Annotated in this window: 55 protein-coding genes and 1 riboswitch (2 of these 56 running past the window's edge); of the genes, 19 read left to right on the top strand and 36 right to left on the bottom strand. The window is 64.9% G+C overall.

Annotated elements, in window-relative coordinates; translation table 11 throughout:
* The 3 genes in view from AC1VVM_RS20930 to AC1VVM_RS20920 are tightly spaced (each overlapping or abutting the next) and all read right to left on the bottom strand, a layout consistent with a single transcriptional unit that may run on beyond the window.
* Window positions 1-524 carry the 5' portion of a beta-ketoacyl-[acyl-carrier-protein] synthase family protein gene (locus AC1VVM_RS20930; RefSeq protein WP_482905670.1) on the bottom strand. It extends 694 nt beyond the left edge of the window, so only the first 524 of its 1218 coding nucleotides appear in the window; its start codon is at window positions 522-524; the stop codon falls past the left edge of the window.
* Window positions 521-751, bottom strand: coding sequence for an acyl carrier protein (locus tag AC1VVM_RS20925; protein WP_482957320.1), 231 nt, complete (start codon window positions 749-751; stop codon window positions 521-523). Before AC1VVM_RS20925 ends, AC1VVM_RS20930 begins: the two co-directional genes overlap by 4 nt.
* Window positions 748-1164 carry a DUF2147 domain-containing protein gene (locus AC1VVM_RS20920; protein ID WP_482905668.1) on the bottom strand — a complete coding sequence of 139 codons (417 nt, stop codon included), beginning with the start codon at window positions 1162-1164 and terminating at the stop codon, window positions 748-750. Before AC1VVM_RS20920 ends, AC1VVM_RS20925 begins: the two co-directional genes overlap by 4 nt.
* Window positions 1165-1359: 195 nt before the next feature.
* On the opposite strand from AC1VVM_RS20920, the gene AC1VVM_RS20915 reads away from it, so the two are divergent.
* From AC1VVM_RS20915 to AC1VVM_RS20895, 5 genes are all read left to right on the top strand, one after another.
* The gene (locus AC1VVM_RS20915; protein ID WP_482905667.1) at window positions 1360-1773 is read left to right on the top strand and encodes a cupredoxin domain-containing protein; all 414 of its coding nucleotides are present in this window, start codon (window positions 1360-1362) and stop codon (window positions 1771-1773) included.
* A 35-nt stretch (window positions 1774-1808) separates the two neighbouring features.
* On the top strand, window positions 1809-2480 hold the full coding sequence (locus AC1VVM_RS20910; RefSeq protein WP_482957319.1) for a methyltransferase domain-containing protein: 672 nt from the start codon (window positions 1809-1811) through the stop codon (window positions 2478-2480).
* A gap of 411 nt (window positions 2481-2891) precedes the next feature.
* A complete protein-coding gene (locus AC1VVM_RS20905) occupies window positions 2892-3635 on the top strand; it encodes a two-partner secretion domain-containing protein (protein WP_482957318.1) in 744 nt (247 codons plus the stop codon).
* A gap of 26 nt (window positions 3636-3661) precedes the next feature.
* Window positions 3662-4213 carry an MBG domain-containing protein gene (locus tag AC1VVM_RS20900; protein ID WP_482957317.1) on the top strand — a complete coding sequence of 184 codons (552 nt, stop codon included), beginning with the start codon at window positions 3662-3664 and terminating at the stop codon, window positions 4211-4213.
* Window positions 4210-5934 carry a ShlB/FhaC/HecB family hemolysin secretion/activation protein gene (locus AC1VVM_RS20895; protein WP_482957316.1) on the top strand — a complete coding sequence of 575 codons (1725 nt, stop codon included), beginning with the start codon at window positions 4210-4212 and terminating at the stop codon, window positions 5932-5934. The genes AC1VVM_RS20900 and AC1VVM_RS20895 overlap by 4 nt, the downstream gene beginning before the upstream one ends.
* A gap of 49 nt (window positions 5935-5983) precedes the next feature.
* On the opposite strand, the gene AC1VVM_RS20890 is transcribed toward AC1VVM_RS20895, so the two are convergent.
* Both AC1VVM_RS20890 and AC1VVM_RS20885 read right to left on the bottom strand, forming a co-directional pair.
* On the bottom strand, window positions 5984-7516 hold the full coding sequence (locus tag AC1VVM_RS20890; protein ID WP_482905663.1) for a DHA2 family efflux MFS transporter permease subunit: 1533 nt from the start codon (window positions 7514-7516) through the stop codon (window positions 5984-5986).
* Window positions 7513-8709: an HlyD family secretion protein gene (locus AC1VVM_RS20885; protein ID WP_482957315.1), complete on the bottom strand. Its 1197-nt coding sequence runs from the start codon at window positions 8707-8709 to the stop codon at window positions 7513-7515. Before AC1VVM_RS20885 ends, AC1VVM_RS20890 begins: the two co-directional genes overlap by 4 nt.
* A 122-nt stretch (window positions 8710-8831) precedes the next feature.
* Here AC1VVM_RS20885 and AC1VVM_RS20880 point away from each other — a divergent pair, with 122 nt between their 5' ends.
* The 5 genes from AC1VVM_RS20880 to AC1VVM_RS20860 all read left to right on the top strand — a co-directional run bounded on the left by AC1VVM_RS20880 (window position 8832) and on the right by AC1VVM_RS20860 (window position 15972).
* Window positions 8832-9605: a LysR family transcriptional regulator gene (locus tag AC1VVM_RS20880; RefSeq protein ID WP_482957314.1), complete on the top strand. Its 774-nt coding sequence runs from the start codon at window positions 8832-8834 to the stop codon at window positions 9603-9605.
* 384 nt (window positions 9606-9989) lie between these two features.
* Entirely contained in the window at window positions 9990-13409 is a 3420-nt protein-coding gene (locus tag AC1VVM_RS20875; RefSeq protein WP_482957313.1) for a response regulator, read from the top strand.
* Window positions 13410-14234, top strand: a complete 825-nt coding sequence (locus tag AC1VVM_RS20870) for a CheR family methyltransferase (RefSeq protein WP_132391248.1) — start codon at window positions 13410-13412, stop codon at window positions 14232-14234. It begins immediately after the preceding gene.
* The gene (locus tag AC1VVM_RS20865) at window positions 14231-14836 is read left to right on the top strand and encodes a chemotaxis protein CheB (RefSeq protein WP_482957312.1); all 606 of its coding nucleotides are present in this window, start codon (window positions 14231-14233) and stop codon (window positions 14834-14836) included. Before AC1VVM_RS20870 ends, AC1VVM_RS20865 begins: the two co-directional genes overlap by 4 nt.
* On the top strand, window positions 14833-15972 hold the full coding sequence (locus AC1VVM_RS20860) for a hybrid sensor histidine kinase/response regulator (protein ID WP_482957311.1): 1140 nt from the start codon (window positions 14833-14835) through the stop codon (window positions 15970-15972). Before AC1VVM_RS20865 ends, AC1VVM_RS20860 begins: the two co-directional genes overlap by 4 nt.
* Here AC1VVM_RS20860 and AC1VVM_RS20855 read toward each other — a convergent pair.
* Window positions 15969-16223 (bottom strand): hypothetical protein, encoded by a 255-nt coding sequence (locus tag AC1VVM_RS20855; RefSeq protein ID WP_132391242.1) that lies wholly within the window; start codon window positions 16221-16223, stop codon window positions 15969-15971. The genes AC1VVM_RS20860 and AC1VVM_RS20855 overlap by 4 nt on opposite strands.
* A gap of 229 nt (window positions 16224-16452) precedes the next feature.
* Between AC1VVM_RS20855 and AC1VVM_RS20850 the strand changes: the two genes are divergently transcribed.
* Window positions 16453-16812: a hypothetical protein gene (locus AC1VVM_RS20850; RefSeq protein WP_482905657.1), complete on the top strand. Its 360-nt coding sequence runs from the start codon at window positions 16453-16455 to the stop codon at window positions 16810-16812.
* Between the two features lie 143 nt (window positions 16813-16955).
* On the top strand, window positions 16956-17966 hold the full coding sequence (locus AC1VVM_RS20845) for an IS30 family transposase (protein WP_482957310.1): 1011 nt from the start codon (window positions 16956-16958) through the stop codon (window positions 17964-17966).
* Window positions 17967-18033: 67 nt separating this feature from the next.
* On the opposite strand, the gene AC1VVM_RS20840 is transcribed toward AC1VVM_RS20845, so the two are convergent.
* Entirely contained in the window at window positions 18034-19554 is a 1521-nt protein-coding gene (locus AC1VVM_RS20840) for a CehA/McbA family metallohydrolase (RefSeq protein ID WP_482957309.1), read from the bottom strand.
* A complete protein-coding gene (locus tag AC1VVM_RS20835; protein WP_482957308.1) occupies window positions 19554-22028 on the bottom strand; it encodes a TonB-dependent receptor in 2475 nt (824 codons plus the stop codon). The genes AC1VVM_RS20840 and AC1VVM_RS20835 overlap by 1 nt, the downstream gene beginning before the upstream one ends.
* A 257-nt stretch (window positions 22029-22285) precedes the next feature.
* Here AC1VVM_RS20835 and AC1VVM_RS20830 point away from each other — a divergent pair, with 257 nt between their 5' ends.
* From AC1VVM_RS20830 to AC1VVM_RS20820, 3 genes are all read left to right on the top strand, one after another.
* Window positions 22286-22885, top strand: coding sequence for an RNA polymerase sigma factor (locus AC1VVM_RS20830; RefSeq protein ID WP_482957307.1), 600 nt, complete (start codon window positions 22286-22288; stop codon window positions 22883-22885).
* Window positions 22831-23841: a FecR family protein gene (locus AC1VVM_RS20825; RefSeq protein ID WP_482957306.1), complete on the top strand. Its 1011-nt coding sequence runs from the start codon at window positions 22831-22833 to the stop codon at window positions 23839-23841. The genes AC1VVM_RS20830 and AC1VVM_RS20825 overlap by 55 nt, the downstream gene beginning before the upstream one ends.
* Before the next feature lie 82 nt (window positions 23842-23923).
* Window positions 23924-26737 (top strand): TonB-dependent receptor, encoded by a 2814-nt coding sequence (locus AC1VVM_RS20820; protein ID WP_482957305.1) that lies wholly within the window; start codon window positions 23924-23926, stop codon window positions 26735-26737.
* Between the two features lie 34 nt (window positions 26738-26771).
* Here AC1VVM_RS20820 and AC1VVM_RS20815 read toward each other — a convergent pair whose 3' ends face one another.
* The 4 genes from AC1VVM_RS20815 to AC1VVM_RS20800 all read right to left on the bottom strand — a co-directional run bounded on the left by AC1VVM_RS20815 (window position 26772) and on the right by AC1VVM_RS20800 (window position 29719).
* Window positions 26772-27419 (bottom strand): glutathione S-transferase family protein, encoded by a 648-nt coding sequence (locus AC1VVM_RS20815; protein WP_482905651.1) that lies wholly within the window; start codon window positions 27417-27419, stop codon window positions 26772-26774.
* Window positions 27420-27533: 114 nt separating this feature from the next.
* Entirely contained in the window at window positions 27534-28541 is a 1008-nt protein-coding gene (locus tag AC1VVM_RS20810; RefSeq protein WP_482957304.1) for an aldo/keto reductase, read from the bottom strand.
* Between the two features lie 18 nt (window positions 28542-28559).
* Entirely contained in the window at window positions 28560-28856 is a 297-nt protein-coding gene (locus tag AC1VVM_RS20805; RefSeq protein ID WP_482905649.1) for a putative quinol monooxygenase, read from the bottom strand.
* A 71-nt stretch (window positions 28857-28927) separates the two neighbouring features.
* Entirely contained in the window at window positions 28928-29719 is a 792-nt protein-coding gene (locus tag AC1VVM_RS20800; RefSeq protein ID WP_482957303.1) for a type 1 glutamine amidotransferase domain-containing protein, read from the bottom strand.
* Window positions 29720-29839: 120 nt separating this feature from the next.
* On the opposite strand from AC1VVM_RS20800, the gene AC1VVM_RS20795 reads away from it, so the two are divergent.
* Window positions 29840-30742: a LysR family transcriptional regulator gene (locus AC1VVM_RS20795; RefSeq protein WP_482905647.1), complete on the top strand. Its 903-nt coding sequence runs from the start codon at window positions 29840-29842 to the stop codon at window positions 30740-30742.
* 19 nt (window positions 30743-30761) lie between these two features.
* Here the strand turns inward: AC1VVM_RS20795 and AC1VVM_RS20790 are convergent, their stop codons facing one another.
* On the bottom strand, window positions 30762-31247 hold the full coding sequence (locus AC1VVM_RS20790) for a GbsR/MarR family transcriptional regulator (RefSeq protein WP_482905646.1): 486 nt from the start codon (window positions 31245-31247) through the stop codon (window positions 30762-30764).
* 78 nt (window positions 31248-31325) lie between these two features.
* On the opposite strand from AC1VVM_RS20790, the gene AC1VVM_RS20785 reads away from it, so the two are divergent.
* Both AC1VVM_RS20785 and AC1VVM_RS20780 read left to right on the top strand, forming a co-directional pair.
* Window positions 31326-32504, top strand: coding sequence for a sulfotransferase family protein (locus AC1VVM_RS20785; RefSeq protein ID WP_482957302.1), 1179 nt, complete (start codon window positions 31326-31328; stop codon window positions 32502-32504).
* On the top strand, window positions 32501-33535 hold the full coding sequence (locus tag AC1VVM_RS20780; RefSeq protein WP_482905644.1) for a hypothetical protein: 1035 nt from the start codon (window positions 32501-32503) through the stop codon (window positions 33533-33535). The genes AC1VVM_RS20785 and AC1VVM_RS20780 overlap by 4 nt, the downstream gene beginning before the upstream one ends.
* A gap of 72 nt (window positions 33536-33607) precedes the next feature.
* On the opposite strand, the gene AC1VVM_RS20775 is transcribed toward AC1VVM_RS20780, so the two are convergent.
* From AC1VVM_RS20775 to cbiE, 6 genes are all read right to left on the bottom strand, one after another.
* Window positions 33608-34849: a threonine synthase gene (locus tag AC1VVM_RS20775; RefSeq protein ID WP_482905643.1), complete on the bottom strand. Its 1242-nt coding sequence runs from the start codon at window positions 34847-34849 to the stop codon at window positions 33608-33610.
* Between the two features lie 227 nt (window positions 34850-35076).
* Entirely contained in the window at window positions 35077-36360 is a 1284-nt protein-coding gene (locus AC1VVM_RS20770) for a hypothetical protein (protein WP_482905642.1), read from the bottom strand.
* 53 nt (window positions 36361-36413) lie between these two features.
* Window positions 36414-37169 carry a precorrin-6A synthase (deacetylating) gene (gene cobF / locus AC1VVM_RS20765; protein ID WP_482905641.1) on the bottom strand — a complete coding sequence of 252 codons (756 nt, stop codon included), beginning with the start codon at window positions 37167-37169 and terminating at the stop codon, window positions 36414-36416.
* 13 nt (window positions 37170-37182) lie between these two features.
* Window positions 37183-37968: a precorrin-4 C(11)-methyltransferase gene (gene cobM, locus AC1VVM_RS20760; protein ID WP_482957301.1), complete on the bottom strand. Its 786-nt coding sequence runs from the start codon at window positions 37966-37968 to the stop codon at window positions 37183-37185.
* Window positions 37965-38333, bottom strand: a complete 369-nt coding sequence (locus AC1VVM_RS20755) for a cobalamin biosynthesis protein (protein ID WP_482905639.1) — start codon at window positions 38331-38333, stop codon at window positions 37965-37967. Before AC1VVM_RS20755 ends, cobM begins: the two co-directional genes overlap by 4 nt.
* Window positions 38330-39529, bottom strand: a complete 1200-nt coding sequence (cbiE, locus tag AC1VVM_RS20750; RefSeq protein ID WP_482957300.1) for a precorrin-6y C5,15-methyltransferase (decarboxylating) subunit CbiE — start codon at window positions 39527-39529, stop codon at window positions 38330-38332. Before cbiE ends, AC1VVM_RS20755 begins: the two co-directional genes overlap by 4 nt.
* Between cbiE and AC1VVM_RS20745 the strand changes: the two genes are divergently transcribed.
* Window positions 39528-40298 carry a cobalt-precorrin-6A reductase gene (locus tag AC1VVM_RS20745; protein ID WP_482957299.1) on the top strand — a complete coding sequence of 257 codons (771 nt, stop codon included), beginning with the start codon at window positions 39528-39530 and terminating at the stop codon, window positions 40296-40298. The genes cbiE and AC1VVM_RS20745 overlap by 2 nt on opposite strands.
* Here AC1VVM_RS20745 and cobJ read toward each other — a convergent pair.
* The 17 genes from cobJ to AC1VVM_RS20660 all read right to left on the bottom strand — a co-directional run.
* The gene (gene cobJ, locus AC1VVM_RS20740) at window positions 40262-41023 is read right to left on the bottom strand and encodes a precorrin-3B C(17)-methyltransferase (RefSeq protein ID WP_482957298.1); all 762 of its coding nucleotides are present in this window, start codon (window positions 41021-41023) and stop codon (window positions 40262-40264) included. The genes AC1VVM_RS20745 and cobJ overlap by 37 nt on opposite strands.
* On the bottom strand, window positions 41020-41748 hold the full coding sequence (gene cobI, locus AC1VVM_RS20735; protein WP_482957297.1) for a precorrin-2 C(20)-methyltransferase: 729 nt from the start codon (window positions 41746-41748) through the stop codon (window positions 41020-41022). The genes cobJ and cobI overlap by 4 nt, the downstream gene beginning before the upstream one ends.
* Window positions 41745-42374 (bottom strand): precorrin-8X methylmutase, encoded by a 630-nt coding sequence (locus AC1VVM_RS20730; RefSeq protein ID WP_482905635.1) that lies wholly within the window; start codon window positions 42372-42374, stop codon window positions 41745-41747. Before AC1VVM_RS20730 ends, cobI begins: the two co-directional genes overlap by 4 nt.
* Window positions 42374-43525: a cobalamin biosynthesis protein CobG gene (locus AC1VVM_RS20725; protein ID WP_482957296.1), complete on the bottom strand. Its 1152-nt coding sequence runs from the start codon at window positions 43523-43525 to the stop codon at window positions 42374-42376. The genes AC1VVM_RS20730 and AC1VVM_RS20725 overlap by 1 nt, the downstream gene beginning before the upstream one ends.
* A 178-nt stretch (window positions 43526-43703) precedes the next feature.
* A riboswitch (cobalamin riboswitch) is annotated at window positions 43704-43925 on the bottom strand.
* A 92-nt stretch (window positions 43926-44017) separates the two neighbouring features.
* Window positions 44018-45415: an efflux transporter outer membrane subunit gene (locus AC1VVM_RS20720; RefSeq protein ID WP_482957295.1), complete on the bottom strand. Its 1398-nt coding sequence runs from the start codon at window positions 45413-45415 to the stop codon at window positions 44018-44020.
* A complete protein-coding gene (locus tag AC1VVM_RS20715; RefSeq protein WP_482905632.1) occupies window positions 45415-46548 on the bottom strand; it encodes an HlyD family secretion protein in 1134 nt (377 codons plus the stop codon). Before AC1VVM_RS20715 ends, AC1VVM_RS20720 begins: the two co-directional genes overlap by 1 nt.
* A gap of 17 nt (window positions 46549-46565) precedes the next feature.
* Window positions 46566-48257 carry an efflux MFS transporter permease gene (locus tag AC1VVM_RS20710; protein WP_482957294.1) on the bottom strand — a complete coding sequence of 564 codons (1692 nt, stop codon included), beginning with the start codon at window positions 48255-48257 and terminating at the stop codon, window positions 46566-46568.
* A gap of 110 nt (window positions 48258-48367) precedes the next feature.
* Window positions 48368-48580, bottom strand: a complete 213-nt coding sequence (locus AC1VVM_RS20705; protein WP_482905630.1) for a hypothetical protein — start codon at window positions 48578-48580, stop codon at window positions 48368-48370.
* 2 nt (window positions 48581-48582) lie between these two features.
* Window positions 48583-49323 (bottom strand): DUF899 domain-containing protein, encoded by a 741-nt coding sequence (locus AC1VVM_RS20700; RefSeq protein ID WP_482957293.1) that lies wholly within the window; start codon window positions 49321-49323, stop codon window positions 48583-48585.
* Window positions 49313-49798, bottom strand: a complete 486-nt coding sequence (locus AC1VVM_RS20695) for an SRPBCC family protein (RefSeq protein WP_482957292.1) — start codon at window positions 49796-49798, stop codon at window positions 49313-49315. The genes AC1VVM_RS20700 and AC1VVM_RS20695 overlap by 11 nt, the downstream gene beginning before the upstream one ends.
* Window positions 49795-50175: an ArsR/SmtB family transcription factor gene (locus AC1VVM_RS20690; RefSeq protein WP_482957291.1), complete on the bottom strand. Its 381-nt coding sequence runs from the start codon at window positions 50173-50175 to the stop codon at window positions 49795-49797. Before AC1VVM_RS20690 ends, AC1VVM_RS20695 begins: the two co-directional genes overlap by 4 nt.
* Window positions 50176-50265: 90 nt before the next feature.
* Entirely contained in the window at window positions 50266-51648 is a 1383-nt protein-coding gene (locus AC1VVM_RS20685; protein ID WP_482905626.1) for a transporter, read from the bottom strand.
* Window positions 51649-51673: 25 nt separating this feature from the next.
* Window positions 51674-52426 (bottom strand): hypothetical protein, encoded by a 753-nt coding sequence (locus AC1VVM_RS20680; RefSeq protein WP_482957290.1) that lies wholly within the window; start codon window positions 52424-52426, stop codon window positions 51674-51676.
* Window positions 52427-52435: 9 nt separating this feature from the next.
* Window positions 52436-53116: a C39 family peptidase gene (locus AC1VVM_RS20675; RefSeq protein ID WP_482906765.1), complete on the bottom strand. Its 681-nt coding sequence runs from the start codon at window positions 53114-53116 to the stop codon at window positions 52436-52438.
* Window positions 53117-53171: 55 nt separating this feature from the next.
* Window positions 53172-53618 (bottom strand): hypothetical protein, encoded by a 447-nt coding sequence (locus AC1VVM_RS20670; protein WP_482957289.1) that lies wholly within the window; start codon window positions 53616-53618, stop codon window positions 53172-53174.
* 76 nt (window positions 53619-53694) lie between these two features.
* Entirely contained in the window at window positions 53695-54687 is a 993-nt protein-coding gene (locus AC1VVM_RS20665) for a hypothetical protein (protein WP_482905623.1), read from the bottom strand.
* 102 nt (window positions 54688-54789) lie between these two features.
* A protein-coding gene (locus AC1VVM_RS20660; protein WP_482905622.1) for a helix-turn-helix transcriptional regulator crosses the window boundary here: on the bottom strand, window positions 54790-55589 show its 3' portion. It continues 334 nt past the right edge of the window; 800 of the gene's 1134 nt are visible here — the last part of the coding sequence; its start codon lies beyond the right edge, outside the window — the gene reads right to left on this strand; its stop codon occupies window positions 54790-54792.

Below are 55589 nucleotides of genomic sequence, written 5' to 3'. Positions count from 1 at the left end.
TCGCCCAGTGCCTGGGCGGACGAGGCACAGGCGCCGGACAAAGTCAGGGTAGGGCCGTGGACGCCCAGCAGCATGGACAGATGGGCGGCGGGCGCCGCGATCATCGAACTGGGAATGGTCTGGGGATGGGCCTTGGGCTGGCCTTGGCCGAAGAGCCGTTCGTAGGCGATTTCGACCGTGGTGTTGCCGCCGCTGCCGCACCCCAGCACGATTGCGGTCCGCTGCGCCAGTGACGGATGCTGCGCCAGCCCGGCATTGGCAACGGCTTCCAGCCCGGCTTCGAGGGCGAATTCGGAAAGCCTGTCGAGCCGCCCCAGTCGGCGCAGGCGTTCCGGCTCCATGGCCTTGAGCAACGGCGCTTCCCCCGCCGCTTCGTCAACCCACGCCGCTATGCCCGGCGGCGCCGATGGCGCGAGCGGACGGATTGCGGTGCGTCCCTCGCGCACGGATTGCCAGTTCGCGGCAATGCCGTAGCCGAGCCCGCTGACGCAGCCCATGCCGGTGATGAGGACGCGTTCGCTCATTGCGGCACGGCAACCCCGATGCGTTCGAACAGTTGGCGCAAGGTCATCTCGCGCGTGAGCTCCTCGGGCTGAAGTTCGATCCCGTATTGGTCCTCAAGCTCGAACAGCATGCTGACCAGATCGATGGACGAAATGTCGAGCGTGGCGAGCGTGGTATCCGGCTGGAGCTTTTCGACCGGAAGTCCCGTTTCCTTGGCCATCAGGGCCAGGATATCTTCATAGGTCATCCGTGTTTCTCCTTGAACCGGGTCCAGTGTTTGGTGCGGCAGGCGAAGAGGAGGCAGCCGGTCACGTCGAGCCTGCCGTCCTGCGCCAGATGGATGGAAGCACGATACGTGCGGCCTGCCTTCGGGTCATAAGCCTGACCGCCGCTCCACCCGTCCCCGCTTCGCACGAGGCCGGTCAGAATGGAAACGCCGACGAGCGGAAGGGCGCGGCGCGCGGGATCCGGATTGTTGATGTCGTGCGCGGGGGCCTTGGGATCGAGCACGGCTACCAGTTTGCCGCAAAGCGCGCTGCCGCATGGAGCGATTTCAACCACGCCAGCCCCGTCATCGGTGAGCCACCGGCCATAGACGCCCGTTTGTGCCGCAACCGTTTGCGGGGAGCCCAAAATTGCGAGTGCACACGCCATCGCCATGCATATGCCCTTCATCGCTACGCTCCCACGCGATACATTTCGGAGACTGCGCGCTTTCTCCGGTTCCGGCAAGCCCTGCGAAGGGGTAGATAGCGGTTCAACGCATGACCGAATGGTGAGATACCTTTGCTGGCCCCAGCCGGAAAGAGGGCCGGGAAAAGTTTGTGCGGTCAAAAGGATGCAGGAGTTTGGCACATGATTGTTCGTGATGGGATCGCCATCGGCGTATTGATGCTTGCTGCCGCACCGGCTGCCGCGCAAAGTCCGCCGGGCCCGCCGGACTGGTCCCACGCCGAGGTCGTCTCCGTGGAGCTTTCCAACTTCAAGTTCACGCCCGACAAGATTACGCTGAAGGCCGGGCAGGCCTATGATCTGCGCCTGCAAAACCGGGCGTCGGGCGGGCATGATTTCGCGGCGCAGGAATTCTTCGCGGCGGCGAAGGTGATGGACGCGGACCGTGCGAAAGTCTCGGGCGGCAAGATTGGGCTGGATGCCGGGCAGAGCGTCGATGTCCATTTCGTCATGCCGCACGCGGGAACCTACAAGCTGCGCTGCACGCATTTCATGCACAGCTCCTTCGGCATGACCGGCGAGATCGTGGTGCAGTGAACAGCCTGTCCGTCCGGTCCCGCCAGGAAGAGCAGATGGATGCTCTGGACCTTGACCCGCGTGTCTATGGCAAGGTCTTGCGCGATCTGGGGCGGGTCAATCGCTGGACTTTCACGGCGCATTCGACAACCGCCTTCCTGGCGCGCGCGCTTGGCGAGGGCAGGTCGTTCAGCCTGCTGGACGTCGGCTTCGGCTATGGCGACCAGTTACGCACGGTTGCGAAGTGGGCGGCGAAGCGGAATATCGCCGCAAGGCTGGTGGGGGTCGATCTCAACCCCGCGAGCGAGGGACTGGCCCGGGCGGCGACACCGGCGAGCCTCAACATCGATTACCGCACCGGAGACTATGCCGAGCAACCCGAACGCTTCGATTTCATCGTCAGCAGCCAGGTTGCCCATCACATGAGCGACGATCAACTGGAGCGCTTTGTGCGCTACATGGAAGCTGAGGCTTGCAAGGGATGGTTGATCTGCGACCTGCATCGCCATTTTTTCGCCTACCACGGATTTCCATGGCTGGCCCGCGCCATGGGCGTGCACCGCATCGTGCGCGAGGATGGGCGGCTCTCGATCGCGCGCTCCATGCGTCCGGGCGAATGGCCTCCCGTTCTGGCCAATGCCGGGATCGATCCCGAGGCTGCACGCATAGTCCGCCGCGCTCCTTTTCGCATTGCCGTCGAACGCGTGTTCCAACGCGCAGACCTATAGCGGGACGTTCCACGCAGAGCTGCTGAAGGCCATGCCTCGGGCGGATTGTGTCTCCGTTTCCGGCCATGCTTCGCATCTTTGAGCGCTTGAGCTGGATGGAAACGGCATCCCGTTCCAAGAATAGACGAAAACAGTAGTGTTCGAGAGAGGGTGCGCAGTTTGTCTGTTGCGCTCAATAATGACGGGTGGCGGGCGCTCATAACAAGTTTGCATCGAATATTATTACACTTCTGCGGCGAGTTAATCTGTTAGCTATATGACTATAGGGTAGACTCTCTCCAGATTTCATGTGCATACATGGAACTGATTTTGCTTACCGTACAATGTATCCTGGTTTAGGGTTTTCACTGATTTCGGGCGCGATCATTCTTTATCGTTTGCGCGGCCGGAAGCGATGGAGGCGGGTGCCCGATGACGCAGATGCTTCGCGCAAGGCAAGTGCTCCTTCTGGGGTGTTCGGTTTTCGCAGGATGCTCCAGCCTCGCTGCCCACGCCGCATCAGCAGGACCCGCAGGGGCCGTCTACGATTCGTCCACCATGGCCGTCAGCCGCAGCGGCACGGTGACGACCGTTACCCAATCGGCCCCGCGCGGCGTGGTGGACTGGGCGAGTTTCGATGTCGCCAGGCAGGAATCGGTCGTCTTCGCGCAGCCTGACGCGCAGTCGGCCACGCTCAACCGCGTCCATTCCGCCACCGCGAGTTCGATCGACGGAGCCATCAGCGCCAATGGCCGCGTCATCATCCAGAACGGCAACGGCGTGGTGTTCGGCGGCAATGCCCGCATCGATGTCGGTTCGCTGGTCGCGACTACGCTCAATGTCGACGAACGGAGCTTTCTCGATAGCGGCAGGCTGGTGCTGACCGGTTCGGGCGATTCCTCCGCGCAAGTGCGCAACTCGGGCCGGATAAAAGTCGCGGACGGGGGTTTCGTTGCGCTGCTGGGCGGGAGCGTCGCCAATGACGGGCTGATTCAGGCCCGCCTCGGCTCGGTCACGCTGGGTGCGGGATCGGCGGCGACCATCGACTTTACCGGTGACGGGTTGGTGCAGGTGGCGATCACCGATCCGGTGACCCGACGCCCCAACGAAGCTGGTGCGCTCGTGGCCAACAGCGGGATCATTTCGGCGGACGGCGGCAGCGTGGTGCCAGACTGATCGTTACGGCCGATCCCAACGGCAAAGTGGTCGGCGAACCCGATCCGCTGCTGACCTATCGCGTGGACGGCCTCAAGAACGGCGATTCCATCGACGTGGTGACGGGCCAGCTCCTTCGCGATCCCGGCGAGGACATCGGCACGTTCCCGATCCGGCAAGGCAATCTGTCCCTCCTCAGCGGCAATTACGAATTGCAGTTCGTGGAAGGCCTGTTCACGATCGTTCAACGCCCTGGCGGTCTGGATACGCTCACGGCGCAATCCTACGATCCGTGGCGGATCGACTATATCCAGCGCGGCCGTGATCCGGATACGCCGGGAGACGCGGTCTATCGCACCACGCGCTATGAAAATCCCTATATCCCCGATCCGCTGATGCGCAGCTATGCGCTGGGCTATGTGATGATCGAGAACGGCGCCGCCGCGACCGACTGGCGCGCGGTGGACAACGATCGGACCGGCCAGCATGCCGACCGGCGGCCCGAGGGCGCGCCGCCCTGCGCGGCTGCATCGCTGACCGACGCCGTGGCCTGCCAGGCCCAAGGTTTCCTCACGGACTATTGGACGACCCGCAGATGATGCCATTTGTCCGCACGTGCGGCAGCGCCGCGTTCGCGCTGTGCTGTCTGGCGCCCACCGGCGGTGCCTTCGCGCAAGCTCTTCCGGGCGCTGCGCAAGTGCCGCAGGCGCAGCGGCGTTTCGAGCCGCAAACCCCGCCGCAGCGTGACAATGCGCAGGAACTGCCGCCCCCGGTCTCGCCTACGGCCCCGCCGCCCGGTGCCGAGCAGGTGCGCTTCGTGTTGAAGGACGTCTCGTTCCCCGGGATGACTGTTTACACGCAAGAGGACCTGAAACCGCTCTACACGGACCTGATCGGCCGTGAAGTGGCCCTGAGCGACCTCTACGCGCTGGCGGAAAAGATCACGGCCCGTTACCGGCGCGACGGCTATCTGCTCGCGCTGGCGGTGGTGGAGCCGCAGGACATTTCTGACGGCCGCATCTCGCTGCGCGTGGTCGAAGGCTTTATCGACAAAGTGGAGTTCAGCGGCACGCCGCCCCGTCCCGAGCGGCTGTCACGCAACCTTGCCGCCAATATTTCCGGCTCGCGCCCGCTGAGTGCGCGGGATCTGGAGCGCAATGTGCTGCTGATCGGCGACATCCCCGGCATCAACGTCCAGAGTGTCCTGCGTCCGTCGTCCACCACGTTCGGCGCCGCCGACCTTGAAATCGTGACGCAGCGGCTGCCGTTCGAGGGTTTCGTCAGCTTCGACAACCAGGGGTCGCGCTTCCTTGGCCCTTATGCGCTGTCGGCGGGTGTCAGCGCATACGATCGGCTTGGCATGGGTGAGCAGCTCGACCTTACCGGCGCGGGCGATATCGTCGACAAGACCATGTTCTACTTTCAGGGCGCGCTTACCCTGCCGGTCAATCGCGGCGGGCCCTTTGCCGGCAACACCATCCAGTTCGCCGCGCAGTACAGCCAGTCCGAGCCCGACCTGCCTGAGGAAGTCTTCCCCTTCCACACCCGCAGCGACAATTTCGAAGGCCGGATCACGTTCTTCCAGCCCATCATCCGCTCCCGCACGGACAACCTCTCGGCCCGCATCTCGCTGATCTGGCGCGACCTTGAAAACCGCGTGACCGACCTGCCGGACGACATCCGCAATCCCACGCGCGAACATGTCCGCATGATCCAGCCACGCTTCACCTATGACGTGGTGGACGGCACGGGCGCGGTCACCATGCTGGACGTTCTGTTCAACATGGGGCTGAGCGTTCTGGGATCGAGCGAGCGCGACGATCCGCGACTGGTCCGCGTGAACGCCGATGGCAACTTCTTCTACATCAGCGGCAGCCTTGCGCGCCTGCAACCGGTTTTTGGGCATTTCGCCGTCTTCGGCCAGATGGACTTCCAGTGGAGCAACGATCCGCTGCCCACCACCGAACGCTTCGGCGTCGGCGGCCCGCGCAACGGCACCGGCTATCCGCCGGGCGCGATCACCGGGGACAGCGGCCTCAGCGTCCGGGGCGAACTTCGTTATGGCCACGAACTCTCCAACAAGTGGCTCACCGGCTTCCAGATCTACGGCCGCTACGACTACGGCTTCGCGTCCGATGTGACGAAGAGCCCCTATGACTGGAACGATCTCTCCACCATCGGCCTCGGCCTGCGCCTCAACCTGCTTAAGGCGCTGAGCTTCAATCCCGAAGTCAGCCACCAGCTAACCGGCGATCCGGCCGACTGCCTCAACTGCCGCCACGATACCCGTTTCCTGTTCAACGTGACCCAGCGATTTTAGGGACCGATCGTAAGATGCCGGGCGGACCGGCATGGGTCATGTCCTATCGTCAATCCATGTGAACGGCGGGCGAACTGCCTGACGGTTTGGTTGGGCGCATCAGTAGGATCAGCGGCAGCAGCACGAGCCCGGTGATGAAGAGCAGGTGGAACGTATCGATGTTGGAAACCATCGATGCCTGCCGGGTGATTTCGGCATTGAGGCGCAAGAGGCTGGTCGCCGAAGAGAAATCCACATCGGGCATCGCCTGCGCCAGCTGGGCATTGTCCGGCCGCACGTTTTCGACAAGCCGCGCGTGAACCACTGCAGCGTTGCGGATCGTGATGAACTGAAGCACCGAGATGCCTACGGCCGAGCCGATGCTGCGGATCAGCGTGAACATGGCCGCGCCTTCGTTCCGCATCGCCGGGCTCAGGGTGGCGAAGGCAATCGTCGAGAGCGGCACGAAGATGATGCCGGTTGCCATGCCTTGCAGGAACCCGGAAACGACGATCATCTGCTCGTCCATGGCGAGCGAAAAACCGCTCATCATATGGGTTGACCAGGCTGCCAGCGAGATGCCCACCGCCAGCAGGATACGCGGGTCGACGAAGCGGACGACGGAGCCTATCAGCAGCATCGAGATCATCGAGCCCAATCCGCGCGGCGCCGTCACCAGCCCGGTGTGGATCACCGGATAGTGCAGGAGTTGCTCCAGCATCGGCGGCAGCAGCGCCAGCACGCCGTAGACGAGCACGCCGATGAAGAAACTGAAGACCAGAGCGGATGCGAAGTTGCGATCGGCGAACAGGCTCAATTTGATGAACGGTTCATCGGCGGTGAGGGTGTGGACCAGGAACATGCTGAAGAACACCGCCGCGCCTGTCGCCTCGATGCAGATCTCCGTAGACGAGAACCAGTCGAGCTGCTGGCCGCGATCCAACATCAGCTGGAAGCAGGTGAGCGTCAGGGCCAGCAGGGTGAAGCCCAGAATGTCCAGCCGCACGCGGCTCGACCGCGTTTCGCCCAGAAAGACGAACAGGCCCGCAAAGGCGATCATGCCGATCGGCAGGTTGATGAAGAATACCCAGCGCCAATCGAAATTGTCGGTCAGCCAGCCGCCCAGAGCAGGGCCGATGATCGGCCCCAGCACGGCGCCCATGGCCCATATCGACATCGCCTGACCATGCCGTTCGGGCGGGTTGATGTCGAGCAGGATGGCCTGGCTCATCGGTACCAGCGCGGCACCGGACAGCCCCTGCAAGAGCCGGAAGGCAACCAGCTCGCCCAGGTTCGAGGCTATGCCGCACAGGCCCGAGGCGATCACGAAACCGGCAAGCGACCACAGCATCAACCGCTTGCGACCGTAGCGGCCAGCGAGCCATCCGGTCAGCGGCGTGCCGATGGCGGCGGCGATGATGTAGGAGGTCAGGACCCAGGTGATCTGATCGCTGGCCGCGCTGAGACTGCCCTGCATATGCGGCAACGCCACATTGGCGATCGTGGAATCCAGCGAATTCATCATCGAGGCGACCATCGTGGAGGCGGTGATGAGAATGCGCGTGGTGCTGTCCGGGTAGGCCTGACCGGCGTCCGTGCTCATCGCTGGGCGTGGGGCCGCGAGGTGGTATCGGGGCCGAACAGGTGGCGCTCATGGCCGGTGTCGACGGTTACCGTGGCGCTGAGTCCTGCCTGCATCGGCACGTCTTGCGGGACCCGGTCGAGCGCGATCTCCACCGGCAGGCGCTGGACGACTTTCACCCAGTTGCCCGTGGCATTCTCTGCGGGCAGGACCGCGAAGCGGCTTCCCGTTCCCGGGCTGAAGCTGGCGACATGGCCCTTGAGCCGGACGTCGGGAAACGCATCCACGGCAATGGTCACGGGCTGCCTCTGACGCATGTAGCGCAGTTGGTCTTCCTTGAAGTTCGCCTCTACCCACAGGCGCGTGGCCGCCAGCGAAAAGACCGGCTTCCCGGCGGTGACGGCGCTACCGGTCTGCAACTGGTCGACCTTTGTCACGACGCCGTCCTGCGCGGCATGAACGGTCGTATAGCGAAGGTTGAGCCGGGCGCGCTCCAGTGCGGCTTCGGCACGCCGGACGGCGGGCTGCGTCTGGTCCGCCGCATCGACCGAACCCGAGAGCGAGGCTGCAACGGCGGCATTCTGCTGCGTCGCGGTCTGGATCGCCTGTTGGGCAGTCCGCAGCGCGAGCAGCGCCTGATCGTACTGGGCCTGACTGGAAATGCCTTCCCCCACGAGGTCGTGCTGGCGCTTTGCTTCCCGGTCGGCAAAGAACGCGCGTTGCCGGGCCGTCGCCAGTTCCGACTGGCCCTGCGCATAGTTCGCGCGCAGCCGGCGGACCTCGGCCACTTCGCCGGCAAGCTGCGCCTCGGCCTCGGCCACGGCGGTCTGGTAAGGCGCCGGATCGATGCGGAACAGCACGTCGCCCTTGTGAACGAACTGGTTGTTGCGAACCGGCACTTCCACCACTTCGCCCGAGACTCTGGGGCTCACCGCCACGAGGCCGGACTGGAGATAGGCGTTCTCCGTTTCCTCATACCGGCCGCCGCCCAGATAGATCATCGCGCCGGCGATCACGGCGGCCAGAGGTATCAGGACCAGCAACGGCTTGCGCACGCGCCGCAGCCATCCCCCCTTGGCCTGCTCCTGCTGCCCCACCCGTTCTTGCCGAGGTTGCTCCACTTGCGCCTGTCCGGGCGTTGAAACGGTATCGCCGGACCATTCGTCGCCCAGTACATCGTGCCCGTCAGCCGCGATTGATGGCTCGTTTCTCAATCCGTGCTCTTCCATGAAGCATACCTGTCAATCGCCCCCGGCAACTCTCCGGAGCGGTCAGGTAGCGCAGGCCAATTTATTAGCCTAGTGAACATTATTTCTGAACAGTATGAATAGCACTCATGACGAAGCCCGATCTGAATCTGTTTGCGGTATTCGATGTCCTCTTCGAACTGCGCAGCGTGACGCGCACCGCCGACAGGCTGGGCCTGACCCAATCCGCCGTCAGCCATGCGCTGCGGCGCCTGCGGGAATTGCTTCGCGATCCGCTGTTCGTGCGGACCGGCGGAACCTTGCAACCCACGCCGCGCGCCCGCGCCATGGCTCCCGCCATCCGCGAAGGGCTGGCACGGCTGGGCGAGGCTGTCCTGCCCAGCGGTTTCGATCCCCGGACATCGAACCGCACGTTCACCATCGCGGCGTCGACATACTTCTGCGCCTCGCTGATCCCGGGCCTGATCGCGGCAGCCCGCAAGCATGCGCCGGGGGTCACGTTCCGCGCCATGCCCATTCGCACGGACTTGCTTGGCCTGCTGGAGGACAGCACGGTCGACCTTGCGCTGGGGGCCTTCACGCGCCTGCCCGCGCGCATCGCGTCCCGGACCCTGCTTCGGGAGGAACTGGTCTGGATCGCCGCGCAGTCAAATCCGCTGGTTGCCGCCGGGCTCACCCATGCGGAACTCCTCGCCTTGCCGCACATCGGCTTTGACCCGGTCCGCACTTTCGCACCTGCCCGTTCGGCCGGGGACGACAGTCTGGAGACGCCCTACCTTCCCGAGCAGACAATTCCTGCCGAAATCCACGGCTCGGACCTGACGCCTGCGATTGTCTACGATGTTTTCACGGCGGTTGCCGTGGTGGCGCGATCCGAGCTCATCGCGCTCGTCCCGCGCTAGCTTGCTCTATCCGAACAGAAGCGCGCGGGGATCGCCATTCTGGAATCGGCCGAACCGGGCATCGCCATCGAGATGAGCATGATCGCACGTTCGCAATCCACATCGGATGCGGGTCTGGAGTGGCTGAAAACCCTTGTCGAGCAACTGGCCTGCGAACTGCGAGGCGGCTGACGAAACCGTAGCCCGCCGCCCGATGCCGCCGGGGAGGGTTGCAGTTTCGCGGCGCCCGGGAAACAATGTCGGACTTCATGCGTTTGGTGTCGCATGGTCCGCGCTCAGGCGGACGATTTTGATTTGTCGGACGAATGGCCGCTGCTCGCGGCCAATTTTCTGTGATTTCAGGGGTTGGGGAAAATGTCGCCTTCACAGGCGCCCGAGAGGGTGATGCCAAAATCCGGGCCAAAATCCGGTCTTGATGGCCGGGTGTGGCTGGGCCTTGTGGCCGTGGTGCTGTTTTTTCTCATCAGTGGCACGGTGGCCTTCCGTAATATCGAAATGCTGCGCGACGATACCGGCAAGATCGCGCATTCGCACGATGTCATCGCCTCGCTCGACGAACTCCTTTCCGTCATTCAGGATGCCGAAACCGGCCAGCGCGGCTATCTGCTGACGGGTAACGAGGAGTATCTCGCGCCCTATACGGCGGCGGTTACCCGGCTCGGTTCCAAGTTCGATGCGATCGGTGCGCTCACCCGGGACAACCCTTCGCAGCAGGCAAGACTGGCGACGCTTCGCCGTCACATGGACGCGAAGCTGGCGGAGCTGGGGCAGACCATCGACTTGCGCCGCAAGCAGGGCCGCGACGCGGCGCTTGCCGTGGTCTCCACCGATCGCGGCAAGATCGAGATGGATGCGATCCGTGCCCAGCTGGGTGAGATGCAGCAGGAAGAACTGCGGCTGCGCCAGCTCAGGCTCGACGAAATGGACGGCGCCTACAAGAGCGCCTGGACCAGCGGCGTTCTCTCGACCGTGCTGGGCATTGCCCTGACACTGGTGATCGCGTTCCTGCTTCGCCGCGCGACGATTGCGCGGGACCGGCAGCAATGGCTTCAGGCGGGGCAGGCCCAGCTTGCCGCGGCCATGCTGGGGGACCCTTCGACCGGGCAACTGGGCGAGAACATTCTCTCGTTCCTCAGCAAGTTCCTCGATGCACAGGGCGGCGCCATTTATGCGGGAGACGGCGCGCGCTACCAGCGGGTGGCGACGCTGGGCGTGCCTGCCGAGGCGGGCGTGCTGGAGAGTTTCACGATCAAGGACGGACTACTCGGCCGTGCCGTAGCCGAGCGCGAACATACGGTGCTGAGCGATATCCCCGACGGCTATTTGACCATCGGATCGGGGCTGGGCCACGACAAGCCGCGCCATCTTGTGATCTCGCCGGTCTGTGCGGACGAGGCGGTGCATGGGGTGATCGAACTTGGCTTCCTGGGCCCTGTCGATGACCTGGCCGGGGCGTTTCTGTCGGAGGCTTCGGCGCCGATAGGCGTCGCCTTGCGCTCCGCAAGGTTCCGCACCGAACTGCGCAACCTGCTGGAGGAAACGCAGCGCCAGTCGGAAACGCTTCAAGTCCAGAGCGAGGAACTGCGCGTCTCGAACGAAGAACTGGAAGAGCAGGGCCGCGCGCTCAAGGAATCGCAGGTCCGGCTCGAACAGCAGCAAGTGGAGCTGGAACAGACCAACGCCCAGCTGGAAGAGCAGGCGCAGCAGTTAGAGAGCCAGCGCGACGACCTTGCGCGGTCGAACACGGCGGTCGAACAGAAGGCCAGCGAACTGGAGCGGGCCAGCCGCTACAAGTCCGATTTCCTTGCGAACATGTCGCACGAGCTGCGGACGCCGCTGAATTCGCTGCTGATCCTGTCCAAGCTGCTGGGCGACAATCCGGCGGGCAATCTCACCGAAGAACAGGTGAAATACGCCGTTACCATCCAGTCCTCTGGCAATGACCTGTTGGCGCTGATCAACGATATCCTCGACCTTTCGAAGATCGAGGCCGGTCACGTCCAGGTCCGGCCGGAGACTGTCGCGCTCGACCGGCTGGTGACCGACATGCGGCAGCTGTTCGAGCCGGTGGCGAGTGAGCGCGGGCTGGAATTCGGCATTGCCGTATCCCCCGATTGTCCCGACACGATCGATACCGATCGTCAGCGGCTGGACCAGATCCTCAAGAACCTGCTCTCCAACGCGTTCAAGTTCACCGAAGCGGGACGGGTCGATCTTTCGATTGCACGCGTCGGCGCGGATCGGCTCGCCATTTCGGTGCGTGACACCGGCATCGGCATCGCCGAGGACCAACAGCGCGAAGTCTTCGAAGCCTTCCGTCAGGCGGATGGCACGATCAGCCGCCAATATGGCGGGACGGGGCTGGGCCTGTCGATTTCACGGGAATTGGCGCGGCTGCTCGGCGGGGCAATCGAACTGGAGAGCAAGCCCGGCGAAGGCAGCCGTTTCACGCTGTCCATCCCGCTGTCGCTCGACCCGACGGCCGCGCCGCGCAGCGAGGGGCTGGCAATCGCCGCGGGCACGCCTGCGGTTCGCCGCGTGGAACCGCAAGTCCCCAAGGCCCCGGCGCGACTGCCGCGCCGGGTGGAGGACGACCGCGAGCGGCTTGGCGCCGCCGATCGGATCCTGCTGGTGGTCGAGGACGACGGAAGCTTCGCCGGTATCGTGCGCGACCTGTCGCGCGAACTGGGTTTCCAGTGTCTGGTCGCGGGGACCGCAGGCGAAGCGCTCGAACTGGCGCGCCAGTTCAAGCCCAATGCCGTGGTGCTCGATCTGGGCTTGCCCGATCAATCGGGGCTGGTCCTGCTGGATCACCTCAAGAGCGACGGGGCCACGCGGCACATCCCGGTCCACGTCGTATCCGCGAGCGACCATGCCCAGACCGCGCTGTCGCTTGGGGCGATCGGCTATCTGGTCAAGCCGGTGAAGCGCGACGAGCTGGTCGAAGTGCTCAAGGCGCTGGCGGCCAAGATGGCGCAGAGCGTGCGCCGGGTCCTCATCGTTGAGGACGATCAGGTGCAGCGCGACGCCGTCGCCAGCCTGCTCGCCACGGCGGGCGTGGAGACGGTGGGCGTGGGCACGGCGGCGGAATGTCTGGAGCGGCTTGAACGCGAGACTTTCGATTGCATGGTGCTCGACCTGAACTTGCCCGATGCCTCGGGCTTCGCGCTGCTGGAGACGCTGAAAAAGGAAGGCCGCCACGGCGTCCTGCCGGTGATCGTCTATACCGGGCACGACCTGTCGCCCGACGACGAACAGCGGCTGCGGCGCTATTCGGATTCGATCATCATCAAGGGCGCGCGTTCGCCGGAACGGCTGCTCGACGAGGTGACGCTGTTCCTCCACCAGGTGGTGACCGAACTGCCGCCCGAACAGCAGCGCATGATCCAGCAGGCGCGCAGCCGCGACGCCATTCTCGAAGGACGGCGGATCCTGCTGGTCGAGGACGATGTGCGCAACGTCTACTCGCTGACCAACATCCTCGAACCGCGCGGCGCGATCATTGAGGTTGCCAGGAACGGACGGGACGCGATCGACAAGCTGGAGAAATCGGCCGCTGACGGCGGCACGGCCATCGACCTCGTGCTCATGGACGTGATGATGCCGGTGATGGACGGGCTGACGGCGACGCGGGAGATCCGGACCGATCCGCGCTGGAAGAAGCTGCCGATCATCACGCTGACGGCCAAGGCCATGCCGGACGACCAGCAGCGCTGCATCGAGGCGGGCGCGAACGACTACATGGCCAAGCCGCTCGATGTCGACAAACTGCTGTCACTCGTCCGCGTCTGGATGCCGCGCTAAATGTCGGACGCGGTCGAGGATATCGAGATCCGGTTGCTGCTGGAAGCGCTGTTCCAGCGCTACCACTACGACTTCCGCAAATACTCGCAGGCATCGCTGCGCCGCCGCCTGCGTCAGGCGCGCGGGCAGCTTGGGTTCGAGACGTTTTCGGGTCTTCAGGAAGCCCTGCTGCACGATCCGGCCATGCTGCCCCGGCTGCTGAGCTTTCTGACGGTCCAGGTCAGCGAGATGTTTCGCGACCCGTCGTACTTCAAGGCGATCCGCGAGAAAGTGGTGCCGCATTTGCGCACCTACCCCTCGCTCAAAGTCTGGATCGCCGGGTGCAGCGCGGGGGAGGAACTGCACTCGTTCGCGATCCTGTTCCGTGAGGAAGGGCTGGAGGAACGGACGCTATTCTACGCGACCGATATCAGCCAGGACGCGCTCGACATGGCTTCGCGCGGGATCTACTCGCTCGACCGGATCAGGACCTTCACCGAAAACCATCGTGCCTCGGGCGGTCGGTCGTCGCTCTCGGACTATTACAGCACGGCCTATGGCAACGCCGTTTTCGACAAGAGCCTGCGGGATCGTGTGGTATTCTCGGACCACAGTCTGGTCACCGATGCCGTATTCTCGGAGATGCACCTGATTTCCTGTCGCAATGTCCTGATCTATTTCGACCGCGAGTTGCAGGACCGGGCCATTGGCCTTTTCCGGGATTCGTTGATCCGCGGCGGCTTCATGGGTCTGGGCGCCAAGGAAAGCATGCGCTTTTCGGCCCATGCCGACGCCTTCAGCGACTTCGTGCGCGAGGAAAAAATCTACAGAAAGCGCGAGGTATGACGGCCGATATTCCCATCCCTCGTCCCCCCATTCCCCGCGCAGTTGTGATCGGCGCCTCGGCCGGCGCCATTCAGGCGCTTTCGGAGGTCCTGCCTGCGCTGCCGTCGACGTTCCCGCTGCCGATCCTGATCGTGGTCCATATCCCGGCGGACGGCGGCAACATGCTGGCGCCGCTGTTCGCCGGCAAATGCCGGATCGCCGTGCGCGAGGCTGAGGACAAGGAGCCAGTGCTGGGCGGCACCGCCTATTTCGCGCCGCCGGATTACCACTTGCTGGTGGAGGCCGGGGGCACGCTGTCGCTGTCTAGCGACGAGGCGGTCCTCCATTCGCGTCCGGCGATTGACGTGCTGTTCGAAAGCGCGGCGGACGCTTATGGCGGTGCGCTTGTCGGGATCGTCCTTACCGGCGCGAACCAGGACGGAGCCGCCGGACTTCGCGCCATTGCCCAAGCGGGAGGCATCGTGCTCGTGGAAGACCCCTCGATTGCCTATGCGGATGCGATGCCGCTGGCGGCGCTGTCCGAATGTCCCGAGGCGCGCGTGCTGTCGCTGGCCGGGATCGCGGACTTTCTCCTGGAAGTCGGGAAGGGTGAGGGCGCATGACTCCCCCGGTTAAATTTCTGCTGGTCGACGATCTCGATGAGAACCTCATCGCGCTTGCGGCCTTGCTGAAGCGCGACGGACTGGTCCTGCTGACCGCCCGTTCGGCGGACGAGGCGCTTGAATTGCTGCTCGAACACGAAGTGGCGCTGGCGTTTCTCGATGTGCAGATGCCCGAAGTCGACGGTTTCGAACTTGCCGAATTCATGCGCGGCAGCGAGCGTACGCGGCATATTCCGATCATCTTCGTCACGGCCGGAAGCGCCGACAAGCAACGCCGTTTCCGTGGCTATGAGGCAGGCGCGGTCGATTTCATCCAGAAGCCGATCGAGGCGGACATCCTGCGCAGCAAGGCCAATGTCTTCTTCGAACTCCACCGCCAGCGCCAGCTGGTGGCGGCGCAGCGCGACGAATTGAAAGCCGCCTCGCAGGCGCTTCAGGAAGTGGATCGGCGCAAGGACGAGTTCCTGGCGGTGCTGGGGCACGAATTGCGCAACCCGCTGGCGGCGCTCAGTTCCGGCTTGCAACTCCTGCAGCGCCGCTCGGCGGACGAGAGCGTGACGATCCGCGAGAGCATGGAGCTTCAGATATTCCACCTCTCGCGCCTTATCGAGGATCTCCTCGACACCGCGCGTATCAGCGAGGGCAAGATCTCGCTGCAAAAGGAGCGCATCGAACTCCAGACCATCCTGCGTTCTGCCATCCAGGGGTGCCGGAACAATCTGGAAAGTGCCGGGCACAAGTTCACGACCGACATTCCGGCCGAGCCGGTCTGGCTTGAGGCCGACCACACCCGTTTGGCGCAAGTCGTTGCGAACCTGCTCAACAATGCCGCGAAATATACGCCGAACGGCGGCGAGATTTCGCTACGCGCCCGCGCGGCGGCAGATCACGTGGAGATCGAGGTCGCCGATAACGGCGTGGGCATTCCGGCCGACATGCAGTCGCGGATTTTCCAGATCTTCGTGCAGGTTCCCGATCACCGGCAACACGCGGCGGGCGGGCTTGGGGTCGGCCTCGCCCTGGTGCATCAGCTGCTTGCCCTGCACGGAGGAACGATCACCGTGGCCAGCGGCGGCGTGGGCAAGGGCAGCGTGTTCACCGTCCGGATACCGAGGCGGGCGGACCTTCTCCCCTAGCAATAGCGGGGATCGTCCAGCCCCATCATCCACGCGGGGCACTTGTTTTCGATGTCGCCGCGGAAGGCCTCGCTGTTGAAGGACATGAAGTCGAAAGCGGCATCCCGCGCGGTCATGGATGCCGGAATGCGATAGCTGGCCGCGACGGCATCGCCGCAGGTTGCCGTCCAGCCGGTGATGTCTCTTTCGCGCTGGATCCAGAGTTGCACGAGCCAGAGAAAGTCCTGTCGCTTGTCCTGCATCGTGGGCATCGCTCGATTCCTTCAAGGTAGTCGCTACCCTTCGCCGCGCGACAATTTCTTCGCGCCGCTTCCGGTATTTACACCTCATAGAATCGAAAAATCGTCACTTGTCGGAGAGCGCTGAAATATTGGCTCCTTTTCGGTTCAATCTGGTTCCGGGCCGGCTGCGCATTGCGGACTTCGTTTCTGTCCTTTTCCTGTGGGTTTGGGCTATGGCCGCCAAAGTTTGGAGAATGTGATGAGCGATCCGGCAAAGGCATGGGATGGGGAACAGGTGCGCAAATGGCTGGCGCGCCGGTTCGAGGCTGCGAAACTGGATCAAGCCGCAGCGGACAGGCGCGGGTATGAGGCACAGGACGATTACGACAAGGCAGCGGCAGAGGAATGGGTCTGTCGGAGCCTGAAGGATGCGGACTGCACAAACGATCAGGCCGCATTCGCCAAGCGTCTGAAGGAACTGATCGGTCAGGACGAGTACCGGGTGACGGGCATCTATGACGACGCCCGGTTCGAGCGGCATGTGCGCGGTCAGCTCAGGAAGCTGGCGAAGATGACCAAGGCCAACGAGGGGTTCGAGAAGACGCTGCGCTATCAGTGAGCCCGGCGGTGTGAACGGCGTCCCGACTTCGTCGCCCCCGCGAAGGCGGGGGCCCCGCTTCTTTGGAACCTCTCGTTTCGCGACAAAAAAGCGGGATCCGCCAAGTTCACAAACGAAGTGCAACACCAGGTTATGGTGTTGTCATGGGAAGAGCTTACGAACAGCTTGATCTGGAAGAGCGGTGTACGATTGCCCGTCTTCATGAAGACGGGCAATCGCTGCGCCAGATCGCGGCAACTGTGGATCGCTCGGCATCGACGATCTTTCGGGAGCTGAAGCGCAACAGCGGCAGCACGGTGGGCTATCGGCCCGGCTATGCGCAAGAGCAGGCGCGCGCCCGGCGCTGGTCGGGCATGCGCCTCGAACGCGATCAGGCCTTGCGCGAGGGCGTGCTGGGCCGCCTCGCGGCCGGCTGGTCACCCGAGCAGATCGCCGGCCGCATGGCCCGCGAGGCCGGCGTGCGTATCATCAGTCACGAGAGCATCTATCGCTTCATCCATGCCCAGATCAGGCGGACGAACGATCGATCATGGCGCCATTATCTGCCCCGCGCCAAGGCCCGCCGCGGATGGCGCCGCAAGCCCGGCGGATCCTCGGTCCGCTTCATCGCCAAGCGCCAACCCATCGCCATGCGCCCGGACGAGGCCGCGGATCGGTCCCGGCCCGGCCACTGGGAGGCCGACTTCATGCTCTTCGCCCGATACGGCCAGGCCATCCTCGTCGCCCATGAACGCTCCTCGCGCTACACCCTGATCTGCCATCCGCCCGACCGAAAGGCCCGGCGCACCGCCGACCTGCTCGCCGCCATGCTGCGGCCCTGGCCCGCCGCCTTGCGCCAAACCCTGACCCTCGACAACGGCACCGAGTTTGCACAGCACCACAGGTTGCACCGTCTCGGCATCGATACGTTCTTCTGCGACCCCCACGCCCCATGGCAAAAGGGCGGCGTCGAAAACGCCATCGGCCGCCTCAGACGCGACCTGCCGCGCAAGACCAACATCGAGGATCTCTCGCCTGCCCACTTTGAGGACATCATCCAACGCTACAACAATACACCGCGAAAATGCCTCGACTTCAAAACACCCGCCGAGGCATGCTCTCTTCAACCGTTGCACTTCGAATGTGAATCCACATCCCCGCCTTCGCGGGGATGACGGGATTTGGGTTGGATGGCGAGCGGGGGACATTTTGCCGTGACGGCTGATTTGTCCCCCATCCCTCCTAGCGGACAGGAGTGATATAGACCGGATTGCCGAGCAGGATCAGTCTGCCCGAGCCATCGCGGACTTCCGTGCGGATCCAGTGTCGTTTGCCGTCGCTGCGCCACGTCATTGCGCCGTCCGTGCCATCGATCCTGCGCGTGAGATCGGGGGCCGCCACGCCGTCGACCAGCAGCGCCAGTGTCCCTTGCGTGACGCCTGCCACTTGCGGCGTGAGGCTGACGTCGGCGCCTGCCGCCACTTCAAGCGTTCCGCCCATGTGGATTGTCTTGCCTTGCGCACTGGCGGCAAGATCGAGCATGCGCCTGCCCGTGCCCTCGATGTCGATGAAGACGCGGCCGGAACGGATGCCCGCCAGGAAAGCGGGGACGGAAAGCTCGCTCATGTAAACGACTGTCGTCGGCGTGCCGACCGGGTTGGGCAGCTTGTCCGCTGGCGGTGCGTCATGGTTGTCGCTGCCGCCGATGCCGGTGATATGCGCGCCGGTGGCAAGGAGGCGGTCCCACAGGCCGATGCCCTGATTGGGACTGTCCGGCCGACCCGTTTCCGCCATCGTCCCCCCGTTGACCACTTCCACCGCGCCGATTGCGCTGGGCGGGACGTCGGGAACCCGCCAGCCGCAGCCCATGCAGTTCTCTCCGCTTGGCGATCCGGCGTGATTGAGCGAGACGATGCCGCCCGCCCGGTTCGCCGCCTCTATCCACTTGCGCGCCTCGGCCCAGCTCGGTGCGGTCATCCGCCAGTCCAGCAGGCCGGTGATGCCGAAGACATTGGCATGGCCGTAGAACGTCGTGATCTCGCGGCCGGGGACGAGCAGTAACTGGTCGAAGGCGGGCTGGAGTTCGCGCAGGGCGTCATATTGCGCGGTGGTGTTGTGGTCGGTCACCGCAATGAAATCGAGGCCTCGCGCGGAAGCGGCTTCCAGCGTGCGGTAGACCGGGCAAGGCACCCGCTTGCCGCTCTGGGCGCTGCATTTGCCGTCGCTGTTGCCGGTGTGCATGTGCAAGTCGCCGCGATACCAGCCGGGCCTGTTGCTCAGCGGCGCGTCGGCGAACGAGGTCACGGCAGGGCCGCGTTCGACGAAGATCTCGGCTTTCCACGGCGCCTGCGCGCCGACGCGCAAGTTCGGCACGCCCAGCAGGAGGTGCCACTTGCCTGCAGGAAGCGGGCCGGGGAGGTAACCCGGCGTCGCGTCAGCCTCGGCCAGCGTCATGCCGCTGCGCGCACCGCCGCTCCAGCCGCGCAGGCGCTGGGGGTCGATCAGCCCCATGTCGATGGCGGCCTTCTGATCCCTGCCTTCGTAGCTGAAGCGGATTGTCAGCCGCGTCACTCCGGCGGGCAGGGTGAAAGGTATCTCGCGGTAATGCTCGTGGTCGGCGCGCGTCATCGTGCCGGTCAGCGTTGCGAAAGGACGAACGGCCGCGTTTGCGCTGGCCTCATCGGGAGCCGCCATGGCCGGAACCGCTGCTCCCATGACGAGGAGCAGCGGCAGGACGGAGCGAGCAAGGGCTCTCAAGGCCATCAGAACTTGTAGAGGACCGAGGCGCGGAAGTTGCGGCCCAGCAGCGGCCGGGCAATGAAGACGCTGGCCCCGGCCTCGCCGTTCTGGACTTCGCCTGCGCGGGGATTGCCCTCGGTCAGGCCCAGCGAATTGTTCACGTTGTCGACATAGCCATAGACGGTCAGGCGGTCGTTCACCGCGAAGCTCGCGCTCAGGTTGATGGTGGTATAGGCGGGCAGCTTCACCGAATTGGCGGTATCGACGTAGCGCGCGCCTTCGTATTCCACCGACCCCTGAAGACGCAGGCGGTTATCCAGCAAATTGAAGCCCGGCACGACCCGAAGGCTGGTGATGGGCACGCGGATCAGGCGCTTGCCGTCGAAGTCCTTCAGCGCGCCGGTGTTGTCGGTATAGGTCAGGCCCTTGTAGCGCGGATCCTGAAGCGTCGCCGTGCCGGAGATGTCGAACCACGAGGTGGGACGCAGCGTGCCTTCGAGTTCGAGGCCGAACGTCTGGGTATCGGCATAGAGCGTCTGGCTCGTCGTCGAGCCGTTGAGGTCGAAGATGTAGTTGGTGAAGCTGACGTTGTTGTACCGCGTCCAGAAGCCGGTCGCGTAGAATTCGACCAGCGGGCTGGCATACTTGAAGCCGGCTTCGCCAAGGCTCATCGTCTGGATATAGGGGGTGGCGGTGGCGTTGGTGACGTAGTTGCCAAGGCTAGGCAGGCGGTTGGCGTAAGTATAGCGCGCGAAGACGCCGGAACGGTCGTTGAACTGGTAGTTCACGCCCGCCGTCCACGTGGCATGGCTGAAGGTGTCGTCGTAATTGGCATAGACGCCGCTGCCGGTCAGGATGTTCGATGTGGCGAACGTGCCGAGGTTCACGGTGCTCTTCAGCCCGACGGTCCCCCGGGTATTCATCGTTTCCCACCGCACGCCGGCGTCGATGCGCAGGGCAGGCGTGATCTGCCACTCGTCGGTGAGGTAAAGCGCGTTGGTGGTCTGCTGGCCATGCGCGTCTTCCCACTCGTATCCGTAGCGATAGATGCCGTTGTCGGTGATCGGCGAGATCACCTTGCCGCTGCTGTCGAGCCCGACGAGGTCGAGCAGGCGGGCGTTGTCCTGCACGTCGAGCAGCGCGGTCGAGGAATAGCGGCTGAAGCTCTCGTCAAGGTGCGCGTAATAGTAGCCGAAGGTCACGTTGTGGGTCGTCCCGCCCATGTCGAACTTGTGGGCGATGCGCGTGTCGCTCATGAATTCCTTCACCGGCATGGTGATCCCGCGCAGGCCGCCGACGATGACGAGGCCGTTGCCGTTCTGGTTCGCGGTGTCGAACATCTCGCCGCTGGTGGTGTAGCGCAGCCCCAGCGCGCTTGCGCCCGGCACCAGCGACAGCAGCGACGACGAGGAGTCGAGCAGGCTCTGCGCGGTCTGGATGGAATTGGGATAGACGCCGTTGCGCTGGGTCCAGGTGTCGTTGTAGCGCATCGCCTCGCTGACGCGCCAGCCGTCGGCCGGTTCGAAATCGAACTTGCCCGAGATCTGCGTGCGCTTGACGTGGGTGCCTTCGGTATTGTCGAAAGTATAAGTGCTGCCGTCGCCCTGGATCATCTTGATCAGCTGCGTTTCGGGACCGGCAACAGTACCGGTGTGGCCGCTGAAACCGTTCACCGCGACAATATTGCCGTCGTTGTCGTAAGTCATCGGAATGCCGGTGTAGAAGATGACCTTGTCATCCATCCGCTTGACGTCGAGGCTGAAGTGGCCGTTGCTCCAGTCGCGCGAGAGCGTGGCGCGGATCTGGCCGCCCTGATTGCCGGTAAAGCCCGGATCGCGCACGCCATCCTCGGCCCGGTAGAAGCCGCCGGCGGCCAGTTTCCAGCCGTCGCCGATCGGCGTGCCGACCCAGAAATCCGCGCGGTAGAGGCTGTCCGCTCCCACCGACAGTTTCACCAGACCTTCGGGCGTATCGCCCACCTGGCGCGGAATGTAGTTCACGGCACCGGCCGGAGCGTTTGAATAGAACAGCGCCGAGGGACCGCCGCGCACCACTTCGACGCGGTCGATCGTTTCATCGAGGCGGAACGCTTGGTCGGCATTGAGATAGCCCAGCGCCGGATCGTGCTGGACCGGCATGCCGTCTTCCAGCAGCTGGATAGAGCCGAAGCCATCCACCGGCACGCCGCGTGCGCGCACGTTGCCGCTGGCCTCGCCGCCCGAAGCCTCGACCCAGAAACCGGGGACGGACTTGAGCGATTCCGTGACGCTGGTGGGCGCCTGGAGGCGAAGCTTTTCCTCGTCGATATTGGTGACCGAATAGCTGGTCTGCGCCTTGGTCAGTTCGCCGGTACCGGCGCGGCCGGTGACAATGATTTCGTTGTAGCCGCTCTTGTCTGCATCGGCAGCAGGGGCGGGCGCGGGAGCGGCGTCCTGCGCGCGGGCAGGGGCGGCAATCGCCAGGGCAACGAGAGAAGATGTCAGCAGCAACGATCGCATGGAATTACCCCTTAACTCACTGAAACGGCGCCATTCGAAAGAAGCAGAATGGGCCCTTGCACGCGTTTGCCCCGCCGCTTCGCAGGTTCGGGCGAAGTGGTTCGCGGCATTCGAGGGGAGGACGTGGAAGGACTGGCTTTCCGCTAGCGGCGGCAAAAAAATATTTCGTCCGGGCGGGGAGCCGAGTGTCAGCCAGATGTCATATCGCCCAGCTACCCGGACCCCCACGGAGCGCATGAGGGAGTGAACGGGAAGCTATGGCGTGGCTGCGCGACATCGACGTGTGGTTCGCCGATCACGTCTTCCTCCATCGAGATCGTCACCGTCGCTACGCGGCCAGCATCGTGCGCAATGCCGACGATGCGGAAGAACTGGTGCAGGAGGCCTATGCCCGCCTGTTCGCGCTGGATAACTGGCGTTCCATCGCCAATCCCCACGCCTTCACCATCCGCATCATCCGCAATCTGGCAATCGAGAAGGCACGCCGGGCCGACGTGGTGCGGATCGGCGATGCGGCCTTGCTGCACCGGGCAGAGATCGCGGATGAGCAACCGACGCCCGATGTCGTGGCCGCAGATCGCTCCGAGCTTGACCGCGTTGTCTCCGCCATGCAGGAACTGCCGCCGCGCATGCGTGAGGCGCTCTATCTGCGCAGGGTCGAAGGTTTGCCCCCGCCTCAGGTAGCGGAAAAGATGAACATATCCGTCTCCACAGTGGAGACGCACTTGGTCAAGGGCCTGCGGTTGCTGATTCGTCGCCTCGCGGGGCGAGACGGGCAAAACGGGGCGGAGAATTCGATTCAATGCGAGGCGACGGACAAGACGAATACTATAAGGAATCGTCGCGAGACGACCTGATCGATCAGGCTGCCGCCTGGCTTGTCGCGCTTGACTGCGGCACGGCTGACGAGACGGCCTTCGAAGTCTGGCGCAATGCCGATCCCCGTCATGCCTCCGCCTTCGCACAAGCAGCCGCAACCTGGCGCCGCACGGCCGATCCCCGCGTTCCGGGGCTTCTGGAAACCTCCGGGCAGCCGGAGTTGGCGGCGGAACATGCTTACTATGAGGCGGGATCGCGCGGCGCCGCATCCTCGGCGATGTCGCGCCGCACGGCGCTGAGCGCGGGATTGGCTGCGATGCTTGCGGCGGGCGGGGTCACGGCCTGGCTCGCGGTTCCCCAGCGCGCCTACGCCGAAACCATGGTGGGCGAGCGCCGCCAAATCATGCTGCCCGACGGCAGCACGGCCACCCTCAACACCAATTCGCGGATCGGCTGGCACTTTGGGAACGAACGGTCGATCTGGCTTGAGCGCGGGGAAGCGCTGTTCGATGTCCGGGCAGGCGATAGCGCGCTGCGCCTTCACAGCGATGCGATCGGAGCCGAACTGACGCCCGGCCGGTTCGGCCTGCGACTTGAGCCCGATACGGCGCGCCTGATGGTGCTGGCGGGCAGTGCGAAAGTGCAGTCCTACACCATCGGCAGCGGCCACGTGGCCGTGGCACGCGGAAGCGGACTGTCGATCGAGCCGCTGGATCCGCAGGTCGCCGCCGATGCCACGGCATGGGAGGGCGGCCGGATCGTGTTCAATGGCATGACGCTGGGTCAGGCCGTTGCCGAATACAATCGCTACCTGCCCTATTCGATCGTGGTGGCTGAGCCCGCCATTGCATCGACGCGGCTGGGCGGCGAATTCCGGATCAGCCAGCCTGACGATTTCCTGCGTTCACTGGAAGACGGCTTCGGCATCCAGCACCGTTGGCACGACGGCAAGATCCAGCTCGTCTCCGCTCCCACGCCGACTGGCGGTGGATGACATGAAGCTGTCGCAAGGCCGTTGCACCAGCATGCCCGAATAACACGCGAATCGGGGCGCCAAACAGGCGAACGTGCAGGTCATGTACAAGCGAGCAATGCGCCTGCTGGCGGCGGCCCCTTGCGCCGTGACGGCGCTTGCGTGCACGGCCCAGCCGCTTGCGGCGCGGGAGCAGGAGGCCGTGCAGGGGCCGACGCAAGTACGGACTTTCGACATCCCCGCCGGAAATCTTGCCAGCGCGCTGGATGAATTCGGCCATCAGGCCGGGGTGCAGATTCTTTATCCCTATGCTCAGGCGGCGCGTCTGCACAGTCCGGGCCTTCACGGGCGCATGCGGGCACGCGCCGCGCTGGATGCGCTGCTGCGCGGACAGCCACTGGCCGTGGCGCGGTTCGAGGCGAGTCTTGTCGTGTTGCGCCCCGCTCCGGTCAGCAAGACGGCACCTCCTCCCGCGCCGCCCCGGATCACGCCTCCAGCCCCTCGTCCTGCGGCGCCGCCGCCGCCAGTCACGCCGCCGGAGGATATCGTGGTCACTGGCCGCGCCGTGAATGCGCCGCTGCTGCGGTCCGAGCTGAGCTATGCGCTGACAGATATCGACCACGGCACTGTCATGCGCGAAGGCGCGATCTCCACGGCGGCCTTGTTCCAGCAGATCCCCGGTTTCTGGGTAGAGGCCAGCGGCGGCGAGGCCAGCAACAATGTGCGTGCACGGGGCATACCGACCGACGGCTATTCTTCCGTCGCCATTCTCGAAGACGGGCTGCCGGTCCAGTACGATGGCGGGCTGGGCTATCTCAATACCGATCAGGTCTTCCGCACCGATGCCAGCGTGGAGCGGGCCGAGGCCGTGCGAGGCGGTCCATCGGCTGTCTTCGTGCCCAATGCGCCGGGTGGAAGCGTCAATTTCCTCACCCGCAATCCTCTGAAGCATCCCGGTGTGGACCTATCCCTGACCGGCGGAAGCTTTGGCTATGCCCGTATCGATGGCTATGCGGGCGTGCGACTGGGATCCAACCTCGGCCTCGGGCTCGGCGGTTTCTATCGAACCGACGCGGGCCCGCGCGATCCGGGCTACAACGCGGACCGGGGCGGGCAATTGCGGGCATCGCTCGCCTACGACGACGGTCGCCTGAAAATCGATGCCAACGTCAAGCATCTGGACGACAGGGTTATCCTTTACCTCCCGGTGCCGCTGCAATTCGGCGCCAACGGGCGGGTGGAGGCGATCCACGGTTTCGATCCGCTGCGTGATACGCTGGCAGGGCCGGACAATGTCCACGTCGCATTCCTGACCCCGCAGGGTCCGCAGGATTTCGACCTGTCACAGGGCACGACCAGCCGGATCACCTTCTATTCGCTCAGTGCGCGCCTCGCCCTTGGCCGTAGTAGTGCGATCGAACTGCGGACGCGGCAGCGGACCGGTACGACGCGGCGCAGCGGCCTCTTTCCCATCGGTCGCCCCACCACGGCAGAGGATTACATCGCCAGCGCCATGGACAGACTGCGCGCGGCGTGGCCCGGCACGACCGCAGCCAGGATCCAATATACCGACGACGGCGCCGCTTTCACCAGTTCGAGCAACGGCAATGGACTGGTCGTGGGCGCGAACCTGATGGCGGTGCAGATGCCGCTGCGCGAAGGCGTGGCGGATGCGCGCTTCACGACCGCCTTCGAACTGGCCGGACACCACGATCTGGCGGTCGGCGCGACATTCGATGCCATGGACATGAAGTTCGACCGGCAGACGGGTACGGTTCTGCTGGACGTGCGCGGGCAGGCGCGGAGGCTTGACGTGCTGGCGCTGGATTCTGCCGGACAAGTTCTTGGCGCGCTGACCGACAACGGCTTCGTGCGCTATGGCTCGCTCTACAATTCCGCGACGCTGAATTCGCGGAACGTGGCGATTTACGGGGCGGACGAGTGGAAGCTCGCGCCGGACTGGCGGCTCGATTTCGGAGCACGGTGGGAACATGTGCGGATCGGCGGCGGGACGGAGGAAACGACCGCCGTGGACCTCGGCGATCCGGCAACGCTGGCAGACGACGCCGTGCTGACCGGAACCGGGGTGATTGACCCGGTGGGCAAATCCTATTCGGGTCTGAGCTGGACACTCGCGGCGAACTATCGGCCCGCACCCGGCGTCGGCACGTTCGCACGCTTTACCCGCACCCTGCGCCTGCCCGCGCCGACCGATTTCACGGACAATCCCCAAGGCACCGATCTCGCACCGGTGCCGATCACGATGGCCGAAGCCGGTTTGACGCTGGAGCGCCGGAGCTGGAACCTTACGGCAGTGGCATTCCGTTCCCACTTCGCGAGATTGCCGTTCACGGATTATCGCTTCGATACGGCGAGCAATGCCTACATCGAGCAGACCTCGATAGCCGATACGACCACCTGGGGGCTGGAACTGAGCGGTCAGGCCCGCATTGCCGGGCCGCTGCGCCTCGATTGGCAGGCAACGTTGCAGGATCCGCGCTATCACAACTTTCGCTACACGCAGCTGGACGAAAACGGCGATGGCTCGCCGGAAGATGCGGATGGCCATCAACTGATCCGCGTGCCGCGCCTGTCGCTTCGTGCCAGCCCGCGCCTGGACCTTTTTGGCGGCAAGCTGACTCTTGCGATGGATTTCCTGCGGTTTTCGCAGCGTTTTTCGGACGTGGTCAACACCCAGCGGCTGCCGGCCTACTCCATGATAAACGCCCGGATCCGCGCGGCGCTGTCCAATCGTTTCGAACTGAGCGTGCAGCTCAGCAACCTCACGAATTCACTCGGCCTGACAGAAGGAAACCCGCGAGTTGGCTCGTTCGATGCGGGCGGAAGCACGGGATATTTCCTTGCCCGGCCCGAATTCGCCCGCGCGGCGCGCATGACGCTGGCATGGCGCTATTAGGCCGTAAACTCCTAAGCGGCGCCATTGGGGCGCCTCAGCCGTCGTTCGCACGCATCTGGTCGGCGGCGGCAAAATGCGCGATCTGATCGGCTTTCGCTTTCAGGAAAGCGGGACGGCTGACGATGCGGTCGACATAGGCCTTCGTCGCGGGACGATCGCCATGCGCGCGGACATCGGGCACGCGCAATACGTCCGCCATGATAAGGTCGGCGACGGTGAAGCGACCTGCCGCCAACCAGTCCCGTTCGCTCAATTCCCGCTCGATATGGGCAAGTCTGCGCTCCAGCCACGGCGTCAGGCGGTTTTCGGTTTCGCCCGATATCTTCAGGAACCACCACGGCACGCTGACCATCTCGATCGAATTGAGCGCGGCGATGACCCACTGAAGCGTCTCGCCTTCACCGACGGGATCGCGCGGCATCAATGTGTCGCTTTGACGTGCCAGATGCAGCAGGCAGGCACCACTCTCGAACAGCCGGACATCGCCATCGGTCAGGAACGGCACTTGTCCGAAGGGCTGTCGGTCCAGATGATTGATTTCGCGATTTTCGAAAGGGACGGTGCAAACTTCGTAAGGCAGGCCCGCTTCCTCGGCCGCCCATCGGAGACGCAGATCGCGCACGAAGCCGCGCGGACCGTTGGGTACCCAGTCGAATGTCCAGATTACAAGCTTGTCGGGCACAGCGCGGACCCCTTGATGACGGTTGCACCGGTGTAACGCCGCTGCCTTGCCAAAGTTCGGCCAGATTCCTGAGGAAGCCCGGTGACGGCACGTCACCGGGCTTCGATATAAGAATTAGGCTGGGAGCGGCGCGGCCGGATCTACCAGCGCGGCGGCGCGCAGTTCCTGCCAGAAGTCGGCCGGGACGACCTCTTCCAGCGCGGCGCGATCCTCGGCAATGCGGCCGGGCCGGCTCGCGCCGGGGATCACGGCCGCGACCGCCGGATTGGCGAGCGAGAACTGGAGCCCCGCCGCCTTCATGCTGACGCCGTAGCGGTCGGCAATCGCCTTGATCCGGGCGACTTTGTCGAGGATAGCGGGCGTCGCCGGCGCATATTCGAAATTGGGACCGCCCACGAGCGCGCCCGAGCTGTAAGGGCCGCCCACCACGATCCCCAAACCGCGCTCCGCCACCATCGGCATCACCCGCTGCAGCGCCTGACCGTGATCGAGCAGCGTATAGCGGCCTGCGAGCAGGAAAGCGTCGGGGCGAGGTTCGTTCAGACCGAGCAGCAGCTCGATCGGTTCGACTTTGTTGACGCCCAGACCCCAGGCCTTGATCGTGCCTTCGTCACGCAGCCGGTCGAGCGCCTTGAATGCACCGTTTCGCGCTTCCTCGAACTTCTCCAGCCAGGCATCGCCCCAGAAATCCTGGGCAAGGTCGTGGACGAAGGCGATCTCGATATGGTCGGTGCGCAGGCGCTTGAGGCTGCCCTCGATCGAGCGGAGGGTGGCGTCATAGGAATAGTCGTTGACGACGCGGTTGGCGCGGCCATGCGCGAATACCCCGGCCTTTTCGCCCTGTTCGCGCGCGCTGATATCTTCCAGCTCGTCAAGAATGATGCGGCCGACCTTGGTGCTGATCACGTACTGGTCGCGCGGCTTGCCTGCGAGCGCTTCACCCAAGCGCAATTCGGCGAGCCCGGCGCCATAGAGCGGCGCGTTGTCGTAATAGCGAATGCCGTCGTTCCAGGCGGCTTCGACCGTGGCGAGCGCTTCGTCCTCGGGAATGTCGCGGAACATGTTGCCCAGCGGGGCGGCGCCGAAGCCGAGCTTGCCGGGAAGAATGTCTTTCAGGGCCATCGTCGGGATTCCTTTGTGTCAGGAGACTGTCAGGGGATCGAGCGTCCATGCCGCGCGCTCGGCGAGATCGTTGATTTGCGAGAGATAGTTCTGGAAATGCGGGCTGGCGCGGTGCGATTCAACCGCCGCCTGATTGGCATAGAGTTCGTCGAGCAGAAGCCGGTTGGGCTGGGCCTGATCGACCCAGAGATCGTAGCGAAGATTGCCGGGTTCGGCGCGGCTCGGCGCGATCATGCCATCCAGCAGCGCGCGCAGTGCTTCCGCTTTGCCGGGTCTGGCGACAAGGGTCGCCACGATCTTGACGGTATCGGTCATCGGTCTTGTTCCTGTGCTTTCCAGCCATCCGGCAGGGCGCGTGCGAAGCGCCCCGCCGGTCATGCGCGTCCTCATGCATTCGCCCGATCAAGCGCTGCGATCAAGGCCTCCGCAATGGGGTGATCCGAGCTGGGGTTCTGCCCGGTAATCAACTCGCGGTCGACGACGACGTGGGGCGCAAAGTCGATGTCGGTCACGATGACCTCGCCGCCGGCATCGTGCAGCGCCTGCGGCATGTCGAAGTACATCTTGGCGTGGAGGATCTGCTCCTCGACATATTTCTCCTCCGATGCGGAGAAGATCGTCATCCGATAGCCGGCATAGGGCCAGTCGGCCGCGATGTCCTTGGCCTTGGCGTCATCACCGGCAATCAGTGCGGCGCGGAAGGCCGGGGCATTCTGCATCGCCGAGACGAGGGTGATCGGGCCGTGGCAGAGCAGCGCGGTCGGCTTGGCGGCGGCATGAAAATGGCGCAGGATCGCGCCGGCATCGGCATCCTGCATCAGATCGACGACGGGCGCCTGACCGCCGGGCACGAACACGCCGGCAAACTGGTCAAGGCCATCGTCGATGATCGCGCGCAGGGTGCTGACCTGGTTCATCGACGGATCGTTCGCATAGAATGCCTTCGCGCGTTCGTAGGCGGCAACATCGTTCCCGAAATGCGCCGGTGCATCGGACGCGGGATCGATGGTTGGCTTGGCGCCGGTCGGCGTCGCCAGCACGACCTCGTAACCGGCCGCAATCAGCGCCATCGCGGGCACGACGGTTTCATTGAGATATTGTCCGGTCGGACCAAAACCGCCCTGAACTTCGATCTGCGTGGCATTGGAGCCGAGCACGAGCACTTTACCCTTGGTCATCTGAACCTCCTTCGGATCGCAGTCGGGCGGTGATCCGCCGACAACCGGAAAATGGCCTATGAGCACTCATTCCAGAACTTTATTTCTTGGATTTAAGATATATCGATGAGATAATATCTGATGCGGTACGATCTCAACCTGTTGCCCATATTCGTCGCACTGATGGAGGAGCGCAGCGTCACCCGTGCCGCCGAGCGACTGGGCATGACCCAGCCCGCACTCTCCAACGCGCTCGGGCGGCTGCGCCTGATGTTACAGGACCAGCTCTTCGTGCGCGAGCGCTACGGCATCCAGCCAACCCCGATTGCGCTCGAACTGGCGCCGGGGATCGCGGATGCGCTCGCGCGGCTTGACGACGCGGTACTTGGCCAGCAGGATTTCGATCCTGCGAGTGCCGAGCGGCTCTTCACCATCGCCCCGAACGGCTATGTGGAGTTCGCGCTGATGCCCGCCATCGTCGCGAAGCTGGCCGCGGAAGCGCCGGGCATCAGGCTGCGTCTCACGCCCTACGGCAACGACCTGACCGAGACCGGCGTGGTTTCCGGAACGACGGCGATGGTGGTGGGGCGCATTGTCGATCCGCCGGACAATCTGGTGGTGCAGCACCTCATGGACGAGCACCTGGAATGCGTGCTGCGCGCCGACCATCCCGAGATCGGCGACACCATCTCGCGCGAGCAGTTCGAACGCCTGCGCCACGTCAATGTCATGCCGCCGGGCCGCATCCGTGCCGGCGTGTTTCAGGCGCTGGCGCAGCAGCAGCTGAAGCGCGATGTGGCCATCTCCGTCACCAATTTCTTCGCGGTGGCCGAGATGGTTGCCGTTACCGACTATTGCACCACATTGCCTCGGCTGATCTGCCGCCGGCTTGAACATGATCCCCGGCTGAAGGTGCTTCCGGCCCCGACCGATCTCGGCACTTTCCCGGTCGAGATGGCGTGGCATGTGCGCTACCGCCACGATCCCGCGCATCGCTGGCTGCGTGCGCTGGTTGCGGATGTCGTGCGGCAGGTGGGCGCCTGAACCGGACCAGTTCAGGCGATCATTGCAATTCTGCGTCCGGACCGTGCGCGATAAATTCGTCGGACAACTCGCTTATGCGACCGAGGATCGTCGCTTCCATCTTGCGGTTGAACGAGCCCAGATAGCGCAATCGGCGCAGCGTTTCGCCTTCCGATATCCCGCGCGCGCGTTCTTCGATCAGTCGCCCCAGATCGCCCATCAACGCGGCCTGCGCGGCGATAAAACCCGAATAGGAAGTGGAGGCGCCGTAGCGGATGCGCTTGCTGCCGGGCTCGCTGTGACGACGGGCGAGGCCGAACTGCTCAAGCGCGCGGGCCGCGACACTGGCGCTGCTCTTGGCCATGCCGAGCGTCGCCGTGACCGCGTCCAGCGACGCCGGCTCGTCGCAGAGCAGCAGGTAGGCATAGAGGTGGGCCACGCTCGGCTGCATCCCCCATGGCACCAGCAAGGCCGCGAGGTCCTCGACGAAGCGGCGCTGATCCCGCGAGAGTTCGGTCTTTGACATATTCGGCATTTACCGAATATAGATGCCAGACAGACTCGTGGCAAGGCGAAGCGAGCGATCATCGAATGGGAGCAGGATATGCTTGAAGCCATATCTATCATTGCCAATGCCGAGGCCTCGGTGGGCATTGCCGACAGCGACCGAGGCGTCCGGGAAAATCTCCAGCGTCTTGTCGCATCGCTCCAAGCCAATTTCCCCATGTCGGCCGAAGGCGAGGCCAAAGTCCGTGCCATGCTGCTGCGCGATTCCGTCAACCGGCTGGAGAGCCTGAAATGGGTGCGCGACTATCCGGAAATCGCCGAGGAAGTGATCGAGGCGCCGCTGTTCCTCATGGGCCTGCCGCGATCGGGCACGACCTATTTCCAATATCTGTTCGACCGCGATCCTCGTTTTCGCCTGATCCGCACGTGGGAATCGAGCATGCCTTCGCCGCCGCCGGGGTTCAATCCGGCCTCGGTGGAGAAACGACGCGCGGCATGGCGGGAACTGCAAAAGGCCCATGGCCGGCCGGAGGCCTTTGCCGCGCTGCATCTCTACGATGATGGCGGTTCCGACGAATGTCATGCCTTCCTGGAACAAAGCTATGGCGCGGCGGGATTGCACAATCTCTATCGCGTGCCCGACTATTTCGACTGGCTGATGGACGGGCTCGATCTGGTCGAGACCTATCGCGTTCACAAACGCCAGCTTCAGTGCCTGCAATGGCGTTCCGAAGCCCGGCCATGGGCGCTGAAGTACCCGAACCATGTCATCGCCATGGACGCGATACTGGCAGTCTATCCGGATGCGCGCTTCGTGATGACGCATCGCGACCCGGCGCAAGTGGTCGCCTCCATCGCCAAGATGAGCTGGAACTTGCGCTCCAGTCGCGCGGCGGCGCCTGTCGACAGGCAGGAGGTCGGCCGCGACATGCTGCACTTTATCGAGCGGCATATCGACCGGATCATGAAGTTCGACCGGGGACCGCATGGCGACCGGGTCGTGCATGTCGATTACTATGCGCTGATTGCGGACCCGGTGGCGGAAATGCGCCGCATCCATGCCGGTCTTGGCATCGACACGCCCGACGATGTCGCCAAGGCGGTAAGGGACTGGCACGCCGCCAATCCCAAGAACGCGCGCGGCGCCAACGACTATAGCCTCGCGCAATATGGCCTGGACGCCGACGACGTCCGGTCGCGTTTCGATGGCTATGTCGGCCGCTTCGCCATTCCGGGCGAGAGCGAGGGCCTGGCCCGCATCGGCGCGGCGGCATGAGCATGGGCTGGGAAACGCTGAACGCGGCGGTCGAGGATGCTCGAGCCCTGATCGCGGCAGAGGCGCCCGACGCCGAAGTCGCCGCCGAGGGTGAGGCCTATGTCACGCGGATGGTGGCGGCCGGACTGGGCGGCGCGTTGCTCGGACATCTGTTCAGGGAAGGGGGACTGACGCGCGCGCTGCCGGTCCATGGCGGGCCCAATCCCGACTATATCATGCTCCACAGCGGGATCGATGCGGCCGGTCGTTACCGCATCGAAGGGCGACTGAACGGGTCGGAACGCGTCGGCATCGGCGTCTATACGATCGGGCCGAACGGAGCGCCTTTGATCGCCGGCTATACTGCCTTCGATAGCGGGAACTGCACCGCAGATGGAGCTTTCGCCCTGACTTTGGCAGCCGATGCCGGTGGTTCAGGCGGTCTCGCCATTCCGCTCGGCGCGCGGATCCTGATGGTGCGCATCCTGCACCGCGGCACCAGCGATCCCGCCCATATCACTCTGACCGGCGGTCACGCCGCCGCCGGGCTGACGCTTATGGGGGGCAGCAATGACGGCGCGCTGGTCCATGTCGCGAAGTTGCTCCGCGCGAATGTGCGCGAATATCTGAAATGGATGGCCGCGGCGCGCGATCTGCCCAACCGCCTCGACAGCGCGCCGCCCGCGCTTGCGGAAACGGTGCAAGGCGATGCCGATACCCGGTATCTCCTGGGCGGATTCGATCTGGCCGAAGGTGAATGGCTGGAGGTCGTGATGCCGCCCGGCATCTCCGGCTATTGGTCGCTCCATGGTTACAATTTCTGGTACGAGCATCTCCAGACGCCGGGTGTTCATGACGGCAATGCCGTTCCCGACGACGACGGCCATGTTCGCATCGCGGTCGGTCCCGCCGTACCCGCAGGGGCAAGCAATCGCATCGATACGGTGGGCCGCCGCAAGGGGGCATTCGTGTGCAGGATTGTCGGAAATCTCGGCTCAATTGGCCTGCCGGAAACGCGGCTGCATCGCTCGGACGGCACCGTCTTGCCGTGAAAAGGGGCCGCCGATTGTTGTTCGAAGGCTCCCCATTGAAACCCGCAGGTCCGCGTTCTGTAAGAGCTCCGCTTACAGTTGCGTCAGGTCGATTGTCCCGTTGCGATCGAGCCAGTTGTCCGCCGGCGGCAGGGGATACTTCAAGCCGGACGCGCAATTGAATAGGATGGTGCGTTCCTCGGCGTCCACGATCCCGTCGCGGACGGCCTGATTGTATGCAGCCAGCACCGCGCCGCCTTCCGGACAGAGCAGCAATCCGTCCTTCCGCGCCGCATCGTCAACCGCTGCGAGGATGGCCGGATCGCCGACGGCCAATGCCCGGCCGCCCGACTCCCGCACCGCACGCAGGATCAGGAAATCGCCGACTGCCTTGGGCACGCGGATACCTGCCGCAACGGTTGCCGCGTCTTCCCAGCGTTCGGCAAATTCCACGCCGGCATCGAATGCGCGAACGATCGGTGCGCAACCTGCCGCCTGCACCGCATACATGCGCGGCCGCTTGGAGCCGATCCATCCAAGGCGCTCCAGCTCGTCGAAGGCTTTCCACATACCGATCAGCCCGGTGCCGCCGCCGGTGGGGTAGAAGATCGCATCCGGCAGTTCCCATTCGAGCTGGGCGGCGAGTTCGAGGCCCATCGTCTTCTTGCCCTCGATGCGATAGGGCTCCTTCAGCGTCGAGAAATCGAACCAGAGCCCTTCGGCGGCACCCTTGCCGACGATCGCGCCGCACTCATCGATCTGGCCGTTCACGCGCCATACCCGCGCGCCCTGCTGGGCGATTTCGCGGACGTTCACTTCGGGCGTTTCCTCGGGGCAGAGCACGACCGTTTCGATGCCGCAGCGAGAGGCGTAGGCGGCCAGCGCCGCGCCGGCATTGCCGTTCGTGGGCATCGCGATGCGCGTCACGCCCAGTTCGCGCGCCATCGTCACGGCCATGACCAGACCGCGTGCCTTGAACGAGCCGGTCGGCAGTCGCCCCTCATCCTTGACGAGGACATTGCGCCCGCCCGAGTGCGGGATCGGTATGAGCGGCGTCTCGATCTCGCCCAGAGAAACGATGCTTTGCGTCTTGCGTACGGGAAGCAGCTCGCGCCAGCGCCACAAGTCGGTTTCGCGTGCCTCGATCGTCTGGCGCTGGATCGACTGCTTCAGCCCGTCCAGATCGTAGCGCACGAGCAGCGGCCGCCCGGCCCGCGACAGGCCGTGAAGCTGGTCTGCCTCATAGCGCTCGCCCGTGAGCGAGCATTCCAGATGGGTGACGAAAGTCTGGCGGTCTTCGTTCAGATTGTGGTTCACAAAGCGATTGGGGTTCATAAGGCCTCGATGTGGAACGCTGGCACGCGCGGCCGCCGAAGTCGGTAACGCGACGGCAGTGAGCGGCGGTGAAAGCGGGAGAATAAAGGGAGTTCGTCAGGCGGCAACTAGGGATTGACCGCCTGGTTCTTGACACTGATGCAATCGAGCACGCCGTTGAACAGGAACTTGAAAGTGGCGAACGGCTGGCCATTTCCTGCCTGGTCGGGGCGGCTTCCGCGTGAGCCTCAACCCGCCCGCAGATGCCGACCGAGATCGCGGCGCGCCCACATATTCAAAAGCGATATGGTGATCTTCAACTGCACGCGCGCGGTTTCATTCGTCGTGAAGATCGGGTCGTAGCGGTCGGCGGCGGCTCCGGGATCGGGGACTTCGCGCAGGATGGCCGGCGGGGCGGTCGTCATATGCAGTGCCGACATCATCACGTGCATTTCCAGATGCCGCGTCAGCTCGCTTTGATCGAGAATGGGGCCTCCGGCGCGCGCATATTCGGCGATGAACAGCGCCAGCAATTCGTCAAGATACCGATCGTGCGTTTCGGGTTCGGCGGCGCCGATGCAGCCCCAGATCGATGACGCCACGGACATCTGCCCGACGCTGCCCCAATCGATCAGGCCGGAGCGGAGCGCGCCACCCGGCTCCCGCCAGAACCACGCGTTGTCGATGTTCGCGTTCATGTGGCAGAGCGCGATCATATCGGGCTGCGAATAGAGGAACCGCCAGATGTCCTCCTGCTGCTCGGCCGCCAGCAGCGCGTCGGCGCAGAAGCCGTTGAGGAACGCGCGATCGGCGATGTGTGGCGGCACAAGATGCGGATATTGTAGCATGAACTCCGCCAGCCGGTTGATCCGCTTGGCAAGCAGCGGCGCCTCGAAGCGGGGCCTGCGCGCGATCAGCATGTCCAGATCGAGCGGGAAATGGCGCGCCACGGCGTCGCCAAGCCGGCCCGATTTGTGCGAGCCTGACAGCCGCGCCAGATTGGCGACCAGCGCGCTGTAATGCGCGAGCGGCTCGAGCAGGATCTGGTCCATGCATTTGGGATAATGCGGCTCGACGGCACCCTGGCCGTAAGGAATGCGCTCGGTGATGATGATCCCGGTGAGCGTCTCCTGCTGGATGTCCGCATAGAAGCATTTCGGGACGGTGACCGGGAAATCCGGATCTCGGGACAAGTTCGCGAGCCGCACTTCCGGCGGCATGTGGTGGCGGCCGCTGTCGCGTACCTTGTCCTGAAAATTGCGTGAGAACTTCACGAACAGATCGCGCGGCAGGTCCGCGGCGTCATGTTCATAAACCACCGACAGAAGCGCCTTGATACCGGTCCCGCCCAGCATCCACTCGTCGAGGCGCGTGATATCCGTAACGCTGTTATCCTTGCCGAGCACACCGCTTGCGCGGAAGGCTCGCGTCAGAAATGCGGGCCCACCGGATTTCAGCGCTTCAGGGTGTGCGGGAAAGTCCAGGCCGAAGATATCGCCCCGCGTCCAGTCCATGATGGTCATCTCGGTCATGGAACAGGGCTAGCGCGGGATGCGACGTGCGCGCAAGCGAGGCCGCTCCGAAATCATGCTGTCTGGCGCCGCATCAGATAGACATCCATGATCCAGCCGTTCCGCTGCCGCAAGCGAGGTTTGGCGTCGGCGATTGCGGGCCCGGCCTCGCTTAGCGGACCGGATATCAGCGCCTCGTTCGCCATGCCCAGATAGGCCCCCCACCAGATCTGGATGTCCCGATCCGCCAGAGCCTCGAACGCGCAGCCCTGGTCCAGCATGACCACCAGCGTCTCGGCGCCCTCCGGCCAGCCATGCGCGCGCAGAAACCGCCCCGTGGTGATGGTTACCGGCCGGGCGAGTCCATTCAGTGGGATCCGGTGTGCGGCGGTCAGCGCCTGAATGCTGGTGATGCCCGGTACCACCTGGACGGCGATCTCCAGTCCGCCCAGCCGCAGCCGCTCCGCGATGCGCAGCGTGCTGTCGTAGAGCGACGGATCCCCCCAGACGAGCAGCGCCAGCTTGCCGCCATGGGGGAGGTGCACGGCGATCTGCTGCATCCACGCATCGGCAATCGCGTCGTGCCATGCGTTGACCGCATCCACATAGTCGCCGCCACTATCGCGTGTGGGCAGATCGAATTCGGCCATGCGCGTCTGTCCGGTCAGGACGGCGTCGCAGATGCTCTTGCGCAAGTCGAGCAGGTCGGACTTGTCGCTGCCCTTGCGCGGTAGCAGGATCAGGTCGGCCTCGTTCATCGCCCGTGCCGCCTGCCGGGTCAGGTGGTCGGGATTGCCGGTGCCGATGCCGATAAGGCTCAATTCGATCATGGGCGGCGCGGCCTTATTCGCTCGAATTCGCGTATTGCGAGTCCGCGTTTTGCGGCCGGAAGCGGCGATCGTAACCTTTCGCGTACAGGCTGCTTTCGCCGAAACCCTCGGCATCGAGGACGCGGCCCACGAGGATGATCGCGGTGCGTTCCATGCTCCCGGCCACCGCCGCGCCGATCGTACCGAGCGTGGCCTGTACGATCCGCTGGTCCGGCCAGCTTGCCCGCCAGACCACGGCAACTGGGCAGTCGGCGCCGTAAAACGGGGTGAGGTCTCTCGTCACCTGGTCGAGGTTGTGGATCGAGAGGTGGATGGCGAGCGTCGCGCCGGTGGCAGCGAAATTGGCGAGGCTTTCCGCTGGAGGCATCGTGCTCGCCCGGCCCGGCGTGCGGGTCAGCACCAGCGACTGCGCCAGCGCCGGCAGCGTCAGTTCCGTTTCAAGGGCAGCAGCAGCAGCGGCGAAGGCCGGCACACCGGGAGTCACCGTGAAAGGAATATCCAGCGCGCGAAGCCGGCGCAGTTGCTCCCCCATTGCGGACCACACCGACAAGTCGCCCGAATGCAGCCGCGCCACGTCGTGTCCGGCCGCATGGGCGGCGGATATCTCCGCAACGATGGCATCGAGGTCCATGGAGGCGGTGTTGACGATCCGCGCGCCTGGCGGGCAGTGGCCGAGCACGGCCTGCGGGATCAGCGATCCGGCATAGAGGCACACCGGGCTCGCGGCGATCAGGTCTCGGCCGCGCAGGGTGAGAAGATCGGGTGCACCGGGCCCGGCACCGATGAAGTGAACTGTCATAGCAATGCTCCTTGGGCGATGGCGCAGGTCGCCATGCGATCGCGTGAAATCTGGCGCCGGGTGAGGAGGCGGGGCTGACGCGCCCGCAACGCGGCAAGCGCGCAGGCCTCCGCCACACTGCCAAGGCCTCGGGCCACCTGTGAGGCCGCGGAGGCGGTCATCGTGTGCACGCCCGCAAGGTGCTCGGGAGTGATGGCAATCACCGGTAGGGACAACAGGTTCGCCAGTTCGGCCAGCCCGTCGGCTTTGTCGGCAAGGGTGGCCAAGTGCGTAACCGGCGGCGCATGTTCGCGCGCCAACTGGAACGCCGAGCACAGCGCGAGGACATTCGCCCCGGATCGGAAACCGAAACCGGCAACGATCACAGCGTCACGCTCCACTGAACGACCGGATAGCGCGACCGCCAGCCCCGCCGACTGCCAAGCGGCACGGCATCAGCGAGTTCGATGCGCACCAGATCGCCGCCCCGCCGCCCGTGCCATTCTGCCAGCAGGGCTTCGGATTCGAGCGTCACCGCATTGGCCACGAGCCGCGTTCCGGCGGGCAGGCGCGCCGACAGGGTTTCGAGCAGCGGCCCTGACAATCCGCCGCCGATGAACACGGCGGAAGGCGGCGGACCTTGCGGAAGCGTCTCCGGGGCGCGGCCAAGGACGAGTTGCAGCCGGTCGACACCAAGCGCGAGCGCGTTGGCCTTTGCCCGCTCGGCGCGCAGGATGTCTGCTTCTACGGCGATGGCCTGGTTGGCCGGATGGGCCAGCAGCCATTCGATCGACACCGATCCCGATCCCGCGCCGATATCCCACAGAATTTCCCCCGGTCTGGGGGCCAGCGCGGCCAGTGTAAGCGCGCGCAGGGGGCTCTTGGTGATCTGGCCGTCATGGTCGAACAGAGCGTCGGGCAGGCCGCTGGTGGAGGGCATGGCGCTGGCCTCTCCGCGAACCTCGATGCCCACCGCTACCGGGTGAGCGATGTCGGTGAAGTCCCAGTTTTCGGCCTGTCCGGTCCGAACCCGTTCGCGCGGGCCGCCAAGAGCTTCCAGAGCATGAATGGTGGAGGCCCCGAAGCCGAGATCGGCCAGATAGGCGGCGAGCCGCACCACCGCCGCGCCATCGCGCAGCAAGACCAAAACGCGCCCGCCGGACGCCAGATGCGGCCGCAGCCGTTGCAGCGGCGCCGCGTGAAGGCCAAGGCAAGGCGTGCTTTCGATCGCCCACCCGAGCCGCGCGGCGGCCAGCCCGAATGTGGACGGCGCGGGATGCGCTGCCCATTCGCCCGGCTGGAGATGGCGCGTCACGCTGGTTCCCGCGCCGAACCAGAATGGATCGCCCGAGGCCAGCATCACGACCTTGCGCCCCCGATGGGCGAGCAGTTGCTCCACGCCGTCGGCGAACGGCACTGGCCATTCGATGCAGGCAGCGTTAGGCGCACCGAGCAGGGCAAGATGGCGGGCCGCGCCCATCACGAGGTCGGCTTGGTTCAGCGCGGTCCGGCTCGCCGCGCAAAGCCCGTCGATGCCATCTTCGCCGATGCCGACGATGGTCAACCAAGGGGACGAGTTCATGTCAGCCAAGCCGAACGTCCTCCTGCTGGGCGGCACGACCGAGGCGAACACGCTCGCGCGCGCACTGGCCGAGCATGACATTGACGCCACCTACAGCTACGCGGGCCGCACCGATTGCCCGCGACCGCAGCCGATTGCCGTACGCGTCGGCGGGTTCGGCGGCGTGGAGGGGCTGGCGGCCTATCTGCGCCGGAATGGCATCACCCATCTTGTCGACGCCACGCATCCTTTCGCGGCGACCATGAGCGCCAACGCAGTGACGGCGGCCGCTCTCACAGGTGTCGCCCATGCCGCCTTCACCCGCCCTGCGTGGCAGCCCGAAATTGCGGACCGCTGGACTCGCGTGGCGGATATCGCAGCGGCCGTCGATGCCCTTGCCGGACCGCCCCGACGGGTGATGCTGGCGCTCGGCCGGATGCACGTCGACGCTTTCGCCGACCGGCCGCAACATCACTACCTGCTGCGCTTCGTTGATGCGCCGGATTCGCCGCCGAAGCTGCCCGACTTCAGCCTCGTGGTGGACCGGGGTCCGTTTGGCGTCGAGGCGGACCTCGAGTTGTTGCGGCACCATGCCATCGACCTCGTCGTCTGCAAGAATGCGGGGGGTACCGGCGCCAGCGCAAAGCTGATCGCGGCGGGGCAATTGGGCCTGCCGGTACTGATGATCGACCGCCCGGTCCTGCCGCACAGGCTCGAATTGCACGGGTCGCAGGATGTCCTTCGGTGGCTCGGTCACGAGGCATCCTCCGGCACTGAGCGCGGGGTGTAGAGGATCGGCGCGCCGGGTCGTTCGATGATCCGGGTGCGGCTGGATCCGACGATGACCATCGTGCGCATATCCGCCATTTCCGCCCGCGCCTCGCGAAGCGGGACGATCCGGAGGACTTCTTCCGGCGTGGACACCGCGCGGGCGAAGAGGACCAGCCGGTCATCTCCGCAGGCTTCGCGCAGAACCGTAAGCGCCTTGGCGAACCCCTCCGGCCGCGCGCGTGAGCGGGGATTGTAGAACGCCATCGCAAAGTCGGCCTCGGCCGCGAGCCGCAGCCTTTTCTCGATCACCTGCCAGGGCTTGAGGTTGTCGGACAGATTGATCGCGCAGAAATCATGACCGAGCGGCGCTCCGGCGCGGGCTGCTGCCGCCAGCATCGCGGTGATGCCGGGCAGCACCCGGATATCGAGTTTGCGCCAGTGCGCCGGGCCGTCCTCCAGCGCCTCGAACACGGCGGCAGCCATCGCGAAGACTCCCGGATCGCCCGAGGACGCGACCAGCACCCGGCGACCCTGCGCGGCAAGGTCCAGCGCCACGGCCGCCCGCTCAAGCTCCACGCGGTTGTCGGATGGGTGAAGCACCAGCCCGTCCCGGGGCGCAACCCGCGCCACATAGGGACCGTAGCCCACTACATCGGTCGCCTCGGCCAGCGCCTGCGTGACTTCAGGCGTGACGAGCGCCTCGTCCCCTGGCCCAAGGCCCGCGACCGCGATCCATCCGCTCACGGTCTGCGTCCCTGACCGTGGATGAGCAGGATCGAGAAATAGGGCGCGACGTTCTCGGCATCGACAAGCCGCGTCACCCGCTGCTCGGGCATGGCCGCATATTCGACCAGCCACGCCGCATCCTCGCGTCCGGCGGCAGCCACCGCGCGGCGCAGCTTCGGCAGATTGCGGCCGATCTTCATCACCACTAGCGCATCGGTATCGTGGATACGGCGCGCCAATTCCGCTTCGGGCAGCGTCGCCATCGCGACGGTCAGCACATCGTCTCCCCACGTGATCGGCAGCCCGGTCGCGTTCCAGGCGCCAGCCATGCCGGTGATGCCAGGCACAACTTCCACCGGCACCCGCCCGGAGAGCCGGCTGTGCAGGTGCATGAACGAGCCGTAGAAAAACGGATCCCCCTCGCAAAGCACGACGACGTCCTCGCCGCCGCTCGCAGCCTCCGCCAGCCGTTCCGTGCAATCGGCATAGAAAGCCTGAAGGCAGGCATTGTAAGCGGGATCGTCGAGCGGAATTTCGGTTGTGACCGGGTATTCCATCGCGATTTCGACCGCATCGGTCCGCAGCAGGCTGTCGACGGTGCTCCGCGCGCGGCCCGCGCGTCCTTTCTTGCGGAAATAGGCGATTTGCCGCGTGCCGCGCACGAGCCGGTCGGCACGCACGCTCAGCAGGTCCGCCGCACCGGGACCGAGGCCGACGCCGTGGATGGTTCCTGACGCGCTCATTCCGCGCGGCTCGCCAGTGCGTTGACGGCCGCCACGGTAATGGCGCTCCCACCAAGCCGTCCCTCGACGATGCAGCAGGGAACCGGCGCGGTCAGCCACAAAGCATGCTTGGACTCGGCCGCGCCGACGAAGCCCACCGGGCAACCGATGATGGCCGCCGGGCGAGGGCAGTCGGGGTCCTCAAGCATGTTGAGCAGGTGAAACAGCGCGGTCGGCGCATTGCCGATGGCGACGATCGCGCCGCCGAGATGCGGCCGCCACAGTTCCAGCGCGGCCGCCGAGCGGGTGTTGCCGATCCGGTGCGCAAGGTCCGGCACTTCGGCATCGCCGAGAGTGCAGATGACCCCGTTATAGGCCGGTAGACGCGCGCGGGTAATGCCTTCGGACACCATCCGTGCATCGCAGAGAACGGGCGCTCCCGCAGCCAGAGCCGCGCGCGCGGCGACTGCAAAGCCGGCGGAAAAGCGGATATGCGCTGCCAGTTCGACCATGCCCGCCGCGTGTATCATGCGGACGGCAACGGGCTCCTCCTCGGCGGAGAAGCGGGCAAGGTCGGCTTCCGCGCGGATGGTGGCAAAGGACTGGCGGTAGATCGCCGCGCCGTCCTTTTCATAATCGTAAGGCATCAAGCGACTCCAAAATGGGCGAGGAGGTCTGCGGCATTCAGACCCGAGCGAAGGGGCGGAGAACCGGCGCACGCGCTGAAGGAAAGGTCGTAGGCACCGTCACGCCCGGTCACGACCACGTCGGCGGCACCGGGATGGGCGCAGCCCTTGGTACAACCCGAAACATGCAAATGCCCGGAGACATGCGGCGCGAGGCGAGCGGCGAGCATCCGGGTTTCGACACTGGCTTGCGTACAGTCGGGCGCGCCGGGGCAGGCATCGACGCGCAGCAGCGAATGGAGGGGATCGATCGACAGGCCGTCGTGCTCGATCGGCCCAGGCCCCTCAGCCAGAAGGATGCGCCAGGGCGTCGTGCGAATGCCCGCCACGCCGGAGTCCTGCGCCAATCGCAGGAAGGCTTGCGCGCTCACGCGGCCGAAAGGCAGGCCATAGGCGGCGCCCATCGCGTGACGGCCGGGGACGGGCAGGGGCGCGGCGAGCCGGGGGGCGGCGGTTCCTTTCGCCCAGTCCGGCAAGGGTGCGGAATGGCGCGCCATGCGGCCCGCACTTGCACCGCCGCTTGCCATGAACCAGCGCGCCAGATCGATCAGTGCGGTGACTTCCCCGCCCGGCGCCAGTCCTATGCCGGTAGAGCGTCCATCGGCGCGCAGCAGGAGCATGCCGTCGCGCCCGCGCTCGATCCGGAAATCGCCGGGTTCGGCGGACAGCATCGGCACAGGTCCGGCGTCGATGACGAAACCGGCCTTGCCCGGTAGTACGGGCAATTCGTCGAGGCGCTCGTCCAGTTCGCGAGCGATGCGATGGGTATCCTCGCCGGGGCGCCATGCGGGCGAGACGAGGATATTGCGCCGGGCTTCGCGTGTTGCGTCCGCATCCACGAGGCCGGTCTCCAGCAACCGGTCGAGCAGGCGCGGCCATTCGGCCTCGCTCACACCGCGAATTTGCAGGTTCGCGCGGCGTGTAAGGTCAAGCGCACCCGACCCATGCGCGAGCGCCGCTTCGCCCAGAGCCACGGCCTGAGCGGGCATCAGGCGGCCGAGACGCGGCTTTACGCGGACCAGCAGCCCGTCTCCCGCCATCATCGGGCGCCAGGCATCGGGGCACCATCCCCTTACCGTGCCGCCGCTTCGATCCCCTTCCAGCGGACCCAAAATCGCTCTCCGCGCGCCGGGCGAACGAAGGCGGGGCATACCGACATGGCCGGCCGACGCGCGGCGATGGGCAGGCGCGAACTACGCCCACCACCACGCGACCGTGCAGCCCCAGCCACACAGCTTCGTCGCCCAGACGGAGAAGAACCGTGCCGTGACCATCCCCTGGGTCAGGGCAAGAGCGACCAGTGCGCCGGCAGGTCTCCTGGCTCGCGGGTCACAGCTTGATACACGCCTTCCCAGACCGGCAACGCGCCGGTCCAGTGGCTGCCCTTAAAAGGGCGTGTGCATCGCGCTATCCGCTTACAGTTGCAGGGACAGCCGCGGATTTGGGGGCTACACCCCCGCACCGCATTCCCGATTAAGCCCCTTCGGGGGCACCGGCACGATCATGTCCGGCAACAGGCACGCCTGTCACCTTGCCGCCGCTCTATCGAATTGGCTCTGCCAAGCCAATAGCCGATCCATAGTCGTCGCGAACGCGATCACGCGCTACGGCGAGGCTTCCAGCCCTGCGACCGCATCGCGGCTCCAGCCGCCGCCCATCGCCAGATAGAGCGATACCCGTGCCTGCAACGCCGCCGTCCGCGCCTGCACGAGGTTGAGTTCCACGTTGAGCAGGCCGCGCTGGGCAACCAGCTGTTCAAGATAGGGCGAATAGCCCTCGCGGCGGCGGTTGGTGGCAAGGCGCAGGCCTTCGGCGTCTGCCGTGCGCTGGGCGGCCAGGATGGTCATGAGTTCGTCCGCTTCCCGGGCCGAGCCAAGCGCGTCCTCCACCTCGCGAAAGGCGGTGAGCGCGGCCTTGCGGTAGGCCAGCGCGGCATTGTCCCGCTGGGCGGCGGCGCTTTCGGCCCCGGCGCGCAGCCGTCCGCCTTCGAAGATCGGCGCAAGGATGCTGCCACCCAGAGACCACACTCCGATCGGATCACCCACCAGCAGCGAGGACCATACCAAGGCGCCGGAGCCGGTGAGTTGAAGCTGCGGCAGGAAACGCTTGCGGGCAGCGGCGAGCGACTTGTCGGCGGCAGCCAGTTGCAGCTCGGCCTGCGCCACGTCCGGTCGGCGCGCCAAGAGCTGGGACGGCAGGCCTTCCGGGATCACCGGCTCTGTCAGCAGGGCGAGCGAAGTGGCGCGCGCGACGCCGCCGGGCACGTTCCCTGCGAGCAGGCGCAAGGCATTTTCCTGCCGCGCCGTGGCTTCGCGCAAGGAGGGGATCAGTTGGGCGGTGGCCTGATACTCGGCCTGTGCCTGCGCAAGGTCCAGACGCGGCGAATAGCCCGCGCCGACCCGGCGCTCTGCCAGTTGCAGTTCCCGGCGCCGCGCGTCCAGCGTCTGTTGGGCAATGGCAAGCTGCGCGTCGAGGCCGAGCAAGGCGATATAGCCGTTTGCCGCCGTCGCCGCGACCGAGAGGCGGATTGAATCCCGCGCTGCCTGGCTGGCCAGCCACCCCGCGCGCGCCGCTGCCTGCTGGTCTGCCAGACGCCCGAAAATGTCTGCTTCCCACGCCGCCTGCACGCCCGGCTGCGCGATCTGCTGCACCTCTGCGACCCCGAAGGCATCGATGCTGCGCGAATCCGATGCCGAGGCTGCCGCGTCGACCGTGGGCAGCAACTGCGCATGGGCCAGCCGTTCCTGCGCGCGCGCGTCGCGGATGCGGGCGGCGGCCTGCGCGATGTCGATGTTGCGCGCCAGAGCCGCTTCGACGAGTGCGGTAAGCTGCGGGTCGCCGAAGGCCTGCCACCATGCGCGGTCGAGCGGCGCAGTCGGCCCTGCGTCGGTTCGCCACTCTGCGGGCGCGACCACGGGCTCCACGGGCGCGAGGGCTACAGGCGGTCCCGCGCAACCGGCAGTCAGCGCCAGCAGGCTTGCGACGATGGCAAGGCGCCGCATCAATCCCTCGTCGACACGGTGATCTCCACCGACATGCCCGGCCGCAGCCGCTGCGTGAGGGCCTGCCCGGGATCGATCTTGATCCGCACCGGAATGCGCTGCGCCACTTTCACAAAGTTGCCGGTGGCGTTGTCCGCCCGGAGCACCGCGAATTCGGAGCCGGTGGCGGGCGCGATATCCTGCACATGGCCCGTCAGCCGCGCGCCGCCCAGCGCGTCCACGCGGAAATGGGCCCGCTGGCCCACGCGCATGTCCCGCGTCTGCGCCTCCTTGAAGTTGGCGATGATCCACATGTCGTCCGGCACCAGGAACATGAGCTGCGTGGCCGCCGAGACATAGGCGCCGTTACGCACGCCGATTTCCGAAAGGCGCCCGTCCACCGGCGCGCGGATCACCGAATTGTCGAGGTCTATCTGTGCCAGATGGAGCTGCGCCTGCGCCGCTTCCACCGCCGCCTGAAGACCGCCCCGGCCGACGATCACCGATCGCACGTCCTGACCGCCGATCGCGCGCGAGGCGCCGGCCTGTCGCACCGCCGCTTCTGCGGCGAGCAGGGTGGCCAATGTCTGGTCGCGCTCCCGCTCCGAGATCGAGCCGTCCGCCACCAGTGCATCGGCCCGCTTCATGTCGGCCCGCGCCCGAACGAGCTGCGCTTTGGCGCTGGCGATCCCGGCTTCCTGCCCCAGCAGCGCCGCCTCGCGCGAGCGCTGGCTCTGTTCGGAATTGGACAGCGCGGCGATCTGCCCGGCAAGGTTGGCCTTCGCCTGCTCGACCCGCGCCTGATAGATGCGCCGGTCGATCGTCGCCAGCACTTCTCCCGCCTTCACATGCTGGAAATCGCGCACCGGAACCGAGGTGACATAGCCGTTCACTTGCGGGCTGATGACCGTCACTTTGCCGCGAACATTGGCATTGTCGGTCCGCTGCGACCATCCCGCGAAGGGCGGCAGGTCCCAGGCATACAGGATGGAAAGCACGCCCAGCACCGCCAGCACGACGATCGCGGCCACCGTCCAGCGGCTCTTGACCGGGGGGCTCCAGCCCGCCGGGGGATTGATCTGGGTATCGACGCCGCTCGCGCCGTTCCCAGCAGTATCGGCCCCAGCCGTATCGCGTTCTCCACTGCCTTCCACGCCAGCCCTCTGCTTTCTCAATCCCGATCCGCCGGAGGTCCACCCGCGGCCGCTGCCGCCTGCGCAGCGCTGCGCGCCTGCATTTCGCGCTGGAGCAGGATGATCGGCGATTCCTCCCTGCGTCGCCGGATGCCCAGACGAATGGTGATGCCCCACACGACCGCCGCCACCGCCAGCCAGCCGGAGAGCAGGAAGACGTCGTTGTAGGCGAGGATATTCGCCTCTCGCGCCACTTGCTGCGACAGCAGCGCCACCCCTTCCGCCGAACGCAGCACCGGATCTCCCACCACGCTGGAAAACGCGCCTCCTCCCGCGCGCAGGCGATCCGCCACTTGCGGGTTGGTCATGACGATGCTCTGCACCAGCTCGTGCGAATGGTACTTCTCGCGCAGGGTCTGGAATGTGCCCAAGAGCGCGGTTCCGACAAGGCCGCCCACGCTCTGGCTCATGCCGAACAGCACGACGAAGCTCACCATGTTCTTGCCGCCGCCCAGCAGCGCCCGCGCAAATCCGATAGCCACCGTCTCGGCCAGGAACAGCATCGCGGCGAAGCCGATCAGCGCCTGGCTGAAATAGAGGTTCGCCGGGCGCGTAAGATTGGTGGAATTGGCGTCCATGAAGGAGCCGATTGCAATCAGCACCACCGCCAGGTTGATCAGGCGCCCGGGATGCGCGGGGTTGAACATGGCCAGAGCGAACAACAGCCCGGCGATGGAGGCCAGCACGATCAGGCCGTTCAGGATCACCATCTGGTCGTTGATCATGCCTACCGTGTTGAGCAGGCCCACCGAACCGAATGTCTGTTCGGACAGCAGGATGCGGACGGTGGCCGCCACCGCGAACAGGCGCAGCATCTCCCGCGTGCCGATCCAGCGCGTGTTGATCAGCGGGTTGCTGCGGAAATGCTCGTGGATGAAACCGGCGGAGATCAGCGCCACGCTGGCCGCCAGCGACCAGCCCATCCACGCCCGCTCTGTCCACCATTCGATGCGCCCTTCGGACAGGACCGCGATCAGCAGCCAGAGGCCGGGCGCGAGCATCGTGAACGCCACGAAATCGAGCCGCTCGAACGCCTTGATCCGCTCACTGGGCGGCAGCGGCAGTGTCATGATCGCCGCCAGCGTGACCAGCGCCAGCCCCAGTTCGAAACGGTAGAGCATGTGCCAGTCGCCCGAAATCAGCAGGCCGGGGGACATCATGCGCGCCAGCGGCGTCGTGAGCTGCGATACCGAAAGGCCGATCATCGCCCCCATGCTGCGCTTGGCCGGAGACATGCCCTGCGTAAGATAGAGCGTGGTCAGGGTGGAGAGCCCGGCACCCGCAAGCCCGCTGACCGCGCGAACCGCCACCGAACTCCAGAACCCGTGGACCAGCAGGTGCAGCATGGTGGTAACGGCGTAGACCACCATGATGTGGCGGATGAAGGTCTGCAATCCGAACTGCTGGCGGAACTTCACCAGCAGCAGGTTCGCGGTGACGTTGGTCATCAGGTAGGCGGCGGTGAGCCAGGCGCTTTCGTTGGTATCCAGCCCCAGCGTGCCTTGCGCGAAGGCAAGGTTGACGGTGACCAGCGCATTGGCCAGCCCGCCGGTGATGCCGACAAGGATGCCGATCAGGAAATAGAGGCGACGGCGGTTGTCCGGATGATCGGGATTGGCGGGTGAGCCGGCCAGCGTGGGGCGCTCATGTGGTTTGAACTCATAGTCCATCCCGTTCCTTGCCCATTACCCCAGCGGCCGTGACGCGAATCCGCGGCTCCGTGCTGAATCGAAGACTGGCCTGCTTCGCCCGCAAAGACAAGCAGCTAGGCCCAGGTGCGTCATCCACAGATCGATTGCATCGCCTGCATGAGAACGCTTTGCCTGCCTTGCCCATTCTCCCGCGTTTGCGCGGCGGCGGCCAGCACGGCAGCGGGGAGGGCCAAGAGCATCGCGCCGCTGCCGATCAGCATCCATCGGGGATAGCCGCGCAGCCGCCGCCAGAATCCGGCGACGGCTGCCGCGATAAGTGCCACGAGGCCGCAGCACAGCATTGTCAGACGCCTGCTGGGGCGGTCACTCGGGTACGGCCGTCATCGGGGTAACTGTCATGCCGGCGCACCCAGTCGCCAAGATTGCCGCCGTCGTGCTCGTTGCGTCCCTTGGGCACCATGTCCAGCCAGCCATAGGCGGCCAATACGGTCTCGTTCCCGCGCGCATAGCTGGAATAGGTGTGGTAGATCGCGCCATCCTCGTCGCGGAAAAACACGCTGGCGCCCGGAAGGTCGCTGATTTCAGGATCGGGTTGTTGCTGGAAATTGTAGAACACGCCGTTCCGCCGCTCTTCATCGGCGAACGAGACGTGGAAGTCGTGATTGAAGTCATTGCCGCCCGATGAGACCCAGGTGAACTGCCAGCCCATCCGCTGGCGATAGGCCTCCAGCTTCCCGATCGGTGCGCGGGACACGGCGACCCAGCTGACATCGTTATGCTCGAAATGTTGACGCGCGCCGTCGATCTGGTCAGACAGGAACGAGCAACCGGCGCAGCCTTCTTCCCATTCGGGCGCGAACATGAAGTGGTAGACGATCAACTGGCTGCGCCCGTCGAACAAGTCGGCCAGCGAGACAGGACCGTCCGGCCCTTCGAAGACATAGTCTTTCTCTATTCTCACCCAAGGCAGCGCCCGGCGTTTTGCCGCCAGGCGGTCACGCTCATGCGTCCAGGCTTTCTCTTCGGCGAGCAGAGCGCGCGAGGCTTCGATCCATTCGGCCTGAGAAACGATTTCATGCTTCATCGTCCGTCTCCACGACTGGCGCAAAATGGCGCACCAACTTGTCGAGCGAGCCGCTCCAGCCGTCCGCGTGGCTGGCCCGCGACACCTCGTTCTGCAATCGGGCATGGGTGAAAGTGAGTTCAGTGCCGGCGCCGCTGTTGCTGCCCGCATTGATCTCGATAGGGCGTAGAGCGATCTCGATCCGCGAGACCGCGCCGTTTTCTTCCGGTTCGCCGCCTTCGGTCCAGCGAAAGCTCATGACGAGGCGGTGGGGCGGGTCGACTTCCAGATATTCGCCGTCGCTCTCGTGCTCGGTGCCGTCGAGCATGCGGAAGCGGATCCGGCAATGCCCGCCGACACGCACGTCCGTCTGCGCCATCAGGACCGCCCCGGCATCCGGCCCCCACCACGCAGCGATGCCGTCCGGCGTGGTCAGCGCGTCGAACACGATCGATGGGCGCGCAGCAATTCGACGGACGAGGGTCAGCGAGGTCATAGGTCGTTCTTTCCGATCCCGCCGGTCTCGATTTCGCGGGCCCTGGCCTCCTCGGCCTCGGCATAAGCGGTCAGCCGATCAAGGCGCGCCGACCAGAAGCGCTCGTAGCGACCGAGCCAGTTCATCGCTTCCTCCATGGGCGCAGGCGCGAGCCGGACCGAGACGGTGCGTCCTTGCTTCGTCCGCGTGATGAGCCCGGCGTCGATCAGGACGTCGAGATGCTTCATCACGGCGGGCAGCTTGATGGGGAAAGGATCCGCCAGTTCACTGATCGACAAGCCGTCATGGCCTTCCAGCCGTGTCAGGATCGCCCGGCGGGTGGGATCGACCAGCGCTGCAAAAGTGCGGTCTAGACTCGATTCAAAACACTTCACCATATGGTGAACTATCTGCGCCGCGGGCGGAGTTGTCAAGAACGGGGCAGGGCTTTCAAGAACGGGCAGCGGGTGCCCGTTCGGTTCGTGCCTCTATTGGAAGAAGGTGATCGGAATCCGAAGGCCAGTCTGAAGATCGGGCGCGTCTTCCGTAACGCCCATTTCCACGGTCCAGTTGACCGTCGTACGCTGGCTGACGCGATAGCTGAGGCCGAACAGGAAACGCCCGATCTGAAGATCGCGGGTCTTAGTCGTAAGCGGATCGCCGTAGGTCTGGATCCCGTTCTGGATCTCGATCGGGCGAAGGGTGCTCTTGGTGCCGAAAAGCCAGTTGTGCGCGTAGGCAAAGCTGATCGACGTACGTTCGTTGAGCGCGAGGCCGACGCCAAGGGTCATGCTGGGGCCCGAACCGGGCTTCACGTGATCGATCTGCGCGTCGCTGATCCGCGTGTTCACGTTCTTGCCGAAATTCTGGTTGTAACCCAGCACGCCGAATATCGTGGCCGGATCGGACGGCATGATGACCGTCACGCTGGGCTCCACCCCCCAGAAGCCGAAGCCTGTCGCCGCTTTGGTTGCATTGCCCAGCGCATCGCGGGGAACTCCGTACGGATCGGAGCCGGTGGGTGCCACGACCTGCAAATTGGCCGTCAGGAACGGCCAGCCGTGCGTTCCGTTGTTGATCTGATAGCGGGCCAGCATCTGGATGTCGCCCAGCCCCGATCCGTTTGCGGACGTGTTCACGGTTCCGGTGCCCGATTGCGGCGGGTTCTGTACGAGTGGAACCAGGACTGCCGTGTCGTCCCGATAGACCCACGGGACCTGAACGCCCACTTCGATGCGGTTGGTCAGCCCGTAGCGTACCGTGGCTGCGGCAGTGAGAACGTCCTGCCGGCTTTCATTGATGTCGAAGACGCCCACCAGCACGGATTGCGGAATTTCGATACCGCGAAACACGAAGCGGTTGCGGTCGTCACGCGTATATTCGAACGTGGGCTCGATCGTGAGGCGGCCTGCCTTGGTCAGGACGCTGCCTTGCGCCGCCAACACGGCGACTTCCTGCGGGCGCGGCCGCTCGGTCGGCTTCTCGCCTACGCTGGTCAGGGAGTCGGACGATTGGGCTCCCGGCTGAGTGGCGGGCTGAGCCGCGTCGGATTGCGGGGCCAATGCCAGCGACGATGTCGAGGGGACGGGCGAAGGGCCCTGCCCGAACTGCGGGCCGGGAATGCCCCTTGCGCGCATGGCATCCAGCAAGGAATCCTGAAGCTGGCGAAGCTGCAATTCCTGCGCGTCGAGAGCGTGGCGCTGATCTTCTATCGCGCGGCGCTGAGAGTCTATCTGTGCCTGAAGCTTGGCTAGATCCGGCGCCGTGCGCTTTGCCGCATCGGCTGTGCTGCCATCCGGTTCGGTTTCAGCCAGAGCCGGCCGGGGCAATATTGCGAACAGCACGACGGTGCTTGCCAGAAAGCCTCTCATCAACCCTCCCCACTATCGCGTTCATCTAGCGAATGCCGCGACCCGCTGTATCAAGAGCAATCGAATCCGCCCGCAGCAACGAGTTGCCGACGAGAATTCCGGAGTTGGGCACCGCGACGTTGATCGTGACCACGGTGTCTATGGTTCTGTCGTTGGCTGTATTTGCAACAATACTTCCGGTTAAGCTACCAATCATTTGACGCAATTCAAGCGAATTTCCGTTCAGAATCACTTGCGAACCGCTGTCGTTCTTGACGAGTTGCACCGATCCCGATGGGGTCGATACGGCCGGACCATTGGGAGTCAGCGAGACCTGCTGCTCCCCCGCCACGGGTTGGATCGTCGTCGTTGCATCTCCGACGTGGACGACGACCCCGCCGGCCGTGCCGGTTCCCGTGCCCGAGGAACTGACGGCGCCGGTGCCGTTGCCAACGAATACTACCGGTGTACCCGTATCGCTATTGAGCACGCTGCGCAGCGCCAGCGTTCCGTTCACCAAAGTCTGGATATCCACGCCGACCACCACGTCCATGCCGTTCGGCAGTTCGAAACCGCCGCGCATTGCATCGAGTTCGGTGTCCGTCAGGGTTGCGGCTGCCCCGAACAGGGGGCTCCCCGGATCACGGTCGGCAGACATCGCGCTCGTACCGGGGGCGGAGAGGGGCGAGATCGGACCCGACTGGGGATCCAGATCTGCCGCGGCGTGGCTCGGGCTGGCGATGCCTGCCGCCAGCAGACCTCCTGCAATCCACCAGCTGCCTGCGCGCCACGATGCCACTGCCACCTCCTACATCACGAACGGATAGGGCTGGGCGCGGGTGAGTTCGAGGGCCTGCAGGCTGGCAGGCTCCATCATCTCGGTCACCCGGCTTCGCGGGGCGAGGGCCCATTCCTCCTTGCGGCCAAAGCTGCTCTTGCCGCGCTCCAGCCCATCGGCGAGCGCGAACAGGATGCCGTTCCACATCGAACTGAATTGCTTCGCGTCGATCAGGCGGATGCCCAGCGAAGGATCGCCGATCAGGACTTTGCCGTCCTCCACGCCCTTCACCACGACGAAATGCTTGTAACCCTTCAGATTGATCAGCGCGATGCCGGGCACTTCGGTCCGCTGGATATCGGCCAGCGTCACGACATAGCCGTTTGCCTTAATACCGCGCGCATTAAGGTAGCGCTTCATGTCCAGCAGGGAAAAGCCCAGACGCTTGATCTGTTCGCGGTCCCCCTCGTTCCACATGCCCACGAAGATGCTCTGCTCGTTCTGAAGGTCGCCATAATGGTACCGCAGCAGGGTCGCGAGCGCCGCCGATCCGCAGCTGAAATCGTACCGTTGGCGCACCACTGTCAGAAAGCGGCGTTCGGCCATGCTCTTGACCGGCAACGCATAGTCGCCCGCGGCAAGGCTGAGGGTGGAACCGGTTGGAGGTATCGGATGACTGGCACAGGCCGTCAGCAGCATGCCGGTAGCCATCACTAGGCAGGCCGCGCCGCGACTGATCCCTTTATCGGCCCCGCTTTTGGCCTCGTTACTGAATCGCGACATTAACATTCATCGCGGAGTTGATGGACACGTTGTTGCCCGTGTTCGTGTTGATCAGCGCCAGCCCGTTGAAGGCGCCGAATGCTCCGCCGTCGAATGATATTGTGCCGGTGGTGGGATCACCGTTGATGATATTCCCGGAAATCGTGCTGATGTTGTTCGCGTTTGCCGTCTGCTCCTGGGCCTTGACGTCGGCCATGCCCGTGATGTCGGCCAGCTTGGCCTCATCGACGACAGTGGCGGCGCCAAAGGGTGCGTCGGTTCCGATCTTCGGTTCCGGCAGGGTGAGATCGGGGGCCGCGTTCAGCTGGGCGATTGGGGTGTCCGGCGGCGCCGCGTTCGGCTGGCCGGGATCGTCAGAAGCAAATGCGGGTGCAGCGTGAAGCAGGCCGGGTACGAAGACTCCGGCAAGGAGAATGTGAGAGCGGGACAAGAGAGCATCTCCTTCGCGTGGAACTGCACCGAGAGACACCGGCCGCCCAGCGGGCGGCCGGTCCCTCATTCATGGCCTACTGGCCCAAGGAGAGCGTACCGATGGTCGCGCCCACATTGATGCTGGCATTTTGCGATGCGAACACGCCGGTGTTGACGTTCATCGCGTTCAGACCGGCAAAGTTCGAGAACGCGCCGTTATCGAACGTGGCGTTCCAGGTCATGACCGGCGATCCGCCAGCACCACCTGCACCACCAGTGCCGCCGGCACCGCCGGTGCCACCGTCACCGCCGCCACGGCTGCCTGCGTTTGCATTGCCGCCATCGCCGCGGCCGCCGCCCGAGCCGCCTTCGGAAGGCTGCCAGAAGGTGACTTCACCGCCGGTCACGCTGCCTGCAAGCGACGAATAGGTGGTCTGGGTCGTATAGGTGCTCGTCGAAGTACCGCCATTGTTGGCAGAGCCGACGCCGCTGGAGTCACTGCCCGCGCCCGAAGCATTTACCGCCAGATTGGCCGTGCCACCGTTGTTGGCCGAACCAAGCCCACTCGAATCGCTGCTGTTGCTTTCGTCATGGGAATCGACGGCCAGATTGGATGTGCCGCCGTTATTGGCGGAGTTCGCGCCGCTGGAGTCGCTCCTGTTGCTTCCGTCGTGGGCGTCGACTGCAAGATTGGACGTGCCGCCGTTATTGGCGGAGTTCGCGCCACTGGAGTCGCTGCTGTTGCTCGCGTCGTGCGAGTCCGTCGTCACTGCGGAAGTGCCGCCATTGTTGGCGGAACCAGGGCCGCTGGAATCGCTGGCGGCGCCGGTGGCATTGACGTCCGTCGTTACCGCGGAAGTGCCACCGTTGTTGGCTGAACCGAGGCCGGCCGAATTGCTGGAATTCGAATTGTCGGTGGGGGTGGAGGTGTTCGTGGAGGTGTTCGTCGAACTGTCGGTGGACGTTGCGGTCGAATTACGGGTGGCATCGGCAAGGCTGCCGCCGCTACCGGCTGTTTGTGCAAGCGCAGGGCCCGCAACCAAGGCGAATGCGCCGACCGAGGCAGTCAATAACAGAGCATATCTCATGGCTATTCCTCTCGCGTTAAACGGCTGCTCAGAGCCTCCAAGACGACACCTTTTCCGCAAGACGCCGCAGTTCGGCGATATAACTCGAAGCGATTGGGCGGCTTAGCCCCAGACAGGTGTTTGCCCTGCCCTCAAATGAGCGAAATCCGTACCCCCATTTGAGGGGGGAGCGGCAAACGGCCTGATATGAACCACGCCGCGAAGGATCATCCGCACGAGATCGGTCTGGCGGTGGGTATCGGTCTTGGCGAAAATCTGTTTCAGGTAGGCGCGCGCGGTTTGCGGCTGGATATGCATTTCACGCGCGGCAGCATCGATGGTCAGGCCCTTGACGAGGCGCATGACCAGTTCGGTTTCCGAAATCGTCAGGCCATGGGCGCGGCACAGTGCTGTTGCGAGCGGCCGGGCATCGACATCGGGATCAAGGACATAAAGGGCGATGGCCGCACTGCCATGCGCAGGCGACGCATCGGGCAACCGCGCCACGACGGCGACAAGCGGCCGGGCGTTCACACGCTGGATGAGTATCAGCGACGTTCCGTCGATCTCGGTTGCGGCGCTGTGCTGGTCGTGGGCGAGGTGGTGAATCGCTGTCTGCAATCGCACTGCGTTGTCGAAATCGGTGGCCGTGACCGACTGTCCGGCCCGGCGCAGGCCATTGCCCAGTTCCAGGAAATGCAACGCGCGAACATTGGCGAAAATGATGTTTCCGTCCGCGTCCAGAAGAAAGGTCCCGAAATCAAATAGATCGAGCCCCTCCGCCAGCGCCGCCGCGCGGCCGCGATGCAGTTTCGCTTCCCAGAAAAGTCGGAGATAAGCCTCCACCCAGCTGTGAATTCCCTGCGCGGCCAAGGCCCGCATCGCCCACTCGTCGGTGTCGAAGCGGCAGACTGAAAGGGCCA

The organism is Novosphingobium sp. BL-S-33 (assembly GCF_056857025.1).
The sequence above is the reverse complement of the archived record's forward strand: the minus strand, read 5'-3'. Positions and strand labels throughout refer to the sequence as shown.

Excerpts from the sequence above, each read along its gene's own strand:
- AC1VVM_RS20905 (WP_482957318.1), top strand. The coding sequence starts at position 2,892 with ATGACGCAGATGCTTCGCGCAAGGCAAGTGCTCCTTCTGGGGTGTTCG.
- AC1VVM_RS20840 (WP_482957309.1), bottom strand. The coding sequence starts at position 19,554 with ATGGCCTTGAGAGCCCTTGCTCGCTCCGTCCTGCCGCTGCTCCTCGTC.
- AC1VVM_RS20915 (WP_482905667.1), top strand. The coding sequence starts at position 1,360 with ATGATTGTTCGTGATGGGATCGCCATCGGCGTATTGATGCTTGCTGCC.
- AC1VVM_RS20705 (WP_482905630.1), bottom strand. The coding sequence starts at position 48,580 with ATGCTGTGCTGCGGCCTCGTGGCACTTATCGCGGCAGCCGTCGCCGGA.
- AC1VVM_RS20730 (WP_482905635.1), bottom strand. The coding sequence starts at position 42,374 with ATGCCTTACGATTATGAAAAGGACGGCGCGGCGATCTACCGCCAGTCC.
- AC1VVM_RS20745 (WP_482957299.1), top strand. The coding sequence starts at position 39,528 with ATGTCAGCCAAGCCGAACGTCCTCCTGCTGGGCGGCACGACCGAGGCG.
- cobF (WP_482905641.1), bottom strand. The coding sequence starts at position 37,169 with ATGATCGAATTGAGCCTTATCGGCATCGGCACCGGCAATCCCGACCAC.
- AC1VVM_RS20890 (WP_482905663.1), bottom strand. The coding sequence starts at position 7,516 with ATGAGCACGGACGCCGGTCAGGCCTACCCGGACAGCACCACGCGCATT.
- AC1VVM_RS20910 (WP_482957319.1), top strand. The coding sequence starts at position 1,809 with ATGGATGCTCTGGACCTTGACCCGCGTGTCTATGGCAAGGTCTTGCGC.
- AC1VVM_RS20700 (WP_482957293.1), bottom strand. The coding sequence starts at position 49,323 with ATGAAGCATGAAATCGTTTCTCAGGCCGAATGGATCGAAGCCTCGCGC.
- AC1VVM_RS20695 (WP_482957292.1), bottom strand. The coding sequence starts at position 49,798 with ATGACCTCGCTGACCCTCGTCCGTCGAATTGCTGCGCGCCCATCGATC.
- AC1VVM_RS20720 (WP_482957295.1), bottom strand. The coding sequence starts at position 45,415 with ATGCGGCGCCTTGCCATCGTCGCAAGCCTGCTGGCGCTGACTGCCGGT.
- AC1VVM_RS20710 (WP_482957294.1), bottom strand. The coding sequence starts at position 48,257 with ATGGACTATGAGTTCAAACCACATGAGCGCCCCACGCTGGCCGGCTCA.
- AC1VVM_RS20690 (WP_482957291.1), bottom strand. The coding sequence starts at position 50,175 with ATGGTGAAGTGTTTTGAATCGAGTCTAGACCGCACTTTTGCAGCGCTG.
- AC1VVM_RS20825 (WP_482957306.1), top strand. The coding sequence starts at position 22,831 with ATGCGAGGCGACGGACAAGACGAATACTATAAGGAATCGTCGCGAGAC.
- AC1VVM_RS20835 (WP_482957308.1), bottom strand. The coding sequence starts at position 22,028 with ATGCGATCGTTGCTGCTGACATCTTCTCTCGTTGCCCTGGCGATTGCC.
- AC1VVM_RS20850 (WP_482905657.1), top strand. The coding sequence starts at position 16,453 with ATGAGCGATCCGGCAAAGGCATGGGATGGGGAACAGGTGCGCAAATGG.
- AC1VVM_RS20685 (WP_482905626.1), bottom strand. The coding sequence starts at position 51,648 with ATGAGAGGCTTTCTGGCAAGCACCGTCGTGCTGTTCGCAATATTGCCC.
- AC1VVM_RS20770 (WP_482905642.1), bottom strand. The coding sequence starts at position 36,360 with ATGACCGAGATGACCATCATGGACTGGACGCGGGGCGATATCTTCGGC.
- AC1VVM_RS20820 (WP_482957305.1), top strand. The coding sequence starts at position 23,924 with ATGTACAAGCGAGCAATGCGCCTGCTGGCGGCGGCCCCTTGCGCCGTG.
- AC1VVM_RS20795 (WP_482905647.1), top strand. The coding sequence starts at position 29,840 with ATGCGGTACGATCTCAACCTGTTGCCCATATTCGTCGCACTGATGGAG.
- AC1VVM_RS20870 (WP_132391248.1), top strand. The coding sequence starts at position 13,410 with ATGTCGGACGCGGTCGAGGATATCGAGATCCGGTTGCTGCTGGAAGCG.
- AC1VVM_RS20860 (WP_482957311.1), top strand. The coding sequence starts at position 14,833 with ATGACTCCCCCGGTTAAATTTCTGCTGGTCGACGATCTCGATGAGAAC.
- AC1VVM_RS20855 (WP_132391242.1), bottom strand. The coding sequence starts at position 16,223 with ATGCCCACGATGCAGGACAAGCGACAGGACTTTCTCTGGCTCGTGCAA.
- AC1VVM_RS20775 (WP_482905643.1), bottom strand. The coding sequence starts at position 34,849 with ATGAACCCCAATCGCTTTGTGAACCACAATCTGAACGAAGACCGCCAG.
- AC1VVM_RS20880 (WP_482957314.1), top strand. The coding sequence starts at position 8,832 with ATGACGAAGCCCGATCTGAATCTGTTTGCGGTATTCGATGTCCTCTTC.
- AC1VVM_RS20675 (WP_482906765.1), bottom strand. The coding sequence starts at position 53,116 with ATGGCTACCGGCATGCTGCTGACGGCCTGTGCCAGTCATCCGATACCT.
- AC1VVM_RS20875 (WP_482957313.1), top strand. The coding sequence starts at position 9,990 with ATGCCAAAATCCGGGCCAAAATCCGGTCTTGATGGCCGGGTGTGGCTG.
- AC1VVM_RS20805 (WP_482905649.1), bottom strand. The coding sequence starts at position 28,856 with ATGACCGATACCGTCAAGATCGTGGCGACCCTTGTCGCCAGACCCGGC.
- cobI (WP_482957297.1), bottom strand. The coding sequence starts at position 41,748 with ATGAGCGCGTCAGGAACCATCCACGGCGTCGGCCTCGGTCCCGGTGCG.
- AC1VVM_RS20920 (WP_482905668.1), bottom strand. The coding sequence starts at position 1,164 with ATGGCGATGGCGTGTGCACTCGCAATTTTGGGCTCCCCGCAAACGGTT.
- cobM (WP_482957301.1), bottom strand. The coding sequence starts at position 37,968 with ATGACAGTTCACTTCATCGGTGCCGGGCCCGGTGCACCCGATCTTCTC.
- AC1VVM_RS20895 (WP_482957316.1), top strand. The coding sequence starts at position 4,210 with ATGATGCCATTTGTCCGCACGTGCGGCAGCGCCGCGTTCGCGCTGTGC.
- AC1VVM_RS20865 (WP_482957312.1), top strand. The coding sequence starts at position 14,231 with ATGACGGCCGATATTCCCATCCCTCGTCCCCCCATTCCCCGCGCAGTT.
- cbiE (WP_482957300.1), bottom strand. The coding sequence starts at position 39,529 with ATGAACTCGTCCCCTTGGTTGACCATCGTCGGCATCGGCGAAGATGGC.
- AC1VVM_RS20925 (WP_482957320.1), bottom strand. The coding sequence starts at position 751 with ATGACCTATGAAGATATCCTGGCCCTGATGGCCAAGGAAACGGGACTT.
- AC1VVM_RS20785 (WP_482957302.1), top strand. The coding sequence starts at position 31,326 with ATGCTTGAAGCCATATCTATCATTGCCAATGCCGAGGCCTCGGTGGGC.
- AC1VVM_RS20790 (WP_482905646.1), bottom strand. The coding sequence starts at position 31,247 with ATGTCAAAGACCGAACTCTCGCGGGATCAGCGCCGCTTCGTCGAGGAC.
- AC1VVM_RS20845 (WP_482957310.1), top strand. The coding sequence starts at position 16,956 with ATGGGAAGAGCTTACGAACAGCTTGATCTGGAAGAGCGGTGTACGATT.
- AC1VVM_RS20800 (WP_482957303.1), bottom strand. The coding sequence starts at position 29,719 with ATGACCAAGGGTAAAGTGCTCGTGCTCGGCTCCAATGCCACGCAGATC.
- AC1VVM_RS20780 (WP_482905644.1), top strand. The coding sequence starts at position 32,501 with ATGAGCATGGGCTGGGAAACGCTGAACGCGGCGGTCGAGGATGCTCGA.
- AC1VVM_RS20830 (WP_482957307.1), top strand. The coding sequence starts at position 22,286 with ATGGCGTGGCTGCGCGACATCGACGTGTGGTTCGCCGATCACGTCTTC.
- AC1VVM_RS20810 (WP_482957304.1), bottom strand. The coding sequence starts at position 28,541 with ATGGCCCTGAAAGACATTCTTCCCGGCAAGCTCGGCTTCGGCGCCGCC.
- AC1VVM_RS20665 (WP_482905623.1), bottom strand. The coding sequence starts at position 54,687 with ATGAGATATGCTCTGTTATTGACTGCCTCGGTCGGCGCATTCGCCTTG.